The sequence below is a fragment of the Paraglaciecola sp. 2405UD69-4 genome (assembly GCF_047525415.1).
Taxonomy (GTDB): Bacteria; Pseudomonadota; Gammaproteobacteria; order Enterobacterales; family Alteromonadaceae; genus Paraglaciecola.
This window is the reverse complement of the sequence record NZ_JBLIXM010000003.1, coordinates 115,344-173,014: the sequence shown is the minus strand read 5'-3', so window position 1 is coordinate 173,014 and position 57,671 is coordinate 115,344. Positions and strand designations below refer to the sequence as shown.

60 protein-coding genes (2 of these 60 cut by a window edge) are annotated in these 57,671 nt (G+C 39.8%); 39 read left to right on the top strand and 21 right to left on the bottom strand.

Translation table 11 applies throughout. The features are described 5' to 3' along the window. The 3 genes in view from ACMUMK_RS12980 to ACMUMK_RS12970 are tightly spaced (at most 41 nt apart) and all read left to right on the top strand, a layout consistent with a single transcriptional unit that may run on beyond the window. Window positions 1-1,092 carry the 3' portion of a GIY-YIG nuclease family protein gene (locus ACMUMK_RS12980; RefSeq protein ID WP_414701570.1) on the top strand. The gene continues 129 nt to the left of window position 1, outside the view, so only the last 1,092 of its 1,221 coding nucleotides appear in the window; the start codon falls outside the window, past its left edge; the stop codon is at window positions 1,090-1,092. Window positions 1,093-1,133: 41 nt separating this feature from the next. Next, a complete protein-coding gene (locus tag ACMUMK_RS12975; RefSeq protein WP_414701569.1) occupies window positions 1,134-2,474 on the top strand; it encodes a cyclic GMP-AMP synthase DncV-like nucleotidyltransferase in 1,341 nt (446 codons plus the stop codon). A gap of 4 nt (window positions 2,475-2,478) precedes the next feature. Further along, the gene (locus ACMUMK_RS12970) at window positions 2,479-3,138 is read left to right on the top strand and encodes a hypothetical protein (RefSeq protein WP_414701568.1); all 660 of its coding nucleotides are present in this window, start codon (window positions 2,479-2,481) and stop codon (window positions 3,136-3,138) included. A 281-nt stretch (window positions 3,139-3,419) separates the two neighbouring features. Here ACMUMK_RS12970 and ACMUMK_RS12965 read toward each other — a convergent pair whose 3' ends face one another. The 3 genes from ACMUMK_RS12965 to zapE all read right to left on the bottom strand — a co-directional run bounded on the left by ACMUMK_RS12965 (window position 3,420) and on the right by zapE (window position 6,255). Then, a complete protein-coding gene (locus ACMUMK_RS12965) occupies window positions 3,420-4,142 on the bottom strand; it encodes a YebC/PmpR family DNA-binding transcriptional regulator (protein WP_414701767.1) in 723 nt (240 codons plus the stop codon). Between the two features lie 253 nt (window positions 4,143-4,395). Continuing rightward, entirely contained in the window at window positions 4,396-4,860 is a 465-nt protein-coding gene (locus ACMUMK_RS12960; RefSeq protein ID WP_414701567.1) for a hypothetical protein, read from the bottom strand. 288 nt (window positions 4,861-5,148) lie between these two features. Continuing rightward, on the bottom strand, window positions 5,149-6,255 hold the full coding sequence (gene zapE / locus ACMUMK_RS12955) for a cell division protein ZapE (protein WP_414701566.1): 1,107 nt from the start codon (window positions 6,253-6,255) through the stop codon (window positions 5,149-5,151). A 235-nt stretch (window positions 6,256-6,490) separates the two neighbouring features. On the opposite strand from zapE, the gene ACMUMK_RS12950 reads away from it, so the two are divergent. The 3 genes from ACMUMK_RS12950 (at window position 6,491) to ACMUMK_RS12940 (ending at window position 9,514) form a co-directional block, all read left to right on the top strand. Then, window positions 6,491-6,928, top strand: a complete 438-nt coding sequence (locus ACMUMK_RS12950; protein ID WP_414701565.1) for a ZapG family protein — start codon at window positions 6,491-6,493, stop codon at window positions 6,926-6,928. 58 nt (window positions 6,929-6,986) lie between these two features. Next, a complete protein-coding gene (locus ACMUMK_RS12945) occupies window positions 6,987-8,351 on the top strand; it encodes a Do family serine endopeptidase (RefSeq protein ID WP_414701564.1) in 1,365 nt (454 codons plus the stop codon). Between the two features lie 155 nt (window positions 8,352-8,506). Further along, on the top strand, window positions 8,507-9,514 hold the full coding sequence (locus tag ACMUMK_RS12940) for a trypsin-like peptidase domain-containing protein (protein WP_414701766.1): 1,008 nt from the start codon (window positions 8,507-8,509) through the stop codon (window positions 9,512-9,514). 121 nt (window positions 9,515-9,635) lie between these two features. Here the strand turns inward: ACMUMK_RS12940 and murA are convergent, their stop codons facing one another. The 7 genes from murA to ACMUMK_RS12905 all read right to left on the bottom strand — a co-directional run bounded on the left by murA (window position 9,636) and on the right by ACMUMK_RS12905 (window position 14,313). Next, entirely contained in the window at window positions 9,636-10,898 is a 1,263-nt protein-coding gene (gene murA / locus ACMUMK_RS12935) for a UDP-N-acetylglucosamine 1-carboxyvinyltransferase (RefSeq protein ID WP_414701563.1), read from the bottom strand. A gap of 88 nt (window positions 10,899-10,986) precedes the next feature. Then, window positions 10,987-11,244, bottom strand: coding sequence for a BolA family protein (locus tag ACMUMK_RS12930; protein ID WP_414701562.1), 258 nt, complete (start codon window positions 11,242-11,244; stop codon window positions 10,987-10,989). 28 nt (window positions 11,245-11,272) lie between these two features. After that, on the bottom strand, window positions 11,273-11,590 hold the full coding sequence (locus tag ACMUMK_RS12925) for a lipid asymmetry maintenance protein MlaB (protein ID WP_414701561.1): 318 nt from the start codon (window positions 11,588-11,590) through the stop codon (window positions 11,273-11,275). Window positions 11,591-11,594: 4 nt separating this feature from the next. Continuing rightward, complete coding sequence (mlaC, locus tag ACMUMK_RS12920) at window positions 11,595-12,236, bottom strand: phospholipid-binding protein MlaC (protein ID WP_414701560.1); 642 nt, start codon at window positions 12,234-12,236, stop codon at window positions 11,595-11,597. 21 nt (window positions 12,237-12,257) lie between these two features. Then, on the bottom strand, window positions 12,258-12,725 hold the full coding sequence (gene mlaD / locus ACMUMK_RS12915) for an outer membrane lipid asymmetry maintenance protein MlaD (protein ID WP_414701559.1): 468 nt from the start codon (window positions 12,723-12,725) through the stop codon (window positions 12,258-12,260). Window positions 12,726-12,736: 11 nt separating this feature from the next. Then, window positions 12,737-13,516: a lipid asymmetry maintenance ABC transporter permease subunit MlaE gene (gene mlaE / locus ACMUMK_RS12910; RefSeq protein WP_414701558.1), complete on the bottom strand. Its 780-nt coding sequence runs from the start codon at window positions 13,514-13,516 to the stop codon at window positions 12,737-12,739. Beyond that, a complete protein-coding gene (locus ACMUMK_RS12905) occupies window positions 13,513-14,313 on the bottom strand; it encodes an ATP-binding cassette domain-containing protein (RefSeq protein WP_414701557.1) in 801 nt (266 codons plus the stop codon). Before ACMUMK_RS12905 ends, mlaE begins: the two co-directional genes overlap by 4 nt. A gap of 333 nt (window positions 14,314-14,646) precedes the next feature. On the opposite strand from ACMUMK_RS12905, the gene ACMUMK_RS12900 reads away from it, so the two are divergent. From ACMUMK_RS12900 to ACMUMK_RS12835, 14 genes are all read left to right on the top strand, one after another. Continuing rightward, the gene (locus tag ACMUMK_RS12900; RefSeq protein ID WP_414701556.1) at window positions 14,647-15,603 is read left to right on the top strand and encodes a calcium/sodium antiporter; all 957 of its coding nucleotides are present in this window, start codon (window positions 14,647-14,649) and stop codon (window positions 15,601-15,603) included. 8 nt (window positions 15,604-15,611) lie between these two features. Next, a complete protein-coding gene (locus ACMUMK_RS12895; RefSeq protein ID WP_414701555.1) occupies window positions 15,612-16,577 on the top strand; it encodes a KpsF/GutQ family sugar-phosphate isomerase in 966 nt (321 codons plus the stop codon). A 2-nt stretch (window positions 16,578-16,579) separates the two neighbouring features. Next, on the top strand, window positions 16,580-17,131 hold the full coding sequence (gene kdsC, locus ACMUMK_RS12890; protein ID WP_414701554.1) for a 3-deoxy-manno-octulosonate-8-phosphatase KdsC: 552 nt from the start codon (window positions 16,580-16,582) through the stop codon (window positions 17,129-17,131). After that, entirely contained in the window at window positions 17,128-17,694 is a 567-nt protein-coding gene (gene lptC / locus ACMUMK_RS12885) for an LPS export ABC transporter periplasmic protein LptC (protein ID WP_414701553.1), read from the top strand. Before kdsC ends, lptC begins: the two co-directional genes overlap by 4 nt. Beyond that, window positions 17,657-18,205 (top strand): lipopolysaccharide transport periplasmic protein LptA, encoded by a 549-nt coding sequence (lptA, locus tag ACMUMK_RS12880; protein ID WP_414701552.1) that lies wholly within the window; start codon window positions 17,657-17,659, stop codon window positions 18,203-18,205. The genes lptC and lptA overlap by 38 nt, the downstream gene beginning before the upstream one ends. Further along, complete coding sequence (gene lptB / locus ACMUMK_RS12875) at window positions 18,205-18,930, top strand: LPS export ABC transporter ATP-binding protein (protein WP_414701551.1); 726 nt, start codon at window positions 18,205-18,207, stop codon at window positions 18,928-18,930. Before lptA ends, lptB begins: the two co-directional genes overlap by 1 nt. A 55-nt stretch (window positions 18,931-18,985) precedes the next feature. Continuing rightward, window positions 18,986-20,488, top strand: a complete 1,503-nt coding sequence (locus ACMUMK_RS12870; protein ID WP_414701550.1) for an RNA polymerase factor sigma-54 — start codon at window positions 18,986-18,988, stop codon at window positions 20,486-20,488. A 25-nt stretch (window positions 20,489-20,513) separates the two neighbouring features. Next, window positions 20,514-20,801 carry a ribosome hibernation promoting factor gene (gene hpf / locus ACMUMK_RS12865; RefSeq protein WP_414701549.1) on the top strand — a complete coding sequence of 96 codons (288 nt, stop codon included), beginning with the start codon at window positions 20,514-20,516 and terminating at the stop codon, window positions 20,799-20,801. A gap of 32 nt (window positions 20,802-20,833) precedes the next feature. Then, window positions 20,834-21,280 (top strand): PTS IIA-like nitrogen regulatory protein PtsN, encoded by a 447-nt coding sequence (ptsN, locus tag ACMUMK_RS12860; RefSeq protein WP_414701548.1) that lies wholly within the window; start codon window positions 20,834-20,836, stop codon window positions 21,278-21,280. Beyond that, entirely contained in the window at window positions 21,277-22,122 is an 846-nt protein-coding gene (gene rapZ / locus ACMUMK_RS12855; protein ID WP_414701547.1) for an RNase adapter RapZ, read from the top strand. Before ptsN ends, rapZ begins: the two co-directional genes overlap by 4 nt. Before the next feature lie 20 nt (window positions 22,123-22,142). After that, window positions 22,143-22,418, top strand: coding sequence for an HPr family phosphocarrier protein (locus ACMUMK_RS12850; protein ID WP_414701546.1), 276 nt, complete (start codon window positions 22,143-22,145; stop codon window positions 22,416-22,418). Window positions 22,419-22,614: 196 nt separating this feature from the next. Beyond that, window positions 22,615-23,652: a mechanosensitive ion channel domain-containing protein gene (locus ACMUMK_RS12845; protein WP_414701545.1), complete on the top strand. Its 1,038-nt coding sequence runs from the start codon at window positions 22,615-22,617 to the stop codon at window positions 23,650-23,652. Between the two features lie 190 nt (window positions 23,653-23,842). Then, window positions 23,843-25,198, top strand: coding sequence for a magnesium transporter (gene mgtE, locus ACMUMK_RS12840; protein ID WP_414701544.1), 1,356 nt, complete (start codon window positions 23,843-23,845; stop codon window positions 25,196-25,198). A gap of 6 nt (window positions 25,199-25,204) precedes the next feature. Continuing rightward, the gene (locus ACMUMK_RS12835; RefSeq protein WP_414701543.1) at window positions 25,205-26,068 is read left to right on the top strand and encodes a DMT family transporter; all 864 of its coding nucleotides are present in this window, start codon (window positions 25,205-25,207) and stop codon (window positions 26,066-26,068) included. Window positions 26,069-26,106: 38 nt separating this feature from the next. On the opposite strand, the gene arcB is transcribed toward ACMUMK_RS12835, so the two are convergent. After that, window positions 26,107-28,452: an aerobic respiration two-component sensor histidine kinase ArcB gene (arcB, locus tag ACMUMK_RS12830; RefSeq protein ID WP_414701542.1), complete on the bottom strand. Its 2,346-nt coding sequence runs from the start codon at window positions 28,450-28,452 to the stop codon at window positions 26,107-26,109. Window positions 28,453-28,998: 546 nt separating this feature from the next. On the opposite strand from arcB, the gene gltB reads away from it, so the two are divergent. After that, window positions 28,999-33,465 carry a glutamate synthase large subunit gene (gltB, locus tag ACMUMK_RS12825; protein WP_414701541.1) on the top strand — a complete coding sequence of 1,489 codons (4,467 nt, stop codon included), beginning with the start codon at window positions 28,999-29,001 and terminating at the stop codon, window positions 33,463-33,465. Between the two features lie 10 nt (window positions 33,466-33,475). After that, complete coding sequence (locus tag ACMUMK_RS12820) at window positions 33,476-34,891, top strand: FAD-dependent oxidoreductase (RefSeq protein ID WP_414701540.1); 1,416 nt, start codon at window positions 33,476-33,478, stop codon at window positions 34,889-34,891. Between the two features lie 157 nt (window positions 34,892-35,048). Here ACMUMK_RS12820 and ACMUMK_RS12815 read toward each other — a convergent pair whose 3' ends face one another. The 7 genes from ACMUMK_RS12815 to ACMUMK_RS12785 form a co-directional block, all read right to left on the bottom strand. Next, entirely contained in the window at window positions 35,049-35,267 is a 219-nt protein-coding gene (locus ACMUMK_RS12815; protein ID WP_414701539.1) for a histidine kinase dimerization/phospho-acceptor domain-containing protein, read from the bottom strand. Further along, entirely contained in the window at window positions 35,267-36,286 is a 1,020-nt protein-coding gene (locus tag ACMUMK_RS12810; RefSeq protein ID WP_414701538.1) for a diguanylate cyclase, read from the bottom strand. The genes ACMUMK_RS12815 and ACMUMK_RS12810 overlap by 1 nt, the downstream gene beginning before the upstream one ends. Before the next feature lie 372 nt (window positions 36,287-36,658). Then, window positions 36,659-37,333 carry a DsbA family oxidoreductase gene (locus tag ACMUMK_RS12805; RefSeq protein WP_414701537.1) on the bottom strand — a complete coding sequence of 225 codons (675 nt, stop codon included), beginning with the start codon at window positions 37,331-37,333 and terminating at the stop codon, window positions 36,659-36,661. A gap of 5 nt (window positions 37,334-37,338) precedes the next feature. Continuing rightward, window positions 37,339-37,584: an acyl carrier protein gene (locus tag ACMUMK_RS12800; RefSeq protein ID WP_414701536.1), complete on the bottom strand. Its 246-nt coding sequence runs from the start codon at window positions 37,582-37,584 to the stop codon at window positions 37,339-37,341. An 8-nt stretch (window positions 37,585-37,592) separates the two neighbouring features. Next, window positions 37,593-37,856, bottom strand: a complete 264-nt coding sequence (locus ACMUMK_RS12795) for a phosphopantetheine-binding protein (RefSeq protein WP_414701535.1) — start codon at window positions 37,854-37,856, stop codon at window positions 37,593-37,595. 122 nt (window positions 37,857-37,978) lie between these two features. After that, the gene (locus ACMUMK_RS12790) at window positions 37,979-38,707 is read right to left on the bottom strand and encodes a beta-ketoacyl synthase chain length factor (protein WP_414701534.1); all 729 of its coding nucleotides are present in this window, start codon (window positions 38,705-38,707) and stop codon (window positions 37,979-37,981) included. 65 nt (window positions 38,708-38,772) lie between these two features. Next, the gene (locus ACMUMK_RS12785; protein WP_414701533.1) at window positions 38,773-39,444 is read right to left on the bottom strand and encodes a 4'-phosphopantetheinyl transferase family protein; all 672 of its coding nucleotides are present in this window, start codon (window positions 39,442-39,444) and stop codon (window positions 38,773-38,775) included. Window positions 39,445-39,528: 84 nt separating this feature from the next. Here ACMUMK_RS12785 and ACMUMK_RS12780 point away from each other — a divergent pair, with 84 nt between their 5' ends. The 12 genes from ACMUMK_RS12780 to ACMUMK_RS12725 all read left to right on the top strand — a co-directional run bounded on the left by ACMUMK_RS12780 (window position 39,529) and on the right by ACMUMK_RS12725 (window position 51,141). Beyond that, window positions 39,529-41,547, top strand: coding sequence for an FAD-dependent oxidoreductase (locus ACMUMK_RS12780; protein WP_414701532.1), 2,019 nt, complete (start codon window positions 39,529-39,531; stop codon window positions 41,545-41,547). Between the two features lie 78 nt (window positions 41,548-41,625). Then, window positions 41,626-42,417 (top strand): lysophospholipid acyltransferase family protein, encoded by a 792-nt coding sequence (locus ACMUMK_RS12775; protein WP_414701531.1) that lies wholly within the window; start codon window positions 41,626-41,628, stop codon window positions 42,415-42,417. A gap of 73 nt (window positions 42,418-42,490) precedes the next feature. Beyond that, the gene (locus ACMUMK_RS12770; protein WP_414701530.1) at window positions 42,491-43,036 is read left to right on the top strand and encodes a hypothetical protein; all 546 of its coding nucleotides are present in this window, start codon (window positions 42,491-42,493) and stop codon (window positions 43,034-43,036) included. Between the two features lie 29 nt (window positions 43,037-43,065). Further along, complete coding sequence (locus ACMUMK_RS12765; protein WP_414701529.1) at window positions 43,066-43,614, top strand: outer membrane lipoprotein carrier protein LolA; 549 nt, start codon at window positions 43,066-43,068, stop codon at window positions 43,612-43,614. Then, the gene (locus ACMUMK_RS12760; RefSeq protein WP_414701528.1) at window positions 43,611-45,905 is read left to right on the top strand and encodes a hypothetical protein; all 2,295 of its coding nucleotides are present in this window, start codon (window positions 43,611-43,613) and stop codon (window positions 45,903-45,905) included. Before ACMUMK_RS12765 ends, ACMUMK_RS12760 begins: the two co-directional genes overlap by 4 nt. Further along, a complete protein-coding gene (locus ACMUMK_RS12755) occupies window positions 45,895-46,452 on the top strand; it encodes a DUF3261 domain-containing protein (protein ID WP_414701527.1) in 558 nt (185 codons plus the stop codon). Before ACMUMK_RS12760 ends, ACMUMK_RS12755 begins: the two co-directional genes overlap by 11 nt. Window positions 46,453-46,526: 74 nt before the next feature. Beyond that, on the top strand, window positions 46,527-46,958 hold the full coding sequence (locus tag ACMUMK_RS12750; RefSeq protein ID WP_414701526.1) for an excinuclease ABC subunit A: 432 nt from the start codon (window positions 46,527-46,529) through the stop codon (window positions 46,956-46,958). Between the two features lie 147 nt (window positions 46,959-47,105). Further along, window positions 47,106-48,032 (top strand): ABC transporter ATP-binding protein, encoded by a 927-nt coding sequence (locus ACMUMK_RS12745; protein ID WP_414701525.1) that lies wholly within the window; start codon window positions 47,106-47,108, stop codon window positions 48,030-48,032. Continuing rightward, a complete protein-coding gene (locus ACMUMK_RS12740) occupies window positions 48,013-49,170 on the top strand; it encodes an ABC transporter permease (protein WP_414701524.1) in 1,158 nt (385 codons plus the stop codon). The genes ACMUMK_RS12745 and ACMUMK_RS12740 overlap by 20 nt, the downstream gene beginning before the upstream one ends. Then, window positions 49,161-49,433 carry a phosphopantetheine-binding protein gene (locus ACMUMK_RS12735; RefSeq protein WP_414701523.1) on the top strand — a complete coding sequence of 91 codons (273 nt, stop codon included), beginning with the start codon at window positions 49,161-49,163 and terminating at the stop codon, window positions 49,431-49,433. The genes ACMUMK_RS12740 and ACMUMK_RS12735 overlap by 10 nt, the downstream gene beginning before the upstream one ends. 2 nt (window positions 49,434-49,435) lie before the next feature. Beyond that, a complete protein-coding gene (locus tag ACMUMK_RS12730; RefSeq protein WP_414701522.1) occupies window positions 49,436-50,536 on the top strand; it encodes a beta-ketoacyl synthase N-terminal-like domain-containing protein in 1,101 nt (366 codons plus the stop codon). Further along, window positions 50,533-51,141 carry a hypothetical protein gene (locus ACMUMK_RS12725; RefSeq protein ID WP_414701521.1) on the top strand — a complete coding sequence of 203 codons (609 nt, stop codon included), beginning with the start codon at window positions 50,533-50,535 and terminating at the stop codon, window positions 51,139-51,141. Before ACMUMK_RS12730 ends, ACMUMK_RS12725 begins: the two co-directional genes overlap by 4 nt. On the opposite strand, the gene ACMUMK_RS12720 is transcribed toward ACMUMK_RS12725, so the two are convergent. After that, a complete protein-coding gene (locus ACMUMK_RS12720) occupies window positions 51,138-51,620 on the bottom strand; it encodes a DUF2141 domain-containing protein (protein WP_414701520.1) in 483 nt (160 codons plus the stop codon). The two genes, ACMUMK_RS12725 and ACMUMK_RS12720, sit on opposite strands and share 4 nt — an antisense overlap. 73 nt (window positions 51,621-51,693) lie before the next feature. Between ACMUMK_RS12720 and ACMUMK_RS12715 the strand changes: the two genes are divergently transcribed. The 5 genes from ACMUMK_RS12715 to bamE all read left to right on the top strand — a co-directional run bounded on the left by ACMUMK_RS12715 (window position 51,694) and on the right by bamE (window position 55,835). Then, complete coding sequence (locus tag ACMUMK_RS12715) at window positions 51,694-52,608, top strand: dialkylrecorsinol condensing enzyme (RefSeq protein ID WP_414701519.1); 915 nt, start codon at window positions 51,694-51,696, stop codon at window positions 52,606-52,608. A 1-nt stretch (window position 52,609) separates the two neighbouring features. After that, window positions 52,610-53,755: a beta-ketoacyl-ACP synthase III gene (locus ACMUMK_RS12710; protein WP_414701518.1), complete on the top strand. Its 1,146-nt coding sequence runs from the start codon at window positions 52,610-52,612 to the stop codon at window positions 53,753-53,755. Between the two features lie 2 nt (window positions 53,756-53,757). Further along, entirely contained in the window at window positions 53,758-54,159 is a 402-nt protein-coding gene (locus ACMUMK_RS12705) for a hypothetical protein (protein ID WP_414701517.1), read from the top strand. Then, window positions 54,159-55,181: a BtrH N-terminal domain-containing protein gene (locus ACMUMK_RS12700; protein ID WP_414701516.1), complete on the top strand. Its 1,023-nt coding sequence runs from the start codon at window positions 54,159-54,161 to the stop codon at window positions 55,179-55,181. Before ACMUMK_RS12705 ends, ACMUMK_RS12700 begins: the two co-directional genes overlap by 1 nt. A 72-nt stretch (window positions 55,182-55,253) precedes the next feature. Continuing rightward, a complete protein-coding gene (gene bamE / locus ACMUMK_RS12695) occupies window positions 55,254-55,835 on the top strand; it encodes an outer membrane protein assembly factor BamE (RefSeq protein ID WP_414701515.1) in 582 nt (193 codons plus the stop codon). Window positions 55,836-55,905: 70 nt separating this feature from the next. On the opposite strand, the gene ACMUMK_RS12690 is transcribed toward bamE, so the two are convergent. Continuing rightward, window positions 55,906-57,132 carry a beta-ketoacyl-ACP synthase gene (locus ACMUMK_RS12690; RefSeq protein ID WP_414701514.1) on the bottom strand — a complete coding sequence of 409 codons (1,227 nt, stop codon included), beginning with the start codon at window positions 57,130-57,132 and terminating at the stop codon, window positions 55,906-55,908. After that, a protein-coding gene (fabG, locus tag ACMUMK_RS12685) for a 3-oxoacyl-ACP reductase FabG (protein ID WP_414701513.1) crosses the window boundary here: on the bottom strand, window positions 57,132-57,671 show its 3' portion. 186 nt of this gene lie beyond the right edge of the window; 540 of the gene's 726 nt are visible here — the last part of the coding sequence; the start codon falls outside the window, past its right edge — the gene reads right to left on this strand; its stop codon occupies window positions 57,132-57,134. The genes ACMUMK_RS12690 and fabG overlap by 1 nt, the downstream gene beginning before the upstream one ends.

The window sequence follows — 57,671 nt, the reverse complement described above, 5'->3', positions numbered from 1 at the left end:
CATTTAGTCGCTAAATTTCAAGAGATAAATGACTTCTATAAAGCCAATGGCCGTTTGCCTGAAAACAATATGGCCAACATTAGTGAGCTAATGTTGTTTAAGCGCTTAGACTCTATCAGAGGCAACGACACACAGTGTCATGCATTGGTTGATTTTGATGAATTTAACTTATTGCCACTCACACATGAGGTAGCAGAGCCAAAAGCAGAATATAAGCCTGTGGTAAAAGAGATTAACTCGGTTGAAGATATATTCGAAGATGATGATTTTGGTTTACTTGGTGATTCTGACGATAGTATTTTTAAAATTAAACATGTAAAAACAACACTAACTATGCCTAAAACTGTGGCCAGAAGAGAAAGGTGTAAAAACTTTGAAAAGTATGAAGAACTTTTCCAAAAGTGTCATGCGAAGGTGCATTCTGGCTATCTTGAAATGACGAAATTTGTTGGCGAACAACAAATTCAAAAAGGAGAGTTTTTTGTTCTTAATGGGGTCATGTGTTATGTGGCTGACATGGCAGAAAGGGAAAAGAAAGGGGGGAAAGTTAATGCAAGACTTCACCTTATTTTTGAAAACGGCACAGAGTCAAATATGCTGTTACGTTCATTGGCTACCGAGCTTTATAAAGATGAGTCAGGAAGACGAATAATTCCGACAGAGCTTGATTTTGAAATAAATGAAGAAGATCAATCAGCAGGCTTTATATATATATTGTCAAGCCAAAGCCAAGATCCGCGAATCCATTCAATTAACAACTTATTTAAAATTGGTTACTCTACAACACCCGTTGCAAAACGCATTGCCAATGCTGCAAACGAACCAACCTATTTGATGGCTCCAGTTAATATTGTAGCTGAATATGAATGCTACAACATGAACACGCAAAAATTTGAAAACCTCATTCATACTGTTTTTAAAGATGTATGTATTGATGTTGAAATTGCTGATTTACAAGGGAATATGTGTAAACCGAGAGAATGGTTCAGCGTGCCTCTGGAGCAAATAAACATAGCTATTGAGCTTATTGGAAGTGGGCAAATAGTTAATTACCGATATAACTCAACGACACAGAAAATTGAGCTGAGATAAAACAGTAATCACGGTGTTTAATTGATTTTACGAGGATTTAAATGAAAACGGATTTTAGTGAAGGGTTCTATTCAAATGACAGTGATAAAGAGACGTTAGCAACAAGAAATACACTACTAACAGAGCAAGTAGATACTGCTAGGCAAGAGAAAGATAAGCTGTTGCTGTTTTTGAAAAGCAAACTTGCAGGTTACTTAGGTCTAAAGGTCGCTTATTGGATTCAAGGATCATTCAAAAACCATACTGTAATACGCCCTGTTCGCAGTAGTGATGAGTTTGATGTTGATGTAGGCCTTTATATTTTTGCCGATGCTGAAGCTCAAAGTCTAAATGCATCTGATGCAAAAAGTTTGCTGAATAAAGCTTTGCAGGCTTATTGCGAATCCCATAGCACGGCTAAACTCGAAGATGCTAAACCAAACTGTGAACGAATAAGTTTCCCTGATAATTTTCATATTGATCTTCCTCTTTATTATATAGATGAACAAATAGGAAAGTGCCGTTTAGCTACCGAAAATAATGGTTGGATAGATAGCGATCCTAAAGCATTACAGTCATGGTTTGATAATCAGATAAAGGATTTATCTGATACTGAAAAGGCTCGATTACGGAGGGTAATTAAAGCTATAAAAACTTGGGTTAGCCTTAAGAATATAAAACTCCCGTCTATTGCAATATCAACCTTTATAGCTAGAAACTATATTGGTTACGCTTCAGAAGAATATGCAATATGGAAACTATCAAGTAGCCTAACAAATCACATAATAACTGGCGGGAGAATCCTTAGTCCTATTAATGGTGATGATTTAATAAGTGCTAAAGACGAAGAACTAGATGAACTAAAAAGTGCTTGCTTACAACTTCAAAACGTTTTGAAAGCAGTTGCGCTCTCTGAATCAATTGTCGTTTCTCACCAACTGTGGTCAATTGAGTTTGAACATGTATTACCCCCACTCAACTCGCTTAAAGTACAAGCTGGTAGCGAGATCTTACCAGCAATAACAACACCACCTCAAATAAGTGTTAAACCTTCAAGCGGAGTACCTGAGCAAGTTCTAAATAATGTATCCGTTTATCGAGGCGATAAGCTTAGCTTCAGAGTCCATAACAAAAGTGATTATTCAGCAGGATCGGAAGTCATATGGATGGTGCGAAATACTGATAAGGATGCAGGGTTAAAAAACGACTTGGGACACAATCAAAGGTTTGATATCTCAGAATCAGTAACGGAAAACTGTGAGTATCGTGGTAAACACTTTATGGAGTGTACAATTTTAAATGCAGGTCAAATTGTCGGTATATCTTCTGTGGCAGTTAATATTTATCAGCAACAAAGACCAGTTCGCAACCCACCTAAAAAACGATATGGCCCAGTGAGGTAAAAATATGTGGAAAGTTTTGCCAAAGTTTGGATTAGCAAAAATATTAGTATTGTTATTATGTTCGATTGTAACCACTGGGCTAATTTGGGCTACAAAAGGTTGGACGGGTGTAACAACTTTTTTTAATGAAGATGGTTTTAGCATTATATCCAGCTTGTTAATTCCTGTTCTAATTTGCTTTGTAGGTATTACTTGGCTGTTAGGTGTTTACCTTTGGCGTTGGCTTTGGAAGATTCCAGTCGTTGGGTCGCTACTCAATGAAAAGGTGTGTCCTGATTTAAATGGCACTTGGATAGGCAAAACAATTTCTACTTATAAAGATGAGCATGGTAACCCATACGAAAAAGAAGTCGAAATGGTTATTAAAGCAACTTTCTTTGGTTTTGATATTCGTCTTGTATCTGTTGATAAATACCAGAGAAGTACTGTTATGCAAAGTGAGATCTTAAAAGATCCTCGCGATGGGGCCTTTTATCTCAGTTATATATTTGAATCAGTTGTTGATCAGCCCAAAGAAACGGATGATGCAAAATTTGATGGGGCGGCTCGATTACATGTCAGGTTTGAAGGTAATGACATTAAGCTTGTTGGAAGGTATTGGACAAACCGAGGTTGGCAAAGAAATATGCAAACAGCAGGAACAATTAGCCTGCAAAAGGATTAGTTATACATTTTAGGTAGGGGATTTATAGATTATGAAAGAAATACTTAGAAATGTTTCCCATTGAATTCTTATGGTGGGCTTGAGACATATCGATGATCTTTTCGAATTAGAAAATTTAGATTCAGTTGTAGAATTGAAAAAGCCATTCAATAGTTATCGTAAAATTAATTGCAGGTTCTAAAAAAGCCCACTTTTAAGTGGGCTTTGGTTATCCTTTAAAAATCTTATTTACTATAAAAATCTTAATTAAAGCCTTTAAACAACTTATTTAATATGAACAATTAACGCTCAACCACTGCATTATGGTAAACATGTTGTACGTCATCACAGTCTTCTAACATGTCCATAAACTTATCAAAGTTTGCTACATCATCACCACTAACAGTAGATTCTGTTTGCGGAATAAATGTAATCTCTTCAGCTTCAAACTTAAGTTCGGGATCATTATCCATTAAAGCTGTTCGGGTATTGTTATATTCTGTATGGGGAGCATAAACAGTAATCACACCGTCTTCGCTTTCTACCTCAGTGACATCAACATCCGCTTCCATTAGTACTTCTAAAATAGCATCTTCATCATCGCCATTAAAAGCAAATACAGCTTGATGGTCAAACATATGACCCACAGTGCCTTCTACACCTAGTTTTGAGCCAGTTTTAGTAAAACAGTTGCGTACGTCTGTGATCGTGCGGTTATTGTTATCAGTTAAACAGTCAACAATTACCATACAACCACCAGGACCGAACCCTTCATAACGTGCAGGTACATAATCTTCACCTGCTCCACCCGCTGCTTTATCAATAGCTTTATCAATAACGTGGCTTGGCACCTGATCTTTTTTGGCTTTTTCTATCAATCTGCGTAGGGTTAGGTTGGCTTGTGGATCTGTACCACCATTTTTTGCTACAACGTAAATTTCTTTACCGTATTTTGAATAAACTTTGGTTTTTGCTCCGGCTGTTTTAGCCATAGAGACTTTACGAACTTCGAACTTTCTTCCCATCTTAAATCTCGTCTTATCTTGCTTACCTTCAACACCTTTACCCAATAATGGTGGTGTTGCTAAATTCGATGGCACAGAGTGTAACGATTTTTCAACCTTAAGGTAAGTACTCTATGGCTAAATTACCTGAGCTTGATTAGAAGTTTACTTAAGATACCGGTGCTAAAATCCACTTAATTAGGAGTTGTGACGCTTTCCTAAAACTTGCTAGGGACAGCGTCACAAAATATTTTGGCAACTTTAATTGGGTTACCTAAGGCTGAAAAGGTAAAGATGATTGATGTAATATTATTCTTACCTTGCCATCATCACATACTTTAAAAACAAAGCTTTTGTTAACAAAAATATGACTATCATCAGCGCCAATGAAATGAACATTACACTGCACAATAGCCAGTTCATTATTTAAGATAAAATCTTCTTTGCTGTACCAAACTTTGACCCAAGGCTTAAGCTTAAAACCTTTATCATTAGGAAAGTCACTATCTCCCCCAACAAAATAAGAAAGCGCGCCTTTTTTAGTAGGGCGAAATGTCTGCTCACCAAACGTAAGTGTTGGCTTAAACAATACATGACCATTATCGTAGTCATAACTTTCAGATAATACCTGACTTGAAAATGCCCTAGCATCTCCTCCATTAGCGTGAACTTCTCCAACCTTAACTACATTATCGCACCAAGTTTGCAGCGCCGTATGAACCATTTCATCAGTAAACATATTTCTATTTCCTCTGTGTAAGTCATTTCTATGTTCTACATTACAACTTCAATAAATAGAGTTTGTGGTTCGAACCTTTACGAGTACAAGCCAATCAAGCTGTAACATAGACAGCCAAAGAAATGTTATATCATAACAATAACTTCAACGACCTTAGAGTATCTTGTTTCCTTTTTATAACAAGCTTATTTCGAGATAGCATTTATCTATCAGCATTTACTCAATGAAAGGCTAAAAATTATCAGTCTTGCGTTCATCAATAAGGCTTAAGTAATAGACAGCGCCAGCCTAAGGCAGATGCTCTCTTGCCAAATAGTCATGGGATTGCATTTCTTTTAAGCGGCTTAAGCAACGTCTAAATTCGAAGTTTAACTGACCTTCTGTATAAAGTGTTTCTAGTGCTACTTCAGCAGAAATGATCAACTTAACATTACGCTCATAGAACTCATCAACCATAGCTATGAAACGCCTAGCTATATCATCTGTAGCCTGTCCCATTTGCTCTACATTAGCTAATAGTACAGTGTGGTATAGCCTACTGATCTCCATGTAATCTGTCTGACTTCTAGGGCCATCACATGCCGCCCTAAACTCTAGCATTATCACACCTTCAGCATATTTTAATGTAGGGATCATCCTACCTTCTATTTCAATGCTTTCATTCGCGACACCCACTTCAGAGGTTAGCTCTTTGAAATATTTGTGTAAGTTTTCTTCGGCTTTAGCATCAAGTGGGTGATGGAATATTTCAGCTTGCTGTAAGGTACGCAGCCGATAATCAACTCCACTATCGACATTTACGATACGTGTATTTTGATTAATCAACTCAATAGCAGGTAAAAATCTAGCTCGCTGTAAACCATTTTTGTACAGTTCATCAGGAACAATATTAGAGGTTGCGACTAATACTATTCCGTGTCCAAAAAGCGCTTCCATTAGCGTACCTAAGATCATTGCATCTGTGATGTCAGATACAAAAAACTCATCAAAACAAATAACTTTGGTCTCAGCAGCAAACTTTTTAGCAATTATTTTTAGAGGATCAGACTGGCCATCTAACGCACGCATTTCCTGATGAACCCTATGCATAAAGCGGTGAAAATGAATACGCATTTTTCTTTTAAAAGGTAGGCATTCGTAGAAGGTATCCACCAAATATGTTTTACCTCTACCGACTCCCCCCCAAAAATAAATACCTTGTATCGAAGGTTTGCTCATTCCTTTTCCAAAACGACTTTGTAATTTAATACGCCAAGTACGCTTTTGCTGGGGGTGAGTTAGCTCTTCAAAAAGACGCTGTAATTCTTTTACCGCATTTTCCTGTGCTGCATCATATTGAAAATCTTGCTCTTTAAGATCAAGTTGATATTTTTGCCAAGGTGTCTGTGTGGACATATTTACCCGAGTATCCTATCGCTATATGCCTATTAGAGTTGAAAACTGTGTATGAACAAATCTTCTTCTTTCATCATTCATTGCCACTTGAATTCAAATAAAAAGACCGCATTGAAATTTCAGAGCGTATAATAACAATATTAAATAAACATTGCTCCTCGACTCTAAACCTTTGTGCTGTTCGCATCAATACATCAGGGTCGGTTAGCAGTAGTCAATATAGGTAGGAGTTTTTATGGATTGGTTAGTCGGTATTTTGTTATTAATCGTAGGTGCAGTTATCGGTTTCTTTGTTGCAAAATATTTCAATGATAAGGAAGTCAGCAACAACAGTGAAGGTGAAAAAGAGCTCACCATTAAAGAAATCATGGCTCAACAAGCGTCTCATCATCTACATCAAGTAAAGCGAATTTCAGCCGAATTAAACGCGCAAAGTGAAGCTTTAAATAAACAAATTGATGAATATGAACAGCTGATAATTGACCATTCTACGGGGGCTGACGACTCATCTATCAACTATTTTGGTGAGCATGCTACTACCTATTTACGTAATAGTAATTCAACTGAAAAAAATAATATTCCTAATGCAGATGTTCAACCTTTAGATTTTGCATCTCAAAGTTCTGGGTTGTTTTCGGGGAACGAAGAAGTTGTAGAGAAAGAATCAAAGTAGTGAACTTTATGTCGAGCTAAATAGTCTGTGTTCTATATTTAATTGGAGATGATAGTTAATGAAAAAAGGTCTTAATCGTTTATTAGTAAGCGCATGTGTAGTAACCATGAGCTTATCTGTCAGTATACCAGCAAGCGCAGCTTTACCGTTTTTTTCTAGTGACAAAAATGAAGTCCCTAGCCTAGCGCCTATGATAGAGAAAACCACGCCGGCGATAGTCAGTATTTCGGTTGAAGGCACGCAAGTATCAAGGCAGCGAGTGCCAGAAATGTTTAAGCATTTCTTTGGCGGTTCTGATGAGCAAGTTCAAGAGCGTCCCTTCAAAGGGTTAGGTTCAGGTGTCATTATCGATGCAGATGAAGGTTATGTAGTGACCAATAACCACGTGGTCGAAAATGCAGACCAAATTACTGTAAAGCTTACTGATGGTAGAGAATTTAAAGCTAAGAAATTGGGCTCTGATCCTCAAAGTGATATTGCACTTCTTAAAATAGAACCTGATGACTTAACTGCTGTACCTTTAGCAGATTCAGATGAGTTACGCGTGGGTGATTTTGTTGTCGCTATTGGTAACCCATTTGGATTAAACCAAACTGTCACTTCAGGTATTGTTAGTGCGTTAGGACGTTCTGGACTTAATATAGGTGGATACGAAAACTTTATCCAGACTGATGCAGCCATAAACCGAGGCAACTCTGGAGGGGCTTTAGTAAGCTTAAGAGGTAAATTAGTAGGTATCAACACTGCTATTTTTGGGCCTAACGGTGGCAATGTTGGGATCGGTTTTGCCATTCCTAGTAATATGATGAAAAGCTTAGTCGATCAAATAATCGAATTTGGTGAAGTTCGTAGAGGTTTATTAGGGATTTTAGGTCAAGATATTGATTCTGGATTAGCTGAAGCAATGAACTTATCAGCTAGCCAAGGTGCTTTCGTAAGTGAAGTATCGCCAGATTCTGCAGCTGAAAAAGGTGGTATACAAGCAGGTGATATCATCACCGAAATTAACGGTAAACCTGTTAGCAGTTTCCTTGAGTTAAGAGCTAAAGTAGCCAGTAAAGGGGCAGGCGCAAAATTAGAGCTAACCCTGATACGTAAAGGTAAAACCGAAACAGTTGATGTAGTGTTAGGCGATGCTTCTGCTAACTCAGTTGTTGCCAAAGAAATACATCCAGCACTAGAAGGCGCAACACTTACAAACGGTGAAACTGACCAAGGCGATAAAGGAATAGTGATTTCTGAAATAGAAGCCCGCTCTCCTGCCGCCAGCATAGGTTTGAAAAATGGCGATGTGATTATCGGCATAAACCGTAAGAAAGTAGACACGGTAGTTCAATTACGTACTGAACTAGACGACGCTAAAGGAGTGATTGCACTAAATGTTAAACGAGGACTCACCTCTTTATATCTAGTAATACGCTAAAAATACTATGATTAGGTAGCGGTATAGTGAGCTTGTACCGCTATCTACATATTAGTTTCAATGTTATTATCAACCAATACTTGATGTAATAAGCGTTCAATGGTCACGTGCTCAAATTTTTAACTTCTCTTTTAAAATCAATCATCATTGGAGTGATGATATCCTGTGTCATCCTTTTTCTTGTTCCCGACTTGCGTCGAGGAAGTGGATTACCCCTTACATTATTTTCTACAGAAGTAAGTTCTACCAACAAGCGTTCATTTAATCATGCCGTTAATGCGTCAGGGCCAGCAGTAGTTAATATATACAGCCAAAACATAGAAGGTAGCGGTTATAATCGCCGTCAAGCAGTAGAGCGAACCAGTTTAGGCTCTGGTGTTATTATGACTTCTAATGGATACGTATTAACGTGTTACCACGTTATAGCAAACGCAAAACTGATATTAGTCGCGCTACAAGATGGCCGCTTAGAAGAAGCACAAATTGTTGGGTTTGACGCTGTAACAGACTTAGCCGTACTTAGTGTTCCTGTAGATAACCTACATGCTATTCCGCAAAAAGAAGATCCAAAAACATTGGTAGGCGATGTAGTGTTAGCAGTTGGAAACCCATACAACCTAGGGCAAACAGTTACACAAGGCATAGTCAGTCGTATCAGCAATAATGGTCTAAATAACTATTTTGACTACATCCAAACAGATGCAGTATTAAACGAAGGAAACTCTGGTGGAGCTTTAGTTGATAGTGAAGGCTACTTAATTGGTATAAATAACGCCAATTTTAAAACTAGGATCAGTCCAAATAGAGTTGAGTCTGTTGATGGTGTTTCATTTGCTGTTCCATATACCTTAGCAAAGAAGGTGATGGATGAAATCATATCGACAGGTAAAGTCACACGAGGAGCACTAGGCTTTGCAGGTGAACAAAACACCCTAGGAGATTTAGGTATCTTGGTGACAAGCGTATATAGCGGAACACCTGCAGACGTTGCAGGGTTAGCAGCAAAAGACTTAATATTATCTGTTGGTGGACACCCTGCCACCAACATACGAAAAACATTAGACTTTATTACAGATACAGCGCCAGGCACTATTTTAGATATAGAAGTAAATCGAAATGGAACAATTCTAAACTTAGCCATGCAAGTAGCAGAGCTCAAATAACCTCTATATTACACAAGCCCCCTTCCCTAATTCGATTAGTACTAATTAAGACAGCTTAGTTGCCAGAGTTTGGATATGTTTGTAGTAACTAGAGTGGCTCATTTGATGCCACTCAATAATATTAATCTTTTACCCTTCTAATATTTGCCCCTAAACCATTTAGCTTAGTTTCAATATGCTCGTAGCCGCGATCTAAATGATAGATTCTATCTACTGTAGTTTGTCCTGTTGCCACTAAACCTGCAATTACTAGACTTGCTGAGGCTCTTAGGTCTGTTGCCATAACCTGCGCACCTTTTAATGTGGAACGTCCATCACAAACCGCACTGTGTCCTTGAAGTGAAATATCTGCACCCATTCTTTGTAACTCGGGCACATGCATAAAGCGATTCTCAAAAATATTTTCGGTGACAACGCCAGTCCCTTCAGCCAAACAATTTAACGCAACGAATTGAGCTTGCATGTCAGTAGGAAACCCTGGGTGGGGCGCTGTTTTAATATCAACACTTTTCAGCTGACCACTGGTCATATCTAGTTCAATCCAGTCCTCTCCAGTAGTGACTTTAGCCCCTGCTTTTGAGAGCTTATCTAAAACGGCTTCGAGAGTTTTAGGTGCAGCGTTAAGGCAACGAACTTTGCCTTTGGTCACAGCGGCTGCAATCAAAAATGTTCCTGTCTCGATACGATCAGGTAAAACTCGATAATGACAACCAGTTAGAGTTTCTACACCTTGTATTACAATTTTATCACTACCAGCATGAGAAACCTTGGCTCCCATTGCATTTAGGCAGTCGGCTAAATCAACTATCTCTGGCTCTCTCGCGGCATTTTCTAATATGGTTTCACCCTGAGCTAAACATGCTGCCATCATAAGGTTCTCGGTCGCTCCAACGCTTACAACATCCATAAAGATATGTGCGCCTTGTAACTTCCCATCAACTGAAGCTCTTATGTAACCACCATCAACATCAATTTTTGCCCCCATTTGCTCTAACCCTTGCAAATGTAGATTGACCGGACGAGCACCAATTGCACAACCACCAGGAAGTGACACATTAGCCACACCAAATTTAGCAAGTAAAGGCCCTAAAACTAAGATCGATGCCCGCATGGTTTTTACTAACTCATAAGAAGCATCAAACTGATTAATACTACTAGGGTCTATTTCTACAGATTGCCCATCGCGCCTAGCAGCCTTTGCTCCTAACTCCTCTAAAAGCAATAAACTGGTATGTATATCCCTTAACTCTGGAACATTTTCAAATACACATGGTGTATCAGCTAAAATACTCGACATTAAAATTGGTAATGCGGCATTCTTTGCCCCAGAAATAATAACGTCGCCAGATAGAGGCGGGCATGCCTCGATTATTAATTTGTCCATTAAATTACTCTAATTGAAATATGCCAAAAAAGACAACTGCTAGAACTGAAGTGGCACACTAGGTCTTAATCTTACGGCTATAAAAGGATTATTGTGGGAGGTTAAACAACTTTTCTCGTTGCCACTGAGTTTCAGTAAAGGTTTTAATTGAAACTGCATGCATACTGCCGTCAGCAATTTTTTCAGCTAATGGTGCATAAACAAACTGTTGTCTTTTAACTCGACTCATATCTGCAAAAGTATCACTGACAGCAATTACCTGATAATGAGAGCCGTCACCTTTTACATGAACCTCTGCTAGATTTAAAGACTCTTTCAATAAGGTTTCAATTTGTTGGTTATCCATGGTCGCTCCTGTAGCGCGAAAAATGCGGCTATTGTACAGATAAAAACTGATCTACGTCGCTTATTTTCGCGAGATTTATTAAAGTTGCCGGGACATTTTTTAACTGAAAGCGGATATTCTTTTGTTTACTATGTTTGAGTAAATTAACTAACCAAGCTAGACCTGCAGTATCAACATCTTGTATTTCAGACAAATCAACAATTGCGAGTGCCTTACCAGTTGCATCTTGTTTAGCACTCAGATCATTAATAGCGTTTCTCCAGCCCGAGGTGACTGTATTTCGGTTCAAGTCACCTTGCAATACAAAGTGCCCACTTGATGGCTCTGAGACTGAAAAACTCTTCACTCAATTATCCCTTTGTTGCAGCTTCTAAATTAATCGGCTTATTGATGGTTTGCTTCATCATATCCATTACAGCGTCTAAACCATCAGTACGTAACATTGATTCAAATTCACTTTGCTTACTAGATAGTAAACTAATGCCCTCTGCCACCATATCGTAAGCTTTCCACTCGTCTGTGTTTTTATTCTTACGTAGTTTAAATGCTAAATTAATATCTGGCCTACCCGGCTCTTTAACTATAGCTCTAACAGTAACTGTGGATTCATCAGTTACTTCCCTAACTGGTTGAAACTCCACCTCTTGGCCATTGTAATAAGCCATAGCTAAAGCATAAGTAGTTATCAAGTAAGAGCGAAAAACACTGATATATTCAGGAAATTGCTCCTTGGGCACTTTTTTATAATATTTTCCTAACACTTTTAAGGCTGAGAATTTGTAATCTATATAGGGTAATAATTCCTCTTCCATCACGTTGCGTAATAGCTCTGGATTTTTTTGAATTTGGTCATGCTCTTTTTTGATTCTATCAAACGTAATGGTAGCTACTTCTTGAAGCATGGTATACGGGTTATCACTTTCTGCTTGAGCAGTCATTGAACCGATAGCTAACAACCCAGCTACCAATCCTTTAAAGAATCGATTTATCACGTTATATCTCCACTCATTACTTTAGTTATCATTATTACTAAACAAGAACTGACCTATTAGGTCTTCTAGTACTAATGCTGATTTGGTGTCCTCTATGTAGTCACCATTTGCCAAGTTTTCAATACCATCGATTGCAAATCCGGGCTGGAACCCCACATACTGTTCGCCCAATAAACCTGAAGTCAAAATTGACACAGAGCTTGTTTCTGGAAATCCATTGAATTCTGACGAAATACTCATTTCGACAACTGGCGTAAAATCACTAGTACTTAAGGTTATACTATCCACTCGACCTATTGTTACACCACCAACCTTTACCGCAGACCTTACTTTTAAACCACCAATGTTGTCGAACTTCGCGTAAAGGGTATACGTATCAGTAGTGCTAGACATACTATCATTAGCCACCTTTAACGCTAACATCAGCCCAGCAGCTATGGTCAACACCACAAATATACCGACCAATAACTCTGATTTTCTGGATTTCATTCCTAATTCCTCTACTCAATACCGAACATTAATGCTGTTAAAATAAAATCTAAGGCCAACACCGTTAGAGATGAATATACCACTGTTTCGGTGGTTGCCTTACTTATGCCTTCTGAAGTGGGTATAGAATCATACCCTTTAAATGTCGCAATCCATGTAATCACAAAAGCAAAAACCAAACTTTTAATTACACCATTTAACACATCTTTATCCCATTCCACTGTAGCTTGCATGATGGACCAGTAGCTTCCAGCATCAACTCCTAGCCAATCCACTCCAACTAAATGTCCGCCTAAAATACCTACAGCACTAAATAACAGAGCTAACATTGGCATTGAGATAATCCCAGCCCACATTCTAGGAGAGATAACACGACGCAAAGGGTCAACCGCCATCATTTCTAAACTGCTCAATTGCTCGGTGGCTTTCATTAGTCCTATTTCAGCAGTAAGAGCAGAACCCGCTCTACCCGCAAACAGCAAAGCTGTGACCACAGGCCCCAACTCCCTTAGCAAAGATAAAGCAACCATAGGGCCTAAACTGCCTTCTGCTCCATACCCAACTAAAATTGTATAGCCTTGCAATGCCATTACCATGCCAATAAACAGACCAGACACCACGATAATAAGTAGTGATTGCACACCAACCACATGGATTTGCTTAATCAGCAATGGGAACATTTTAAGCGGTTGTGGCTTAGCGATTATCGCCCCAAATAACATAATAGTGGCTCTACCAAACAGGCTAAAGCGCTCGATAGTCGCCGCGCCAATAGATGCTAACCAATTCATACTTTACCACCTAAAAAGCCGACTTCGATTGAGCTGGCAGGATAATGAAAAGGAACAGGACCATCGGCTTGACCTTGCAAAAACTGCTGAACTAACGGCGAGTCACTATTTTTAATTTCCTCAGGAGTACCACTGCCTATCACTTTTTTCTCAGCTAAGATGTAGATATAGTCTGCAATTGTTAACACTTCTGTGACGTCATGGGTTACTACCACGCTTGTTAATTGAAGCGCATCATTTAGCGCTTTAATGAGTTTAACTAATACCCCCATAGATATAGGGTCTTGGCCTGCAAAAGGTTCATCATACATTATCAATTCAGGATCTAAAGCAATCGCCCTAGCCAAAGCCGCTCTTCGAGCCATACCACCTGATAACTCAGCAGGCATCAAGTGCGCAGCGCCACGCAGTCCAACGGCCTGAAGCTTTAACATCACCACAGTATTTATTAATTCTTCAGATAAATTAGTGTGCTCTCTTAGAGGAAAAGCAATATTTTCAAAAACAGACATATCTGTAAAAAGAGCACCACTTTGAAACAACATGCTCATTTCGCGGCGAACTTCGAACAGTCGGCCTCTACCCATATTGGGAATAGACTCTCCTTTGAACCTTATATCGCCTTTATCGGGAGTAAGCTGGCCTCCCATCAAACGTAGCATAGTGGTTTTACCAATTCCGCTGGGACCCATTATCGCGGTGGTTTTTCCCTTTTTTATGCGCATAGAAATATTGTCGTATATGATCCGACCGCTACGGCTAAAGGTTAGGTTATCTATTTCAATCAAATTTTCCATTGATATGGCAATGTTCCAATTTTAAGTAGGTGTTTAAATGTTTTTACTAGACTGTGGTATATTGTATTAGGTTTCTCAATCGAATAACAAAGAGAAAAAGTAACAAGGTATATTCAATTTCATCAGCAAGGTAACAAAACACCTTCAAATACACCTTTTGCACCTAACCCCAAGTTTAAGGTTGGAACATTCTGTTCGTTACATTACTAGACCTCCCCCTTAAAAGAAAAGTTGCAAAATATTTATGTTTAACTCCATATGCAAAGCAATCTCTTTTTGCGACAATTGAAGATTATAGTGTTTGAACTGTTTTACTAATAGAAGTGAGCTTTTGTGATTTTTGAAGCGGGATATTTTTTAGTTTGGTTGATTGTATTAAGTTGGTCAGCCGATAGGTTTGTTTACGGCGCTTCAGCTTTAGCAAAAAACATTGGCGTTTCGCCCATGATAATCGGCTTAACTATTGTAGCAATGGGCTCCTCTGCTCCAGAAATTATGGTTGCCGCAACAGCATCATTTAACGGAGTGACAGACACAGCCGTTGGTAATGCGCTCGGTTCTAATATAACAAATATAGCCTTAGTACTTGGGTTTACTGCATTGTTAAAGCCTTTATCGATTGCCTCTAGCACCCTGAAAAAAGAAATGCCTATTTTACTGCTTGTATCTATATTGGCTGTGTATTTCTTATCTGACGTCATACTTACCCGCTTTGAAGGCATTATCCTTATTGTGTTGTTCTTCATCACTATCGGTGGGTTAACCTGGATGTCCTTGAATATGGACAAAGGCGATCCTCTGGAGCCAGAAACAGAAAACGAAATCCCTTCCGATGTTAGCACCGGCAAAGCTATTTTTTGGGTAATAGTTGGAATGATAGTGTTACCTCTGAGCGCCCATTATATGGTTGGCTCTGCAGAAATAATTGCTCGATACTTTGGTTTAAGTGAATTAGTTATAGGTTTAACCATTATTGCTATAGGCACTAGCCTACCTGAATTAGCAGCTTGTATCGCTGGTGTTCTCAAAAATGAAGACGACTTAGCTTTAGGGAATATAATTGGATCTAATATTTTCAATATTTTAGCCGTTCTTGCTATGCCAGGCCTAATAAACCCAGGAGAAATTGACATCAATGCAGCAAGTAGAGATGGCTTTGTTATGCTTGGGCTCACCTTATTGTTAATTATATTTAGCTTTAATTTTAGAGGCTCGAGGCGCATTAACCGAGTAGAAGGTTTATGTTTCTTGGCCTGCTTTGCTGGCTATCAATTTTTGTTATTTAGTTAGATATCCCTATGACAAAATTTAAACAATCTGCACTTCAAGTGTTAGAAATAGAAAAACAAGCGATTGAACAGTTAACTCAGTATATTGATGACGACTTTACCAAAGCCTGTGAACTCATCATGGCATGTAAAGGTAAGGTGGTGGTGTCTGGTATGGGTAAATCAGGGCACATAGGCCATAAAATATCTGCCACCCTTGCAAGTACCGGTACGCCAGCCTTTTTTATGCATCCAGCGGAAGCCAATCACGGTGACCTTGGAATGCTCACAGAACAAGACATACTGCTCACAATCTCCAACTCAGGAGAAACCGCAGAGCTATTGGCATTAGTACCAGTTGTAAAGCGCCTAGGTGTTACTATTATTGCAATGACATCTAATGTTAATAGTGCTTTAGGGAAATATGCTGACGTTAAACTTTGCGTAAAAGTTGAAAAAGAAGCCTGTTCTCTTGGGCTAGCTCCAACATCCAGCACCACCGCCACATTAGTCATGGGCGACGCCCTTGCAGTAGCCCTATTAGATGCGAGAGGTTTTACATCTGAGGACTTCGCTATGTCTCATCCTGGCGGCTCTTTGGGTAAACGACTATTGTTAAAGCTTGACGATATCATGGTAAAACATGAAGCTTTGCCTTTGGTTTCACCAGATCAAACCTTAAGCACAGCCCTGGTAGAAATATCTAAAAAAGCCCTTGGTATGACGGGTGTTGTAGATGCATCTGGAAAGCTACTGGGCATTTTCACTGATGGTGACCTAAGGCGAGTATTAGACAATAAAATAGACGTACATAAGGTTGCCATTAAAGACATTATGACAAAAAACAGCATCACTGCCTCTTCGGAAATGTTGGCTGCAGAAGTATTGAAATTAATGCAAAAACACAAGATTAATTCATTATTTGTCACAAACAAAGAAGGCATACCTGTGGGCGCAATAAATATGCAACTACTACTTCAAGCTGGAATAATTTAACCATGACAATCGAAACACCCTACGGAAAAGTAGAAAAACAACTATTTGAAAAGCTCTCAGAAATTAAATTATTAGCCTGTGATGTAGATGGAGTATTTTCAGATGGTCGTATATACATGGGCCAAAACGGCGAAGAATTAAAAGCTTTCCATACCCGAGATGGCTACGGGGTCAAAGCTCTCTTGAACATAGGAATTCATGTGGTTGTGATTACTGGCCGCAAATCTAAAATGGTTGAAACCAGAATGACAGCCTTAGGTGTAAAACATATATTGCAAGGCTGTGAAGATAAACAACCTGCACTTGAAGCCTTACAATTAGAGTTAGGCATAAAAGCCGAACAAACCGCTGCCATTGGTGACGATATGCCAGATATGGGGATGTTCAATGCAGCAAGCCTAAATATCTGTGTCAATGACGGTCACCCATTAGTGGCAAGCACTGCAGATTATGTTACACAAACGAAAGGTGGATTTGGCGCTGTTCGAGAAGTGTGTGATTTAATCCTGCTAACTAAAGGGCAACTTACCAATATTCATGGCGCTAGCGTATGAGCCGCCTAACGATTTGTATATTGGTTTTGTTTAGCCTTGCCTTAGGACTGAGTTTACCTGCTTGGCTAGAACAGGAAAAAATAGAAAACTTACCCGAAACTGAAGAAGCTTGGATACCAAACTATCAAGCCAATAAAATGAAGAGCACTTTGTACGACAAGTTTGGGCAGATTAACCATCAGGTATATGCTGAAAAAATGGAGAATTATGACTTACTAGGCTTCACACTTTTCAAGGAACCAAGTTATTTGTTATATGCTCAAACGTTACATTCTTGGCAAGTAGACGCAAAAGAAGGGACGCTATACGAAGATCAAAGGTTACAATTTGAAACAGACGTAAAAGTGACGAGCTTAAGTGAAGAAGGCTATGTACAAACTATTCGCACTAACTTTATCGAAGTAAACTTAACAGATAAGACCATGTATTCTGATCAGGCTGTAGAGATTATTGGCCCGAACTATGTCATTAATAGCAATGGTTTTACCGCAAACTTAGAAACCCAAAAATACGAGTTACTTAACCATGTCAAAACCGTATATCAACCTACTGCGTCACGCTAGCTTACTGGCTGCGTTGCTATTTTCAGCGCAGAGTGTAGCCGGCAAAGATGACTTTAATCAAAAGATTGAATTGTCTTCTTTATATCAGCAAGCAGACGGGATCGCTAAAAAAGCATTCCATGAAGGGAATGTTGTGATAAAACAAGGCTCGTTAGAGCTTAAAGCTGATGAATTAGAGATTGATGCAAGTGCTGGAGACGGCAAAGAAATATTCATTGCCACGGGCAATCCAGCAGAGTACTCCCAACAACAAGAAGACGGCAGTATTGTCACCGCAAAAGCGAACAGAATTGAATATAAGCGTGAGTCACGTGCACTGTCTTTGTCAGGTGGAGCGCAGATTGAACAAAATGCAAGTAGCGTGAAAGGTGAATCTATTGTGTTTAATATGGAACTTGAACAAATTATTGCTCAAGGTGACGAACAAGGCAGCGTGCCAGTCATTACAACTTTTCAGCCCGTCTCCAAAGAAAAGTCAAACGCAAAAAAACAACAGGATAAACAACCTTAATGGCCTTATTAAAAGCTAGCCATTTAGCAAAATCATACAAGTCTCGACAAGTAGTACGGGACGTTAGCCTAGAGGTTTCAACCGGGCAAATAGTTGGTTTACTTGGGCCAAATGGTGCGGGAAAAACTACCACTTTTTATATGATTGTAGGTTTAGTACCTTTAGATAAAGGTGACATTTATATTGATCAACAAGAATTAACCTTACAGCCCATGCATGTGCGTGCTAGGCAAGGTATAGGTTATCTTCCACAGGAAGCATCAATATTTAGAAAGCTCACTGTATACCAAAACCTAATGGCAATATTGCAGACTAGAAAAGAATTGTCTAAAGAACAAAGGGAACAACAAGCAGACGCGCTACTAGATGAATTCAATATCAATCATATTCGTAATAGTCTAGGAATGAGCTTATCAGGTGGCGAAAGACGCCGAGTAGAAATAGCAAGAGCACTAGCAGCAGATCCTGATTTTATACTTTTAGATGAACCTTTTGCAGGGGTTGATCCTATATCAGTTAACGATATTAAAGTCATAATTCAACATTTACGAGACCGTGGTTTAGGTGTTTTAATAACAGACCACAATGTACGGGAAACCTTGGATGTATGCGAAAAAGCTTACATTGTTAGTCACGGTGAATTAATTGCGTCGGGTACGGCGGAAGATGTTTTAAGTGATCAACGTGTAAGAGATGTATACCTAGGTGAACAATTCAGGCTATAGTTAGCACATACGTTAACTCGGCTGATAAACACATTACATTAAATATAAGAAGTGAATGAAACCCTCTTTACAGTTAAAATTTAGCCAACAGCTCACAATGACACCTCAGTTGCAGCAAGCTATCAAGCTGTTGCAGTTGTCTACTTTGGATTTGCAAACTGAAATTCAAGAAGCCCTTGATTCAAATCCATTACTTGAAGTTGAAGAGCAACACGACAATGCCAGTGGCGATAAAGCACTTGAAACCAACCACTCTGCTGACTCAGCAGAGAAATTAAGCGAGCAACAAGAAGTCAACGTTGACAGCGTAGAAGCTGGCGATGCTCTGCAAAATAATGATATCCCTGAAGATTTACCTTTAGACAGCACTTGGGACGAATACCTAAGTGCATCATCTGCCCCAGCTCCAACATCATCCTCATCGAGTTCAGGCTCAGCCAGTGATGATGAACCTGTGTTTCAAGGGGAAACCACAGACAATATTCAAGACCACCTGCTGTGGCAAATGCGCCTCACTCACTTCAGTGAAACAGATGTCGCCATAGCAATGGCCATCATTGACTCTATTGACGAAGCTGGTTATTTAACGATAAGTACAGAAGAAGTGCTAGCCAGCATGGACGATGAAGAAATAGAGTTGGATGAAGTTGAAGTCGTGTTAAAGCGTATTCAGATGTTTGATCCAATTGGCTCAGGTGCGAGAAGCGCACAAGAGTGTTTACTTATTCAACTAAACCAATTTTCTCCTGATACACCTTGGTTAGAAGAAGCCAAGATGTTGATCACCGACTATTGTGATCTCATTGGTAGTAAAGATTATCGAACCTTAATGCGCAAAACCCGCATGAAAGAAGACGAATTACGTGAAGCAATGCGCTTACTACAAACTCTCAACCCAAGACCAGGAACAGCCATAGTTACTGGTGAATCTGAATACGTAATTCCAGATGTATCGGTTGCCAAAAAGAACGGCCGATGGACAGTAGAGCTCAACCCAGACAGCTTACCAAAACTTAATGTAAATCAGCAATATGCGGCCATGAGCAAGAGTGTAAAAAGCTCAACTGACAGTCAGTTTATTCGCTCGCATCTCCAAGAAGCTAAATGGTTTATAAAAAGTGTTGAAAGTCGTAACGACACCCTACTTAAAGTCTCTAATTGCATAGTTCAGCAGCAAATGGGGTTTTTCGAGCATGGTCCAGAAATGATGAAACCTATGGTGTTAAATGATGTTGCCGAAATGGTCGACATGCATGAATCCACCATTTCACGAGTTACTACTCAAAAGTATATGCACACACCACGTGGTATCTTTGAGCTTAAATATTTCTTCTCAAGCCACGTTGCCACAGAAACAGGTGGCGAATGTTCTTCTACGGCTATACGCGCTTTAATTAAGAAGCTAGTCGCAGCAGAAATGCCCAGTAAACCACTAAGTGATAGTAAAATTGCTCAATTGTTGGCCGACCAAGGCATAATGGTCGCGCGGCGGACAATAGCAAAATATCGGGAGTCCTTAATGATACCCCCGTCAAATCAACGTAAGAGCCTACTATAGGCGCATTAAAGAAGGAAAAGGCGATATGCAAATTAACCTTACCGGTCATCATGTAGATATTACAGATTCTTTGAAGAACTACGTCGACACCAAATTCACTAAGTTGGAACGGCATTTCGATCATATCAATAACGTACACGTCATTTTAAATGTAGAAAAGCTAACCCAAAAAGCAGAGGCAACTTTGCACCTCAGTGGTACTGAAGTATTCGCAACATCAGAACATTCTGATATGTATGCTGCGATAGATGGATTAATAGATAAGCTCGATAGACAGGTGTTAAAGTACAAGGAAAAGCTACAACGCCACTAACTTAAATTCCTTACAACAATTAGAATATGCCAATGGAAATTAAAGATATCCTTCACCCTGACTGCACCTTGTGTGCAGTTCAGGGAGCAAGTAAAAAAAGAATCCTGGAACATATCAGTGATATTGCTAGTCAACACTTACTAGAAATAGATCAAGCCACCATTTTATCTTGCCTTATGTGCCGAGAAAAAATGGGTAGCACAGGGATTGGCAATGGCATAGCTTTACCCCATGGGCGCCTTGAAAATCTAGAAGAGGTGATTGCAATAGTTGTTACCAGCGAAACGCCTATCAACTATGAAGCTATAGACAATGCTCCTGTTGATGTTTTTTTTGCAATATTAGTTCCCACAGATAAAGCTTCAGAACACCTTGGTACTTTATCGGCAATTGCCGAAAAACTAACAAATAAAGAAACGCTGAAAATGATGCGTGCCGCCACTACAGACGAAGAACTATTCAAGGCTGTAGTCGAATGAAACTTATCATTACTAGTGGTCGCTCTGGCTCTGGCAAGTCTGTAGTACTAAGATCTCTAGAAGACCTTGGGTATTATTGCGTCGATAATATCCCAGTTAATCTGCTCCCCACATTAATTCACACGGTAGTAGATGAATACCAACAAGTAGCTGTTAGCATTGATGTTCGAAACCTCCCTAAAGATCCAAATGAACTAGTAGAAATTCTTAACTATCTACCGGAATCTTGGGATGTGACCATTCTTTACCTTGATGCCAGCGACGATATTCTAATAAAACGCTTCAGCGAAACAAGACGATTACACCCATTATCAAAACAAAATAAATCCTTATCCGCTGCAATTCAGGCAGAAAGCCAACTGCTTGCCCCTATCGCTGAGCGAGCTGATTTATATTTAGATACAGACCAATTATCGATACATCAGTTAGCAGAACTAGTGCGAGAAAGGATTTTAGGCAAAAAGAGTTCAAGGTTAGTATTGGTATTTGAATCTTTTGGATTTAAATATGGAACACCAAAAGATGCCGACTATATGTTTGACGGGCGATTTTTACCCAATCCCCATTGGGAGCCAGATCTAAAACATCTCACAGGTTTAGATGCCCCAGTACAAATTTTTCTAGGCTCACAGCCAATCGTGACTAAGTTTATTTGGCAAATTCAAAATCTAATATCCACTTGGCTCCCCCACTTAGAAAGAAACAACCGTAGCTATGTCACCATTGCCATTGGCTGTACAGGTGGACAACATCGCTCAGTTTACGTGGCAGAAACCCTTGCGAAAGCATTTACAGACTCACATCCTGATGTACAAATACGGCATCGCGAACTAAATCGCTAAGCCTTACAAAGAAGAACGCTATGGCCACATTCGAGAAAACATTACTGATTGTCAACAAGCTTGGACTTCACGCTAGAGCTGCCACGCAACTGGTTCAGTTAACCAATAAGTTTGATGCTGAGATCACTTTGCATCTTGGCGAAAAAACCGCTTCAGCTAACAGTGTGCTTGGTTTAATGATGCTAGAAGGCAATCAAGGCAAAGAGATTAGATTTGTGAGTGAAGGACCAGACGCCAAAGAGGCGTTAGATGCAGTGGAAATATTAGTGGCAACTCGCTTCAATGAAGATGAGTAAACGAGTATTTATCTGTTAAAAAAGAGCTAGCTGCCTCCGCATCCCAATTCAACTTTTACCCCAGCAAATTTAAAAAGTATCTCCCCGAACTAGCAGACATTCAAAAACCTGATTGCCACTCTTACTAAAGCGACTAATTTGACGCTTAGTGATAGGATAAGCCCATAAGAAGACATGTATCTAAAAGGTAAATTTTGTGGACCTAAGTGATAACCTATTAATGGATTGGCTGCCCGCATTAGTCACTTTATGTTTTTTTGGCTTTGTAACTTGGCTAAGTCAAAAGCTCATGCTCATAAGGCAACAGCATAAAGGCAATGAAAACACCTTTTCTCGCCAAGTAGTAACGCTATTGCTATTACTTGTGGGCTTAATCAGTGTGGTGATTTCACTGCCCTTAAAGGAAAATCTTGAGATACAAATCCTTAGCTTGATAGGCTTAGTTTTATCTGGATTATTAGCATTTTCCTCTACGACTATATTCGGGAACTTAGTCGCCGGTACCCTACTTCGCTTTACTCAACCATTTGGCACAGGTGATTTTATTCGCATCAATGGTACTTTTGGCCGTGTCACTGAGCTGGGTTTATTCGATTGTGAGGTGCAAACAGAGTCACGAGAGTTGGTGTCTATCCCAAACAGTATATTGATCACTAATGCGGTCACTGTAGTACGCCGCTCCGGTACCATTATTTCTGTTGAGTTATCCTTAGGCTACGACTTACATCATAGTCGTATCGAGGAATTATTGTTAAAAGCAGCCGAGCAAAGTGGCCTTGAGGACGGCTTTGTCCATGTAACCAAGCTAGGAGATTTTTCTGTTAGCTACAAAATCAGTGGTTTGCTCGTTGAAGTTAAAAACCTGCTAACTGCACGTTCCAATCTACATAAGTATGTATTGGACTGCTTGCATGATAACGATATTGAAATTATGTCTCCTAATTTCATTAGCCAACATGCAGGTCCTGATGCTAAACGCATGATTGCTCACTCTCCTGCATTTAAAAAGGTGAAAGATGAGTCTATTGCTGAAGACTTGATTTTCGATAAAGCAGAGCAAGCTCAACAAATAGAAAATGACAGGCTCGATATGTTGCAAAGAATCGAGCAGCTAAAAGAGAGCCTTAAGCATGCAGAGAAAGATAAGCAGCAACTTATTGACGCTGAAATAGAACAGCTAAAAATTAAAGTAAGCGAATTAAAAGAGGTTGCCGAGGACCCAGACAATAAATAAAACTACTTTCTTATTTAAAGAGATAGGAAGTGATTAACTTCCTAGATAAAGCTAGCTTCATCATACTGTATAAAAAGTGCGTAAATATGTACTGACCAAAGGCCGTGCATCCATTACACTATTTGTCGTTATGAGCCCTTGTAACACTGTTTCTTTTTAACCCTCAATATTGGATACATATACGTTAACTATGCCAGACACCTTTGAATCCAAAAGCATTCGTAGCCAACGTCATGCTATAAACGAAGCATTACAGCTTGGCCAAAACGACCTCGCCACAGAGTTGTTACAAAGCCTACAACCCTGTGATATTGCTCTTTTATTGGAATCAAGCCCAAGCCGCAACCGAATAGATATTTGGCAGCTTATCTCCCCTAGTTTATATAGTGATGTGCTAGAGGAGTTATCCGAAGACGTTCGTAATGGCATATTAGATACCATGCAGCCAGATATGGTATCCGATTTGTTAGAGGAGATGGATACGGATGACCTAGTAGACACCCTACGAGGCCTTCCTGAGGCTGTCTCACAAGACATTTTAGCAGCTATGGATGAACAGGATAGGCAAAGAGCTGAACTCGGCCTGTCATATGGTGAAGACACAGCTGGCTTTATCATGAACACAGACGCCATCACACTGCGTCCCAAAATTAATGTTGATGTGGTTTTAAGATATCTACGTTTAAAAGGTGATATTCCCGAGCACACAGATACCCTTTACGTGGTCGATAGTGAGGACAAGCTCATGGGTGGCGTTGCCCTCACAAAATTAATTACCGCTGCTCCCGACACTCCAGTAGAAACGCTAATTAAAGACTCAGAAGCAATTCCTGTTGATATGGATGACGGTGAAGTTGCCAATCTCTTTGAGCGCTATGACTGGTTATCTGCCCCAGTGGTAGATAAAAACAATCAATTAGTAGGCCGAATCACCATAGATGATGTTGTAGATATCATTCGAGAAGACGCTGAACACTCCATGATGAGCATGGCAGGGCTAGAAGATGAAGAAGATACCTTTGCGCCTGTAATAAAAAGTACCCAACGCCGTTCTATTTGGCTGGGAGTAAATTTATTTACTGCCTTAATGGCTGCAGCAGTTAGCGATATGTTTGAGGCAACCTTAAGCCAATTAGCGGTACTTGCTATTTTAAATACAATAGTACCTAGTATGGGTGGTGTTGCTGGTAATCAAACTCTCACCCTAGTGATAAGGGGTATGGCCCTAGGGCATGTAAGTTCTGCCAATGCTAGGTGGTTAATCAGTAAAGAATTAGCCATTGGCTTTTTGAACGGCATTATTTGGGCTGTACTTATTGCTTCGGTCATCGCTATTTGGAAACAAGACTTCATGTTAGGTGCTGTCATAGCATTTGCAATGATGATCAATATGGTAGCTGCAGGATTAGCAGGGGTTACCTTACCCATGCTCATGAAAAAATTAAAAATAGATCCTGCCTTAGCGGGCAGTGTAATACTCACAACTATCACAGATGTAGTAGGAATTTTCGCTTTTTTAGGAACGGCTACATGGTTATTAATGTAGGAACGAATGAGCAACATAAAAACTATCCCACTAACGCTAATAGCGCTATTTGCATTTGCGGCAAACTCAGTGTTTTGCCGCTTGGCGCTAAACTCTGAACATGTACCTCCATTAGATTTTACTGTAATTCGGCTAATGTCAGCAGCCTTTGTGTTAGCCATCATTATATTATTTCAAAATAAAATTAAGCTATCTGGGTTAACTCATCATGGCAGTTATTCCGGTGCTTTTTACCTCTTTATCTATGCTGCAGGATTCTCATATGCCTATGTATCTTTAGGTACGGCGACAGGCGCACTGATACTTTTTGCATGCGTACAATTTACTATGTTGTTTAGAGCTTGGTTACTCGGTTCTCGTATGGGTGTTCAGGAATATATAGGAATATTTTTATCTGTTGCTGGCTTTGTTTACTTTGTGTTACCGGAATTAGAAAAACCCAGTGTGGTAGGCTGTGTGTTAATGGCCATAGCCGGTGTAGCGTGGGGCTTCTATAGCATAATTGGCTCAAAATCAAAGCAGCCACTTTATGATACAGCCAGTAATTTTTTGCGCTTAGTGCCAATAAGCTTACTTGGATTAGCATTTATTTTAGTGGATACAGGGCTGACAATCACTCCTATGGGTTGGGTTTATACAGTAGCGTCTGGGGCTTTAGCATCTGGCGTAGGATATGCTATCTGGTACTTAGTACTGCCTAACTTAGCGCCAAGTATTGCTGCTGTATGTCAATTATCTGTGCCTATTTGGGCAGCAGCCGGAGGCATCTTACTGGTTAATGAACCACTAGATACTCACTTAGCCATATCGGCAGCAGTGATACTTGGCGGTATTTTGTTAGTCATATTGGCAAAAACTAAAAGCAAATAAAACCAACTCACATGCCTATGTGAGTTGGTAAAGTTTACTTAGTCATCTATGTCTTGCTTGCTAAGCCAATTATCTAATTTCTGCATATCTTGCTCTGCCGCTTGATTAAGCTGCTCTACCCAGTCATGAACATTTTGCCACCAAGCAGGGTGGTCACCTTGTTGGATCTCGTTAGCTATTTTTTGTACCCTAGCTAAACCAACAGATCCGGCGGCACCCTTTATTTTATGAGCCTGCGAGCACACTTCATCTTTTTCATCAGCACTTAAGCTAAGTTGCAGAATGTCCATGTATTCGGGCATGTTTTCTTGGAATACTTTCACACTAGTGCGCACCATTTCATGGCCTATGGTATCCACTAACATTTGTAATAATTCTAAATCTAAGAAAGTATTCAATTCGTCTTTCTTAGGTTCTTCTTTTGGTTGATGGGGCTCAATTGGCAACTCGCAGAACAGACTATTGAATACCTCAATAATTCGACTCTTTTTAACTGGCTTGGCAATTACATCGTCCATACCATTTTCGAGATACTCGTCACGGGTTTTAATCACGTTTGCCGTTAAGGCAACAATACTGGTTTGTTCTACAAGTGACTCTTCATGGAGTACGTTTGCCACTTCAAACCCGTTCATATCTGGTAGCTGAATATCCAGTAAAATAAGATCGTATTCTTTCTCTCTTGCTTTATCGATAGCCTCTTTACCTGTCATAGCAACGTCTACATATTGCCCTAGCTTTTCAAGCAATGCTTTGGCTACCATCACGTTAAGCTCTATATCTTCAACCAATAGGATCTGTAAACCAGTAACCTTCAAAGACTCAACTTGGATGGGCTTTTTACTGATAGCTAAGGGCAGCTCAACCGTGAAACAAGTTCCTTTACCAATCTCACTGCTTACGCTTATTTTGCCGTTCATCAAGGATACCATTTCTTGACAGATGGCTAAGCCAATTCCTGTTCCGGTAGCACTTTGATGTTCAGGTAAGTCAACCTGGTAATACATAGCAAAAATCTTATCTAATTCTTGCTGCGGGATCCCAACACCCGTATCGCGTACATTAAAGGTAACTTTACTGGTAGCCGCATCAATAGGCTCTGCTTTAACCTCTAAAGACACTGTACCTTTTTGCGTAAACTTAACCGCATTAAACAAGAGGTTCCAGAGGATCTGTCTTAATCGAGTACCGTCTACTTCGACCAAAGCTGGCAGTGGCTCATGGACTTTAGCCACGAAGGTAAGTTCTTTATCCTCTGCCAATAACTCTATGATACTACCTAGCTCAGAGGTGAAGTCGTTCAATGAAACTGTTTTTAACGACAGCTCTAATCTGTCTCTATCTAAACGGTCTAAGTCAATGATGTCATTAAAGATATTGCCTAAAGTAATGCCACTAGCATAAATTGTACTTACCCAAGCAAACTGTTCACTAGTAAGGTTGGTGTCTCGCAACATGCGACTTAAACCAACGATACCGTTTAATGGTGTACGTAATTCATGGCTAATAGTGGCAATAAAGGCAGTTTTATCTTTACTGGCTTTAGCTACAACATTTTCCGCTTTTTTACGCTCTGTGATATCACGGCCAAAGGCTAGTAGACCAAGACGAACATTTCCCTCTCCATAAAAGGGAACCTTACGCATTTCAAAATAGCCTCTTCGTCCATCAGCAAAGCGCAACCATAATTCTTCGGTAATGCTTTCATTGTTTTCAAGCACCTTATGATCACTTGCAACTACTTGTCTGGCTAATTCTTCGTCATACACCTCATGTGGTGTTAACCCTATAAGCTCTTGTTCAGTTTTCCCTGTCATTTGTTCTGCCACTCGGTTACAACCGGCAAAACGCCCTTCTTCATTACGGTAATACACTAAATCAGGAGAAGCATCGATGATAGACCGCAACAAGGTAGACAACCTCAGCGCTTGCTGCTCTTTATCAGAACGGTCTTCAATCTCCCGCTCTAAATCACTAAACACACTTTCACGCTCTAATTGTGCGTTCTTTCGCTGTTCGATTTCATGGTTAAGCTGTTTAATATTGTTTTGTAAGGTGCGATTTAACAGTTCGTCATCTTTTCGCAAACGCTCTAACTCTTTGACTGCATCGGCTAAGCTTGCTCTTGACTGCTCAAGTTTTTTTACCAGCTGGAAAAAATACCAAAGCACCCACGGCGCACTAAGCAAAGTTAATAAGGTCGCACTTATAAAGTCTTCAGTGTGGGCTGGGTTGCCTATCCACACTCGAATGTAATATGAGCCTGCAAAATTAAAAATTAATGTAAAAATGACAAATATAGTAGCGGCTTTAATCGCTCCAAAACGTCTTATAAATTGTGCAAAGCGAATTGCCCATGGTTCAACTGAAGCAGGTTCTGACATTTTTTAAGGTCTCAAATTAAAATAGTTCATCAGGTTATCTTGTTATGCTAACAAGAATGTTAAAAGGATCATAATTCAGCGCGCATTTATTATCCATGGCACACCCAAAAGATGACTAAAGATTCATTTTTTATGAATAATTACCCAAAACAACATTTATAAATAATTCACTAAAATCCTTAGATAACGCTATTTGAGAACAAAAACGCCAAAAAACTAACATTTTTTTATAGCATATAACTAAGCAAAAAAAACAATGTATCCAATTGTTTTTTATGTAAAAAATATCAATTAAATCCCTTATATTTCAAAAAACCGAAATTCCAAAATAGATGATAATTGATTTATAAAATGATACTCGGTATTTTGTACCTCCTGCTTAAGATAAATATTCGATACTCGACTGGTATCCCCAAGAAAAAATACGACGTAAAGTAAGCGCTAGAAGTATGAGTTCATTTCATATCCTGCCCGTGCTTTGGATTTATAATTGGCAATATAAATATACAAGATACTGCCCAGTCGAATATTGAAGGAGTGAACATTATGAGTTTATATCATCCGAATGATTCGAAAGATAATTGTGGATTTGGCTTAATTGCCCACACTCAAGGTGAGCCTAGTCATAGATTAGTCAGTACTGCGATTGAAGGGCTGGACCGTATGCAACATCGTGGCGGTATTGCTGCTGATGGCATTACCGGTGACGGCTGTGGTCTTTTAATGCAAAAGCCAGACGCATTCTTCCAAAAAGTTGCTGAAGAAAATGGTTGGAATTTAAGCCATAAATACGGCGTTGGTGTAATTTTCTTAAATCAAGATCCGCAACTTGCTGAAGCTGCTAGAGCAGTTTTAACAGAAGAGTTAGAAAAAGAAACTCTTAATATTGTTGGATGGCGTGTTGTCCCTACTGACGACACTATTTTAGGTGACTTAGCTGCTTCTTGTGTTCCTCAAATTGAACAAATATTTGTCAATGGTCCTCCAGGGTGGCGCTCACAAGATTTAGAGCGACGCTTATTTATGGCTCGTCGTCGTACCGAAAAACGCTTAGCTGAAGATGAAGAATTCTATATTGCCAGCTTGTCTAGCTTAGTTACCGTATACAAAGGCTTGGTAATGGCCGGCGATTTACCTAAATTTTATCTAGACTTAGCTGATGAAGATATGAAATCAGCTATATGCGTATTCCATCAACGCTTCTCTACAAACACTTTACCTCGTTGGCCACTGGCGCAACCCTTTAGATTTTTAGCCCACAACGGTGAAATCAACACAATCCGTGGGAATAGAGACTGGGCCAGAGCGCGTACTGGCAAGTTCAAGACGCCTCTACTTCCAGATCTTGCAGATGCAGCACCGTTTGTAAATGAAGTGGGTTCAGACTCTTCTTCATTAGATAATATGCTCGAGCTATTTTTAGCTGGCGGAATGGATTTATTCCGTGCCATGCGTCTACTTGTGCCGCCCGCATATCAAAACAACAAGACCATGGATGAAGACTTAAAGGCCTTCTACGAGTTTAACTCGATGCACATGGAGCCTTGGGATGGCCCTGCTGGCATAGTATTAACCAATGGCCGCCATGCTGCCTGTAACCTAGACCGTAACGGTTTACGTCCAGCTCGCTACGTCATTACCAAAGATGGCTTAATCACACTTGCATCAGAGGTAGGTATTTGGGATTACGAATCATCTGAGGTGGTTGAAAAAGGCCGTGTTGCACCAGGTGAAATGTTAGCTATCGATACTGAGTCAGGAAGAATTTGGCGTTCTAACGAAATAGATGATGATTTAAAATGTCGTCACCCATATAAAGAATGGTTAGATCACAGCATTCGCCGCCTTGCGCCAATCGAAGAGTGCGACGCACCAGAAATCGGCAAACGTATGTTTGACGATGAAATGATGAACACTTACTACAAGCAATTTAATGTAAGTTATGAAGAGATAGATCAAGTCATTAAAGTGTTGGCAAAAGATGGTCAAGAAGCAACAGGCTCGATGGGTGACGATACCCCAATGGCTGTACTGTCTGGTAAGAGTCGTAGCATTTATGACTATTTCCGCCAACAATTTGCCCAGGTAACTAACCCGCCTATCGACCCATTACGTGAAAACCACGTTATGTCGTTAGCCACCTGTATTGGCCGTGAGAAATCAGTATTTACAGAAACCTCTGGCTATGCAGACCGAGTCCTATTCGACTCGCCTGTCATGGTTTATACCGATTTAAAGCAGCTTCGTGAATACGATCCTGAGCATTACTATACAGAATTTGTTGAGCTGAATTACAACCCTGATGAAGGTCTTAAAAAAGCCATCAGCCGAGTGTGTGATGAAGTTGAACACTTAGTTTCACACAAGCGTGCGGCCTTTGTTATTTTATCTGACCGCGCGATTAAAGCTAATCGTATTCCTATTCCTGCTGCCATGGCTGTAGGTGCAGTACAAAAACGTTTAGTAGACAAAGGGTTACGCTGTGACGCTAACATAGTTGTTGAAACAGCTACGGTACGCGACCCACATCATTATGCTGTATTGTTAGGTTTAGGTGCCACTGCGATTTACCCATTCCTTGCTTACGAAACCATTGAGCAAATGTGTGATAACAATGAGTTAGATATCACACCTATGCAAGCCATCATTAATTACCGTAAAGGTATTAATAAAGGCCTTTATAAAATCATGTCAAAAATGGGCATATCAACCATTGCCAGCTACCGTTGTTCTAAATTGTTTGAAGCAATTGGAATAGACGAAGCAGTAATGGAAGCCTGCTTTAAAGGTGTTCCTAGCCGTATTCAAGGTGCAGGGTTTGATGATTTCCAACAGGATCAAATAAACTTAAATCGTGTTGCTTGGCTTAAACGCAAGCCACTTTCCCATGGTGGTCTATTAAAATATGTTCACGGTGGTGAGTATCACTCATACAACCCAGATGTTGTTACTACACTGCAAAAAGCAGTAGTAAGTGGCAACTATGAGGACTATCAAAAATATAGCGCATTAGTTAACGAACGCCCTATCGCCTGTTTACGAGATTTACTGGCACTTACACCGTCAGCTGAAGCTATCTCCATAGATGAAGTTGAGCCGGCTGAAAACCTCTATCCACGTTTTGATACAGCCGCTATGTCTATTGGTGCACTTAGCCCAGAAGCTCATGAAGCACTTGCCATAGCAATGAACCGCTTAGGTGGTAACTCTAACTCTGGTGAGGGTGGAGAAGATCCAAAACGTTTTGGTAATGAACGTAACTCTAATATTAAGCAAATAGCCTCTGGCCGCTTTGGTGTTACGCCTCACTACTTAGTGAACGCAAAAATATTGCAAATTAAGGTGGCACAAGGTGCTAAACCTGGTGAAGGTGGACAACTACCTGGTGATAAAGTTAACAAGTATATCGCTGAGTTACGCCACTCTGTACCTGGCGTAACATTGATATCACCTCCACCTCATCACGATATTTATTCAATCGAAGATTTAGCACAGCTAATTTTCGACTTGAAGCAAGTTAACCCTAGTGCACTGATTTCAGTGAAATTAGTATCGGAGCCTGGCGTAGGGACCATAGCTTGTGGTGTTGCAAAAGCATACGCCGACTTAATAACCATATCTGGCTACGACGGCGGCACAGGTGCTAGCCCTCTAACATCAGTTAAGTACGCTGGTAGCCCTTGGGAACTAGGCTTAGCTGAAACCCAGCAGGCACTAGTAAGTAATGGTTTACGCCATAAAGTACGTGTCCAAACAGACGGTGGTCTAAAGACAGGTTTAGATATCATCAAAGGTGCTATTTTAGGAGCTGAAAGCTTTGGTTTCGGAACCGGGCCAATGGTTGCATTAGGATGTAAATACCTAAGAATTTGTCACTTAAATAACTGTGCGACAGGTGTAGCAACTCAAGATGAAAATCTACGTGATAACTACTTCATCGGCTTACCAGAAATGGTAATGAACTACTTTAAGTTTGTGGCACAAGAAGTACGTGAAATTATGGCATCTATGGGTGTTCGTAAGCTAGATGACTTGATTGGTCGCACGGATCTTCTAGAGGTTTTAGATGGCGTCACGGCAAAACAGACTAAGTTAAACTTAAGTCCAATTTTGACTAAGCCTGAAGCTGGCGATCATACTAAAATGTTCTGTAGCCAAGAAACCAATGATCCAATTGATAAAGGTGACTTAAACCAACAACTGCTTAATGACGTGCGCCAAGCTGTCGAAAGTAAGAAAGGCGGTACCTTTAATTACAATATTCGTAACACAGACCGTTCAGTGGGCGCCATTTTGTCAGGCTTAATCGCGCAGCACCATGGCAACAAGGGTATGGATGAACATCCAATCAAACTGAACTTCACAGGTACAGCTGGCCAAAGCTTTGGTGTATGGAATGCCGGTGGGCTAATAATGAAGATTGCAGGTGATGCTAACGATTACGTTGGTAAAGGTATGGCTGGCGGTAAGCTAATCATTCACCCACCTACAAACTCAACGTTTAAATCCAATGAAAGTGTTATTGTGGGTAACACATGTTTATACGGTGCAACAGGCGGTAAATTGTACGCCGCAGGTTTAGCCGGTGAACGTTTTGCTGTACGTAACTCTGGAGCGATAGCTGTTGTTGAAGGGATTGGTGATAACGGCTGTGAATATATGACTGGCGGAATAGTCGCAGTACTAGGACGCACAGGCGTTAACTTTGGCGCTGGTATGACAGGTGGTTTTGCTTACATACTTGATGAACAAGGCGATATAGATCAACGAGTTAATAGTGAGTTAGTGGAAATGTTGTCAATAGTCGACAAGGCCATTCTAACAGAGCACCTACGTGGTTTGATTAACAAGCATTACGAAGAAACTGGCAGTCAACATGCCCATAATATTCTCAGTAATTTTGCTAGTTATTTACCTCAGTTCAGACTGGTAAAACCAAAAACCAGTGATGTTAAAAACTTACTAGGACACATAAGTCGGTCAACTGCCGAACTTCGTGTTCAAGTGCAATAAGGGGTATCACATGTCGAAGAATGTATACCAATTTGTTGATGTAGAGCGTATTGATCCACCTAAAAAGCCGTCTCACATCAGACGTGAAGAGTTTGCTGAAATTTATCAGCCAATGAGTGACAAACAAGTAGAAGGTCAAGCTGATCGCTGCCTAGATTGCGGAAACCCATATTGTGAGTGGAAATGTCCAGTACACAATTATATTCCGCAGTGGTTAAAGCTTGCCAACGAAGGGCGAATTTTTGAAGCTGCAGAGCTATCCAGTAAAACCAATACCTTACCTGAGGTATGTGGGCGAGTTTGCCCACAGGACCGTCTTTGTGAGGGGGCGTGTACCCTAAACGATGATTTTGGTGCGGTTACTATAGGTAGCATTGAAAAGTACATTACAGACACAGCCTTTAAACAAGGCTGGAGACCTGATATGTCTGGTATTGTGGCCACCGACAAAAAAGTTGCCATAGTAGGTGCAGGTCCAGCTGGACTGGGCTGTGCTGACATCTTAGTTCGTAATGGTGTAAAGCCGGTTGTTTTCGATAAATACGAGAAAATTGGTGGGCTTTTAACCTTCGGTATTCCAGCATTCAAACTTGAAAAAGAAGTACTGGATTTACGTCACGAAATATTTACTGAGATGGGCATTGAGTTTGTTTTAAATACCGAAGTAGGTAAAGACATTCCGTTCCAACAACTGCTAGACGAATACGATGCTGTGTTTTTAGGCATGGGCACATACAAGCCAATGCAAGGTGGTTTTGAAAACGAAAAAGCACCTGGAGTATATGAAGCACTACCATTCTTAATTGCTAATATTAATCGTCATATTGGTCTTGAAAAAGATCCCAGTGACTTTGTTGATATGAAAGGTAAAAAGGTGGTTGTACTAGGTGGTGGTGATACCACAATGGATTGTGTTCGTACCTCAATTCGCCAAGGGGCAACCAAAGTAACCTGTGCTTATCGTCGTGATGAAGCAAGCATGCCTGGTTCACGCCGTGAGGTTGTAAATGCAAGAGAAGAAGGCGTAGAGTTTGAGTTTAACTTGATGCCTTTAGATATAGCTGTAGACGAAAATGGCAAAACCATAGGTGTGACTATGGTGAAAACTGAAATGGGTCAACCTGATGCAGAAGGCCGTCGTCGTCCAGTGGTTATCGAAGGTTCAGAGCACTTACTAGAAGCCGATGCGGTTATTATTGCGTTTGGTTTTCAACCTAGCCCTGCTAGCTGGTTTGCAGACTTTGGCATTGTACTTGACGAAAAAGGCCGCGTACGCGCGCCAAGAAATGGCAAGTACGCATTCCAAACATCTAACCCTAAGATATTCTCAGGCGGAGATATGGTTAGAGGCTCAGACTTAGTGGTAACAGCGATAGATGAAGGACGAGTTGCAGCTGAAGGTATAATGGACTATTTAAATGTCTAATATCTAAGCCGACGTGCGTAATAAAAAAGCCGCTCAACCGAGCGGCTTTTTGTTAGTTGGTGACTTTCACTTCGAGTTAATCCTAGAGTAAAAAATCAAATAGTAAATTTAGTATTATTCTTAACAAAGCAGCGTGCCAGAAACAAATCTATTAACGTTATGAGTTTTCTTTATTTTTGCGACGTATTTCACCTAACATTTCATCACAATCCTTACATTGCTGTAAAATTTTACTAAATACTTGCTTGATTTGCTCCGTACTAGCCTGACCGTCAATCAAGACTTTACCCAACTCGGCATTTAATGTGATGCTATTAAGAGGATTTCGCATATTGTGAACAAACTTATCAAATTCACTTGCGGTAAACTTATACATTAACTTTGCTCCACTAATCTTGAGTCAGCTACCTCTAATGAACTTTCATAGCTATAACAATTTTTGCCCTTACTTTTGGCTTTGTATAACTGCTCATCAGCTTGATGCAGAAGCTGTTCTAAAGTAAGGTTTTCATTGGCATTGGCCGATGCTTTAAACACTGCTAAACCAATGCTCACTGTTACTCTTTTGTGTACTGGGCTTCCTGCGTGTTCTATATTCAAGTTTCGCACCCGCTCTAATATTTGCTCTGCGACAACTATGCAGCCCTCGATATCTGTATTTTGTAAACTTACCGCAAACTCCTCACCACCATAGCGCCCCACTAAGTCGGTTTCTCTTTGCTGTACAGCTGTAATGGCTTTAGCGACTTTCTTTAGGCAGTCATCTCCTTCTGCGTGACCGTACATATCGTTAAATGATTTGAAATTATCAATATCAATCATCATAACCGACAAACAATTTCCCATTCTCACGGCAGCAGCATAGTGTTGTAGCAACATAGTATCTAATTGGCGACGATTGGCTGCCCCTGTAAGGCCATCAACACAGGATAATATTTCTAACTGCTTGCGATAATAAATCAGCTCCATTTGATTCTTAACGCGAATTCGTAAGATACTCAAGTTAACGGGTTTAGTTACATAGTCCACTGCCCCTAACAACAAGCCCTTTTCTTCCTCTTCGACATCTGTGGCTGCGGTCACAAATATAATTGAAATATGAGAGGTGATGGGATCAGACTTTAATATTGAACAGGCTTCATAACCATCCATTTCTGGCATATCTACGTCAAGTAAAATAAGGTCTACTTCTTCATGGATAGCGTACTGTATCGCATCCTTGGCGTTATCTTTTACCACCACATTATAATAGAGGTCGAACAAGCCTATCATTGCCTGCAAATTAGCTTGGTAATCGTCCACTATCATCAAAGTTTGTTTTTTAAGTTCAGGAATGCTGGGGGAAGTCTGAAAACTTGATTTTGATTGCATGTGCAGCAATCTGGTATTAGTCATGTAACGCACTCCTAAATATGTACTTCATAGCATACAATTACTTTTTTAAGTTTACTGTTAAGCAGATATAACACCAACTTTTATAAAAGCATAACATATTGAATATTATAGTATTATTTGAACCAGCATTAGGGCGGCAACCAGTAAGTTTGACTTTTCAGCTGACGAAGTTACCCAAAGAATGTGTAGAATTTACAAATATAGATAATTGATTACCAGTCACAGAAGTTAGTTAAGGCTGCAAACAAAAAACCGTGACAAAAGGTGGTTGCCACGGTTCTTATTAAATGACTTTTTGTTATGGGGGTAAATCAGTTGTTGCTGGCGATGCCTTTATAATTAATACAAGGCTAACGAATAGCAAACAAACGCTTATACAACCTCTTCAGCAATTTGTTTTAAGGCCTTCTCAAATATTTCAGTAGGCTGGCCGCCACTTATTAAGTGTTTATTATTCACTATTACCGCTGGAACAGAGCTAATACCGGCAGACTGATAGTGCTGTTGCTGTTTTCTGACGTCTGCGGTGTATTTATCAGACTCTAAAATAGCTTGTGCTTCTGCTACATCTAAACCAACTTTTTCAACTACAGACAATAATTGTTCAGCATCACTTGGGTTGCCGTTTTCTTTAAAATACAAATCAAACAAAGCCAGTTTTAAGGCCATTTGTTTATCTCGCCCTAGCTCTTCAGCCCAGTGCAATAACCGGTGGGCATTAAATGTATTGTAAATCATGCCACCACCACGGCGCTCACCAAACTCATATCCAACAGATAAGCCTCGCTGCACTATGGCTTCACGGTTTTGTGCCGCTTGCTCAGGGCTTATACCGTACTTCTGTGTAATGTGCTCGGTAATTTCCTGCCCTTCCTGTGGCATCTGTGGATTGAGCTCAAAAGGCTGCCAAGTAATACTTGCTTGAATACTTGGAGCTAGATTACTCAAAGCCTTTTCTAATGCTTTGTAACCAATAATGCACCAAGGGCAAGATACGTCCGAGACAATATCAATGGTTAAGGTTTTATTTGTAGGTAGGCTAGGCAAAAGTATTACTCACTCATCATAGTGCTTAATGCACTTGTTAAATCACCGATAGTACGAACCTGCTTAAAATTTTCAGGTTCAATAACCTTGCCAGTTTCAGTTCTAAGCCGAACCACCAAATCCACTACATCTATGCTATCGATGTCTAAGTCTTGATAGATATTGGCTTCTGGTACGATATCAGCTTCTTCAATTTCAAACTCTTCGACCAAAATGGTTTTCACCATGGATAATATTTGTTCTGAATTCATAAAAATGCCTATTCTGCGTTTTGCGCTTTTAATACAAAGTCATGTAAACTTTTTACTGAATAGAAGTACTTTTTACTCTCCTCAGTATTTCCATCAATTTTAACTTTGTAGGCTTTTTTGATGGCAACCCCAAGCTCAAGTGCGTCAATAGAGTCAAGACCTAAACCGTCCACAAACAATGGTGCTTCATCTTCTATGTCATCCGGGGTGACATCTTCTAAATCTAACGCTTCAATGATCAGGTTTTTTATCTCAAGGATAAGATCACTCATTTCACTTCCTTTTCTAACTGCATTCGAATAACTTCAATTGGGGCTAATAATACCAGTCAATGAACCATTAGCAACTTATCATCAATACACAATAACCTTTGATTTTAGCCTTTCTTAAAACCTTAACTTTTAGTCAATGTCCAAGCTTGATTATTAACCGCCCCTTGCCAGCTTGTCGCTTCACCATAGTAAAACTTTAAGAAGTCTAAGGATTGAACCTCTTGATTCACTTGGTTTGTTAAATCTTTGCTTTGCAAAGTAAAGTGTTTTTCATTGGGTTTGCTGGCTTTTAATAACATCCCAATTCCCACAGATTCATTTGTATCAACATAGTCTAGGTAGCAATCGGGGACACTTAAATCGCTATACACGTAGAGGATTTCTTGTAGTTGATTAGCTTGCAACTTAGCCAAGCTGTCTATCAAGCCTGCCAAAAAGCTCGCCTTACCGGCAGCTACCGCAGATATAGGTGCATGATTTTTAGTATAAATACTATATAAGCCAGACACTGCATTGTGCACAGATAAACCAAATTGAGTGGGGGATAACCCTTCTTTTTCTGCAACATTTTCAATGAGCTTAGTGGTACGGTTAAGATCACCGTGGCGAGAAGAAAACACACATGGTAAATCACCTTCAAAGTGATCACTTGCTTCTAAGGCGCAATGCAAGCTCACCTTAGCAAAAGGACTTAAACGACGTCTCTGCATAGGTGGAATAGTCTTTAATGAAGGTAGTGTGATATCCGAGGAAAAATCAAGCTCTCCAGCTTGCCATAGACGCCAATCATGTTCAGTTTCAAGCCCTGGGGCCCAAGCAACACACTTAGCAACCTGAAAGGTTAATTCCATTCATTATTCTCCAAATTTTTGAGCTGGGCATTCTACAAATTAGTAAAGAGTGAAGCAAACCCAGACTAAAATAAAACTTTTTGCGGTGATATATTTAAGCTTGAGTGACTTAATAAACTCAAACAATATTTCTCTTCCTCAAGAAAGTGTTTCTGGATGTGCCATTGATTTTCTTTGTCATATAAAGAGGGTAAGTCAATTTTTGTAATGTCAATTAGGGTCAGCTGATAGGCTTTAATGTAGGCTTCTTTTGCAGTCCATAGTTGATAAAAAGTATTTCTTTTATCTTCACTATCTTTAAATAGCCGCTTCTCGGGTTCAGAGCAAAAATGATTGATTAGCTCCGAATAGTTTCTGTCTTTTATAAACTCAACGTCCAAACCAATCTTCTGCTCAACCACAGATATAGCCACAGCGACTATATTTTTACTATGGCTAATAGAGATATAAAATTTATCATGTGTGTCAGTCACTACCCATTCACAGTAGTGGTTGAAGGTGTAATTATGCTCAACAGGGATATCATAATACTTCAACAAGACTTGCTTGATTAAATATCTAGCTAACCCAAATTGCTGTTTACGTGACACTTTTTTAAAACTCACGTAGCGCTGACAATCTTCGGTATTTAATAACAAAAATAAGCCTTGGTCGGTAATGCTACATTGCTGCATATCACAGTAGAAGACCTGAGTATCTCTTGTAAAAAAGTCATCATCTGTATTGAATTTAGGCACTTTTTCCACTTAGATTGGAACTTAAAAAACCGATTATTCATGTTAAACTAGGCCAACAAAAGTCTCAACTCCAGATATTCTTCTATGCCTTACCCTAATATTCTTTCTCCGCTAAGCCTAGGTTTTACCACACTTAGCAACAGGATCATTATGGGGTCTATGCATACAAATTTAGAAGAGCAGCCAGATGGATTTAAAAAGCTCGCAGCCTTTTACGCTGAAAGAGCTGCAGGAGGGGTGGGCTTAATTATTACAGGGGGAGTGTCTCCAAACAGCTCAGGGATTCTTGCACCAAAGCGGGCCATTCTAGAACACAAAAGCCAGATTGCTGAACATAAACAAGTTGTAGATAGCGTACATCAATATCCCACAAAAATATGCTTACAGATTTTACATGCGGGTAGATACGGTTATCACAATGAACTTGTAGCCCCAAGTGCACTGCAAGGACCAATCGTACCTTTTACCCCCCACCCTTTAAATGAGTCTGAAATAGAGCAGCAGATTGAAGACTTTGTGAACTGCGCGGAGCTGTCTAAAATGGCGGGGTATGATGGCGTTGAGATCATGGGGTCAGAAGGGTACCTAGTTAATCAATTTTTATGTTTGCACACCAATAAACGAAGTGACGCTTGGGGGGGAAGTTTTGAAAATAGAATTCGTTTCCCCTTAGAAATAGTAAGGCGTATCCGCAAAAGAGTAGGCGAACACTTTATTATTATCTTTCGCCTCTCAATTCTTGATCTGGTTGAGGACGGCAATAACATCGAAGAGGTAGTGCAACTAGCATTGGCGTTAGAAGATGCAGGCGTCAACATTATCAACAGTGGTATAGGCTGGCATGAGTCGAGGATCCCCACCATTGCGAGCGTCGTACCCAGAGCAGCATTTAGCTCAATCACAGCTTCAGTAAAAAAACACATCAATATTCCAATTGTTGCTTGCAATAGAATAAACACGCCAGCAGTTGCAGAGGCAATTTTGGCAAACGGTGACGCTGATATGGTATCTATGGCCAGACCATTTCTAGCAGACAGCCATTTTGTTAACAAGGCCAAGAATGATGCCGCCCATACAATCAATACCTGTATTGCTTGTAATCAAGCATGTTTAGACCCAATTTTTAAAGGTAAAGTAGCCAGCTGCTTGGTCAACCCTAGGGCTGCATTTGAAACAAGTCTGACATTCCCAAATACCGACACCCCCAAAAACATTGCCGTGGTTGGCGCAGGCCCCGCTGGCGCTATGTTTGCAATTTATGCCTCTCAACGTGGCCATAAGGTGAGTGTTTTTGAGGCAACGGCACAATTAGGTGGTCAGTTAAACTTAGCAGCTAGTATTCCTGGGAAAGCAGAATTTAAGGAGTTTATTCGTTACTTAAAGGTATCCATTACCCAAAATAAAATTAATATTAAGTACAACACTATTGTAAGTAGTGACGAACTAAACACCTTTGACGAAGTCGTTATCGCAACTGGCACTACACCGCAAAAATTAGATATACCCATAGCGCCAGAGGCAAATGTGTTAAGTTACATTGAGGCCATCGAGCAAACGCCTGCCCTTGGTAACAGGGTTGCTATTGTAGGCACGGGAGGTATTGCCTTTGATGTAGTCACCAAACTGACTACCACTGCAACTGAACACCTACCCTTAACCCAACAAAGCAATATTTTTGCTAACCACTGGGGCATTGATTTAAACAACGACATTCGGGGAGGTAAAACGAATAAACCCAAGCCATCTGTTTGCGCACCAGAAATAACTATGTTGCAACGCTCCGTTCGCAAGCCTGGCACTGGCTTAGGTCAAACCACAGTGTGGATCCATAGAGAAGAGTTTAAGCAAAAGAATATTAAAACCTTAACAAAGATTAATTATCGGAAAATTATTTCCAATGGACTGGAGTTAGAAAGTAGAGGTAAAGAGTTTGTTTTAGAGGCAGACACCATCATTATTTGTGCTGGCCAACAATCCAATAACAGCCTTGATTACCAAGACTTAAAAGTTCCCTATCACCATATAGGCGGCGCCAAACAAGTCAAAAAACTAGATGCAATGTTAGCGATACGTCAAGCCGCAGAATTGGCGTCAATAATATAGTAACATGCTTGTTCTACAATATAGCGAGCCTGTACTTAGTACCTCTACAATCCTAAATTAAAGTAGAAAATAAATATCGTGATCATATTCTTAAGTAAAATTTGGCGTTTTTTGGGTACGGCTTTTTGCTTTGCCATATTTGGACTTGGCGGCATTATTATTGCCAGCTTATGGTTGCCGTTTTACAGATTAAAATATAAAAATGATGAAGATAAACGCAAGCAAGCCTGCCGATATGCAGTGCACCTGACCTTTAAAAGCTTTGTTTGGCTGATGTATATAGTTGGGGTAACCAAAGTAGATGTAAAAGGGTTGGAGGTTCTTAAACGGGCTAAGGGCAAAATTATTATTGCTAATCACCCTTCTCTTATCGATGTTGTTGTTCTAATTTCTATTGTCAAAAACGCAGACTGTATAGTTAAACATTCACTACTACAAAATGTTTTCACCAGAGGTATTATCAAAAATACAGGCTATATCAGTAATGCCGATCCCGAAGATTTAATTACAGACTGTAAAACATCATTAGAAAAGGGATGTAATCTTATTATTTTTCCTGAAGGTACTCGAACCTTTCCTGGAACAGAGTTTAACTTCAAAAGAGGTGCCGCAAACATAGCGCTACGTAGTGAGAAAAACTTTCAACGAGTATTAATTAAAGTCACGCCACCAGCTCTCACTAAAGGCTTACCTTGGTATAAAGTGCCTGAGCGAAAAATCCATATGAAGTTAGTGGTTTTAAATGAAATAGATACAAGTGTTTATTCATCACAAGGCATAAGTAAATCGGTACGTGAGTTAACCAGAGAGCAGCAACGGAGCTACAGGGAAGACTTCGCGAAATTTGATGATATTTTTGACTCGGCATAATACTAGCGCTGTCTTTTGCAGAAATAACACTCTCATCTAATACCCTTTAGTAACTATTCAATGAGCATATAAATTGTCAATATTACTCACCATACTCGCAGTGCTTTATCCAATCATTGCTTATTTTGGTCTCAAATACTGTAGTCCAAGTATCGTCTCTGGGTTGCTGATTGCCTTATTAGCCTTGCGCTTTGTGTTAGATAAATCCAGTACCTACAAACCCAAACATTTTAAGTGGATTTTTGGGGCGGTATTAACCTTATTGGTATTTTCATTACTGTCCAATTCTGATTACGGTATTAAGTTTTATCCGGTTGCCATGAGCCTAATGTTTTTTGCTGTTTTTGGTTATTCGTTAATTTCACCGCCCACTATCATTGAGCGTTTTGCTCGCATTAAAAATAAAAACTTGTCCGACTATGGGGTGAGTTACACCCGTTTTTTCACCAAAGTCTGGTGTGTGTTTTTCATCATAAATGCCAGTATTTCTAGTTACACAGCTATGTATAGCGACATTGAAATTTGGACTCTATACAATGGTGTTATTTCATATGTATTGATGGGTGTTTTGGGCGCATCAGAGTGGCTTATTAGACAAACCGTAAAACATAAGCACTAAGCTAGCTTAGCTTCAAATAAGGAACCTAAATGAGGCAGTTTTTATCATTATTAATTTTGTTATTGAGCCTACAAAGCCAAGTATCTCATGGCCTTGAAGTTTCTTGGTTGAATCAAGACAAGTTACAAGGACAATTTACCCAAGAAAAGCATTTAGCAGCACTTAGCCGCCCCTTTGTTAGCCATGGTGAATACCTGTATTCAAAGGAAACCGGTCTTCAATGGCATACCCTAAAGCCTGTAAACAATTATCTGTTGATTAATAAAAATGGTGTCTCAGAAAAACAAGCAGATGGGCAATATAAAATACTTACTTCAGATACCAGCTTCAGTGCCTTGCTCTTACCCATTTTTAGTGGTGATTTTGAAACCTTAAAACAACATTTTAGTATTTCTGAAACTAATACTGGATTGACCCTAAAGCCTCTAGACCAAGCAGTGTCTGATGTTATGCAAAGCTTAGAGCTGATAATTTCAGAGCAAGCGCTACAACAAATAACCTTATATGAAGCCAACGGCAATTTAACCCAAATATACTTAAGGGATAACACCCAACCAGCAGAGCATAAAACCCAGTGACGCCTAACTCTAAACATATCTTGCTCGTTACAGTTTGGCTGCTGATAACCAGCTTGATGGCAAGCGCCTTGGTTTATAAAGTCGCCTCTGGCAGCATTAGTTTTGATTCAAATATTCTTAACACTCTTGACTTGGGGGAGGACATAAACGATCTCACCGAAGCCGCCGCAGAGCCATTTAAAACCAAAGGCTTATTATTAATTACACATCAAGACGTTGAAGAAACTAAACAAACAATAACAAGCATAGCCAAAGGCCTTCAGGACATCGGCTTAGTACAACATGCGAATTCAAAGCCTAGTAAGAATATAGATGTTACCCAACTATCAGATACCTACACAGCTTATCCTCTAGCCTTTTTAAGTAAGGCCGCTTCTCATGCAAAAGATAACAACGATTATTCTTATATAATTGATAACTATCTGCGCCTGCTTAGCAGTCCAACCAACCCTTTGGTTTCGCTCACGATAAATGAAGCGCCGCTACTGAATTTGGCAGATTGGTTTGCAGATAAGTCTAGCCTCAACACTTGGCAACAAGACCAAGGCTTTCTTTACATTGACTATAATGGCAATAAATACTACCCATTGTTTTTAGAGTTTGAAGCTGCCGCTATACAGTTAGATACTGTAGTGTCTACCATAACTCAGTTAGATACCTTGGTAGCCAAATACCGAGCTCCAAACATGGAAATACTTTCCAGTGGTTTGATGTTTCATTCTGCAGCAATCACAGCACAAGCTAGTTTTGAAACACAACTATTTGGTGGGTTATCAATTGTAGGCGTTTTAGCCCTCACTATACTTAGCTTTAGAAGTATTCAGCCTTTAATATGTATTAGCTTACTGCTTGGCAGTGCTATGCTAGCAGGTATGTTAGCCCTTACTATTGTATTTGAAGAAATTCATATTTTGTCGTTAGTATTTGCCGTGAGCTTAATAGGCGTCGCCGTTGACTATGGGTATCACACGCTGTTAACTGCAAAACACACAGGGCTCAGAGGCAAGACACTTAGGGACTATATTGCTCCGGCAATTTTAGTAAGTGGCATCACCACTATCGTTAGTTACTCTCTACTATTACTGTTACCCATACCACTTCTGCGACAAGTAGCCGTGTTTATTGTTTCTGGCTTGTTGTTCACAATATTTACTACCTTAACTCTTATAGTTGCTTGGCCATGGCAGAGGCAATCCAGCCCAGCTAGCAATGTATCAACCAGTAAAACAGTAAAACACCTCAAAGGCTTTAAGTTGATGCTCACTGTGTTGCTACTAAGCTGTGTAGTCGTGGCGCCTAATTGGTATTTCCAAGATGACATTAACGCATTTAATAGTAGCCCAGCGCACTTAATCAATAATGAAAAACAGGTTAACCAAATTATTGGAAACCAACAGTATCCAAGATTTATCTATACACAAGGAAGTAACCAACAAGAGATATTGCAGCGCTTTGAAAAAATTAGAAAAGCGATAGACAAGATAAATAATGAAACATACGAGCTACTTGGTATAGACCAATGGGTTCCTTCGTTTCAAACACAAGAAGACAATACAAATTGGTTAAAATACGGTTTATCCAATAACAAACTCACGGCAATTACAGAGTTTATGAACCAAGAGGCTTTAGCAAAACTTACCGCTTTGCCTAACGCCCTCATGACAATAAAAGATTTACCCCCTGAAATACTCAAGCTTTATCCACAGATAACCACTAAAGAAAACACATTAACTGGGATTATGAGTTACATGGGACCCGTCGATAATGTTTTTTTAGAACAATTACAGCAACAATTAGATTTTCCAGTTTTTTACTTTGATCAACCCGCCAAGTATTCACTGGCACTGTCTAAATTGCGTGGCTACCTACTTCAGTTTCTGATGGCCACTGCTGTGGCGTTATTGTTGTTGATGGCCTTCAGATATGGGGTTTTAAAAGGCTTGAAGCTTGCTAGCATTCCAATCATAACGGCCTTAAGTTCACTTGCCATTAGTCATTTACTATTAGGCTATGTCTCCTTATTTAATTTATTAGGGTGCATTTTAATTATTGCCTTAAGTGTGGATTATGTGGTGTTTTTAATCGAGCATGGCAGACAACAGCACGTGTTAAAAGCAATCAGTCTTTCAGCGGCGACATCGGGCCTGGCTTTTGGTATGTTTGTGTTTAGTAGTACACCAGCAATTTTACAATTTGGGCTCACCATTTTACTTGGCGTCATCATAGCTTGGGGCTTATGTTTAATGCTTCCATCAACTCTCTTAAAGCGTCACCAATTAAATGATAAATAATGGAAAGTTAAGCTTAATATGCATTCTAGTAATCTCGTTATTAGTAGCTTGCAATACTCTAAAATTCGAACCCACCCAAGTCACACTGAGCAAACAAGCCAGCTATGTAATACAAGGCGTGCCGACAGAGCTAATTGGCCATACATCTTTACAAAAGCTACAGGTTAGCGAAAACAATAATATCCATGAATTTTTACTGCAAACTGAATTGCAAAAAGACAGTATTAATATGGTTGGCCTGAGTTTCTCTGGCATACAGTTATTTCAATTAACCTGGCAACAAGGCCAAGATCTGATTATTAAAAAAAGTTTAGGTATGCCGGATATTCCCGCCAAACAATTGTTAACCTACTATCAGCTGTCTACTTGGCCAATTAACTCAGTAAAAAAAGGACTGGTAGGGCTTACGGTCTCTGCAAATGATCCAAACAGCAGACAGTTTTTCGAAAACCAATCACTGTTTTATTCTGTTACTACCACTGAAAAAACAAGCACAGTCGTACATCACAAAAATAACTATCAAATAACAATCGAAACCTTGGATTAAAGATTAAATACAAAAGCAATTAATGTTGTGATTTAATGTTGTGGATACGCAATTTTTATTATTAAGGATAACCAATGAAAGTACTATTAGCCGGCCTAGTCACCTGCCTTTTATTATCAAGCAGTGCATTTGCAAGAGACGACCGTTTAAAATTCTCTCTTGAGCCTGTATTAAGCTCAGAGAAAGCGAAACAAGCCTTGTTAGACGTACCAATTTATTTTTCTGGGCAGTCCCATGCCACCCCAACAACGACTTGGGGCGAAACAACCACAAGTAAAAAAACCAATGCTTTCAATAAGTCAGATCAAGAAGCATGTGAGTGGGTTTTACTATCAGCGATAAAAGCATTACAAGAACAAGCGCTTAAAAAAGGCATGAATGCAGTTGTTGATATTAAGTCAAACTATAAGCATCAAGAATTTGCAAGCAGTACAGAATTTGAGTGCGGCGCCGGTAAATTCATTGCCGGGGTAGCCTTAAAAGCCAAACTTGTAGAGCTTCCTTAATTACTTTTGGGTGGCATGGCGAGCAGCTGTATCACCCAAACAGTTTTTGTTTACTAGCACAAAATCACAGGCTCAAAGCAATAGCCAGTCATTGGTTGTTGTTATCCTAACAATGAATACAACCAATATTGATAGACCACACCATACATGATTGGAATACAAGTACAGAACGTTTGCTATCAATACAAAGGAAACAAAGAGCCTGCCCTAAAAGATATTTCATTTACGATTGATTCAGGAATGTGTGTAGGGCTAATAGGCCCAAACGGCGCAGGAAAATCCACTCTATTATCGATTCTTTCAGGTCTATTAACGCCAACATCCGGCTCAATAGCCTTTACTGAGCACCAAGCAAGTTTACATAATCAAAAACTCTTTATTAAAAAACACATTGCTTTAGTGCCTCAAGAGTATGCGTTTTATTTCCCCCTTAGCGTTTTACAAAACCTTGAATACTTTGCAAGCCTATGTGGTTTTAATTCAGCACAACAACAAAACGCTATCCACAGGGTGGTATCAGAGTGTCAGCTACAAAGTGTTCTAAAGCAAAAGTCTAAATCATTGTCTGGGGGGTATAAAAGACGTTTGAACTTAGCGATTGCGTTACTTAAGGACCCCAAAGTTTTATACTTAGACGAGCCCACTGTTGGTGTTGATCCCGTATCTAGAAAAGCGATTTTAGCCTTAATTGATTCACTGAAAAAACAACAGAAAACCATAGTCTTCACATCCCATATGTTAAGTGAAATCCAAGAACATTGTGATGCCACATACATGATCAAAGCTGGCAAAACATTTGAGTTTGCAAATCAAGACAATAAACACCTATTAAAATTAGTCTTTGCACAGCCCTTAGCTGCCAGCTTTAAAGATAAAATCAAGCAACTAGAGCAATGGGAATTTCCTAAAGATGACACCCTAGAATGTCAGCTACAAACAGATAAAGCCCTTTGGGAGGTGATGCAGCTCGCACAGCAAATGAATATCACAATCCGCAGCATACAATACGGACCAAACACGCTAACAGAATACTATCTGAAACTAATGGAACACCATGATACTGCAAAGCCTTAAAAAAGAGTTACTGATAGTATTTAGCGATCTGCATAGTATAGCTGTGCTTTTTATCATGCCGCTAACCTTCATGTTATTGATGACCTTTGCTATGAGCGGGCGCGAAGCAGATATACTTAGTTCAATTAGCATTTATACAGAGCAACAAGAACCCAAGGAACATGAAAAGCTATATCTAAACTACCTAGCTGATCTTGGATACCAGTTTAGTGATGACGCTGATTCAGCCACCGCAAGCCTCACCTTCAATCACAACTTCAACGACAATGTATTAGCAAGTGATGCCACAGGCTTAATAAATATCAAATACAGTAGCAATGCCTCTCTACCTATACAAACCGTTATCCAGCAACATTTAGAGTTATCTTTTGCCAGAGTAAAGTTACATCTATACATGCTAGAAACTGAAGAGTTGGACGCTGATTTACCCCTTGATCAGCAAATGCAGTTAATCATCAAACAATCAGATACTTCTGAATTAATCACCACTTCAACAACAGGAGCGCTGTTACCCGTTATCAGTTACAGCATTCCCTCTTGGCTAGTATTTGGAATATTCTTTATTGTTTTACCCATATCCATCACATTGGTAAATGAAAACCAAAGCGGCACACTGATCCGCTTAAAAACCTTCCCTATCAATATGTACACCTACTTTTTTACAAAATTAGCAGCATTTTACTGTATCAGCCTTGCGCAGTTTTTAGTGTTACTTATTATTGGATTGCGCCTTGTTCCCCTAGTGATAGATTCGCCTCCCGTAGCATACAGTCAAATTTTACACATTATCCCCTTAGGGTTATTTATATGTTTAAGTGCGGTATGCTTTGCATCGATTTTTTCTGCATTAGTTAAGACGTTTGAACAAGCAATAGTACTTGGTGGCGGTGTTAATATTATACTAGCAGCCCTAAGTGGCTTTATGGTGCCTTTGGATGTAATGCCTCCTAGTTTGCAGCAAGTTGCACAATGGTCTCCCATGTATTGGGCTGCAGATATAGTCAAACAAAATATGTTTAATACCAATATAGTCAGTTCAATGGAGCCAATACTGCTACTTTGTCTATTTAGCTTAGTTTCTTTAGGTGTGGCATCATTTTTATTTAGTCGAAAAATTAGGGATTTATTATGGAATTAGATGCGCTAAAAAAACAGTTAAAAGAACTCATCATAGTTGAGTGTGATAAAGAAGATGAATTGACATGGGAAGATATCGAAGATGATGAGCCCTTGTTCGGTAAAAAATCCAACGTCGGCCTAGACTCCCTAGATGCATTGCAATTAGCCCTTGTTTTAAAGGAGCACTTTGGCATTAAAGTAGAAGGCTCAAAAGAATCACGGAAACATTTACATTCAATATCCAGTATTGTTGATTACATTCAAAGTGCAAAACAAGCATAAATATGCCAATTTATATTCATTCAAGCCTGTCCTATTCTGCTTGTGGCGACAGTTCAAAAGGTCCGTTAACCTTCAACCCTCAAGAAAATGCATGGGTTGATGTACCAAGCCAAGCCAAGGTCCCCTTTTACAAAATGGATGGTTTGGCTATCAACTCGTCCGAACAAAGAGTATTCAGTACTCTAACTAACATAACCGAACAACTAATTAAAAAAAGTGGCTTGAGTTCACAAGCATTAGCAAAGACAGCACTAATGCTAGGGTCAACATCATTAGATATAGGGACTATCCAACCCCAAGAAGGGGAGACTATTTGGCTACCAAAAATAGACCGCCTGACAGAGCACTTACAACAAACCCTTGGCCTAAGTCAGTGCCACTTAGTGTTTAATACTGCTTGTACAGCCAGTGTTAATGCCTTGCTATACGGCAAAGGTTTACTTGAAAATAGCAGCATTGAACAAGTTATTGTCATTGGCTGTGAATTTTATAATCACCTCACAGTTGATGGCTTTCACTCTCTTGATTTAATTTCTCCTAGTAAATTAAGACCCTTTACATTTGATAGAGAAGGATTAGTTTTAGGCGAAGGAATTGGCGCGCTGTTATTAACGAAAAATCCTCCTAAGCGTAGCCATTATTTTAGTGTTTTAGGTGGTTATTCGGCCTGTGATACCTCAAGCCTAACCATGACGGCCGAGGATGGCAGTCATATCACAACTGTACTTGAGCAAGCAGTCCAAGATGCAAACTTAGATAAGACAGATATCGATCTCGTTAAAGTCCACGGCACAGCAACCTACAACAATGATATCTCTGAATTCCAAGGCCTAAAGCAGTACTTTGCATTACCCCCACCTATCATAGCCTTTAAACCTTACCTAGGTCATACGTTGGGAGCCTGTGGCGCCTTAGAAATAGCCATAATGGATGAACTACTAAATAGTGAAATAATTCCTGTACCTGATACGCAAGCAGAAAACCTTATGCTGCCTTTTGCTGCAGAGTCCACCGCACTGAACTCGTATCAGCATATTCTAATCAATCATTGTGGGTTTGGTGGTAACAACGCAGCACTGGTTTTAAAAACTGAGCATTTATGAAACTAACCATAACGAGTCAAGCATACTTTTCACATCCTCGTACCATGAGCAATAAAGCGCTGCGCCAACAAGTAAAAGATGATTTTGATGTCGCCGTTCGTAGAATGGATAACTTTACTCTTAGTGGCTTGGCCGCAATTGCTAAATTAAATTTAGACATAGCAAACCCAGAAAAAGTCTCCCTTGTTAGCTGCGCGCCGTATTTCTCTGTTGAGCTAGTACAAAAGCTAATAATTGACTGCCAAAATGGAAAATCTATTCGTCCGCTTGATTTTGTATCCACGGTTGGCAACGCGGCTAATTTTTACATTGCTAAAGAATTTGAAATCCATGGTAGCAACTTATTTTTAGGCGCAGGGACAAATGCTATAGACAAAGCCCTGATGGTCAGTGCTATTGAGCTTGCATCAAAAGTACAGCAAAAAGTGGTAATTTTATTCTGGCAAGAAACACCAACCGAGAGAAGTTGTTACGCCATGTTAGCCGAAAATCCAGTCGAGGAAATAGCCCCTATAGTGACAGATTTGAGTTTTGAAAATATTAGTCAGGCAAGCTACACCATACCCTACACACTCGATTTACAGCATAAGCTAGCTTCATTCTAAGCTTTTTTACGTTTCTTTTGTTGTAGCTTTAAAACGAGTTGCTGCTGTTCTTCTGTTAGCTCAAAACATCCTTTAGCGGGAACTGGCTCACCTAAAAATAACGGCGGGTTATTCGCAAAAGCGACAGGTTCTTTAGGCACACCCATTGGGCTTCTATCTAAGCGTTCATTAGCATTTACATCTAAAAAAGCTCTGATACAGGTGGTTCCTATAGCAAGGCCGCTCAAAGAAAACACATGTTTTTTTTGTGCCTCTACTATTTTAAAGGTGTGAGTAGACACTGACTCGATATGCTGCCATTCATCATGCTCTTCAGCAACACTAGATGGTTTATACAACTCCACAAACAAAGTACCTGACTGAGGTTTTTTATTCATTACTTGAAGTGCTAAGTCAACACCAAGGGCAGGTAAACTGAACAAGCCAATAGCCAAATTACTTAAGATAATTTGTGTTACAAGAATAGCTGTTTTCATCATTAACTAAGAGTTCACTTTGAGGCGTGGTTTAGTATAATACTGGTTTACTGAGGATGGAACAATCAGCTAATACATGCGAAAAATACTGACTATCTGTTATACCCAAACGGGGCAATTGTCTAAAATAAAGGACTCAATTTGCGAGCCACTTGAAAATTCAGACAAGATATCAATGGAAACCATTGTTATTAAACCTAAAGTGCCTTTCCCTTTTCCATGGCCATTTTTAAAGTTTTTCCGCATTTTCCCAGAAACGGTTGTCATGGAACCTGTTGAGTTAGATGACATAACACCAAAGTACGAGAAGTACGATCTCATAATATTGACCTATCAAGTCTGGTTTTTGTCGCCATCTATTCCTATCGCGTCATTTCTACAATCAGACCAAGCCAAAACTTTATTTAAAGATACGCCTGTGGTGACAGTTATCGGATGTAGAGGCATGTGGTTAATGGCCCAAGAAAAGGTTAAACACTTTTTATCCAGCCTCAATGCTAAGCTAGTAGACAATGTAGTCTTAAGTGATGATTGTGGTGCCTTTTTCAGCTTTTTAGCCACGCCTTTATGGATGTTAACGGGGAACAAAAAGCCATTATCTTGGGTTCCACCAGCAGGCGTTGGAGAACAAGATATCAAAGACGCAAAACGTTTCGGTGAAGCCATTAGAACCCGTCTAGAAACGAATTCAGAATCTATTCAAACAAGCATGTTAGAAGGTTTAGGTGCGGTAAAAATTAACGAAAAATTAATTGCCAGCGAAAGAGTGGCAAATCACAGTTTTAATATTTGGTCCAAAATATTGCGTAAACTTGGGCCCCAAGATAGTAAACGACGAGCTTTAGGGCTAACGGTTTACGTCACCTTCTTAATCTTATTAATTCTCACCGTAGTTCCGATTAGCGCTCTACTAAAAAAGCTCATATCACCGCTAACAAGAAAAAAAATAATTGCACAGAAAAAATACTATGCGGAACCATCTGGAGAGTAGAATGGAAAATAATATATATATCAATAAACTATCTGCCGCCCTTCCTAATGAAGCTGTCACCAATAACGAAATGGAAAAGCGTTTAGGTTTGATTGGCGACAAAAAATCTCGAGCCAGAGCTGTGATCCTCAGAAGTAATGGCATTAAGCAACGTTATTACGCCATTGATCCAGAAACAGGCAAACAAAATTACACCAATGCAGAACTAGCCGCCGAAGCAGTTAAAGGTCTGTTTCCAGATGACTCTGATCTATCCTCATTTGATAGCCTAGTTGCATCCTCGTCTATGCCGGATCAGGTTATGCCTAATCATGCAGCTATGGTACATGGCGAATTAAAAAACCCACCATGTGAAATAGTCTCTACTTCTGGTGTTTGTTTGTGTGGAATAACCGCTCTTAAATATGCTTACTTGAATATTAAAGCCGGCGAAAGCAAACAAAGCGTAGTAGTAGCCAGCGAAGTGGCTTCATCGATTATGCACGCTCGTAACTTTGACTCTGAACATCAACATAAGCTTGATACCTTAGCCGACCATCCAGAAATGGCATTTGAAAAAGACTTCTTACGCTGGATGTTGTCTGACGGTGCAGGTGCTGCCTTGTTAAGTGACACAGCCAACACAGAGGGTTTATCTTTACGTATTGACTGGATAGATAGTTTTTCTTTTGCCAACCAACTAGAGGCATGCATGTATGCTGGTGCAGAAAAGATTGATGGCAAACTCAAAGGCTGGCCTAGCTATAGCGGCGCTCAAAGAGAGCAAGAGTCCATTATGTCGGTTAAACAGGATGTGCGCCTGTTAAATGAAAACATAGTGAAGTTTACAGTCGAAGAAACCTTAAAGAAGATTATCAAAAAACGTAATTTAAGCACCAGTGATTATGATTACTTTGTGCCCCATTACTCTTCTAATTACTTTAGAGAGAAAGTATACCAAAGCTTAGTCAATATCGACTTTGAACTACCCTTTGAAAAATGGTTTACCAACTTACCTCAAAAGGGTAACACTGGCTCAGCTTCTATCTTTATCATGCTTGAAGAACTGTTTAACTCCTCAAAGTTAACAGCAGGCCAAAAGATGCTTTGCTATATCCCTGAAAGCGGCCGTTTTTCTAGTGCATTCATGCAACTGACTGTAGTGTAATTATGCGTAAAGAAAATGTCCCACAAGACAATAGCCCCACCTACGACGGCCATAAAAAGCTTATGTATGCCATAGATAAAGAAGGCCATTACACAGGTGTACAATCAAGTGGCTGGGAAGTTGAAAGTTTTGCTACCTCTATGGCCGTCGAAGATTTACAGCAATTAACCCAAGAAGCAAAAGAAGCGGTAAAAAAAGGTGAGCTATCTCCATTAGCTTACCATATGCACAAACACCGCTTAGATATTGCCAACCTTGCCCAAGTTAGTGGATTCTTCCAATGGCAGGTTAAGCGTCATTTAACACCTAAAATTTTTAATAAATTAAGCCAGCGTAAACTCGACATTTATTGTGACGTTTTTGCTCTATCAAGACAGCAACTTACCAATATTGAAGAGTCATAATGAGTAATATAGAAAATAGCTTCGAGCACCGTCAGTCTTCTCATTGTGAAACAGGTGTTGTAGCTAATATGTTGAGTAATCAAGGCCGGATTGCAATGAGTGAGCCTATGGCTTTTGGCCTTGCATCAGCACTTACCTTTGCGTACCTACCCTTTGTAAAAATAAACGGGCTACCTTTGATAGCCTATCGCATGCCTCCTAAAAGTATTATAAAAGGCGTAGCTAAAAAATTAAAAATGACTGTCCATAGTCAGAAATTCTCAAGCCCAGAAAAAGGTATGCAAGCCTTAGACGAGGAGCTCAAACAAGGTCGCTCAGTGGGCCTACAAACATCTGTATATTGGCTGCCTTACTTTCCTGAGGATATGCGCTTTCACTTTAATGCTCACAATCTAGTTGTCTACGGAAAAAATGCAAAAGGTGACTATCTAATAAGTGATCCTGTATTTGAAGAAGTGGTTACCTGCCCTGCTGATGATCTTAAACGAGCAAGGTTTGCCAAAGGTGCGCTGGCTCCAAAGGGCTTGATGTATGTTTTAGAGGATAATAATGAACAGGTTGATATTAATAGCCTGATTTATAAAAGTATTAGAAAAACCGCTAAAATGATGTACGGATTACCCATACCCGGGATATCTTTCTTTGGGATTAAAGGTATACACTATCTTGCAAAGCAAATTTTAAAACTTGAAAAAAAGCCAATGAAGTACACCCGTTTGTACTTAGGTAATATAGTGAGGATGCAAGAGGAAATCGGTACAGGTGGCGCTGGCTTTAGGTTTATGTATGCCAGCTTTCTAGATGAAGCTTCTGTTCTAACTGGTGATCAAAGGCTTTATGAAGTTTCTAAACTCACCACAGAAATCGGCGATAAGTGGCGAGAATTTGCTATGCAAGCGGTATTGTTTTGCAAAAAACGTCAAGACATTTCCTTGCAAACAATTGCTCAAACCTTAGAAGAATGTGGCGAAATGGAAAAACAGCTACAGACTAGATTATTATCTTTATCTGTAATTAAATAATATCACTCTAGTTGCACTCTCAACATTGAGAGGTTAGGGACTTGTTGACTAAACTTTGAAAGGATTAAAACGATGATATCAATTAAGAAAAAGTCGTTATTTGCGCTCACATTTGCCGTAAGCGCTATAACTATGGGTTGCTCTTCAACTGTTGAAACTAACAGCGTAATTAAAGAAGGCGCAACACTGGTTACTCTCGTTAATTTACACCCCGACAACAAACGTAAAATACTCTACGCAGTCAATTATCAATTAAATGGCACTATGATCCCTATGTGCTCTGAAGTCACAATAAAAGATGTCGATGAGAAAGAAGTAGAGTTTGTTTATAACAATGTTACTTACACTTACCTGTGGGACAAACATACAAGAAAAGCTGGCGAGTCTTTATTACAAAATATGTCCAACTTTATAGACACATCATGTGATGAAGCCAAAGTTGCATCTCTAAGTACTGTGGACCAAGAAGGCATAAAAGAAGGTAAACCTAAAGTAGGTATGACTAAAGAAGGGATTTTATTCGCTATGGGACGCCCTCCTATTCATGCAACACCATCATTAGACAGTGAGACATGGATGTATTGGTTAAATAAGTTTAAAAAACAAGCTATCGAGTTTGATGAAAACGACATAGTTACCGAAATTAGGTTATAACTTTAGATAGTCCTTACAATAAAAAACGGCCTCTTTGAGGCCGTTTTACTATGAATTTGCTACCACTAAATTACCGCATTCGTTTAAAAATCAAGGATGTATTTATGCCACCAAAAGCAAAGTTATTAGACATGACAAAATCTGTATCAATAGCCATACCATCACCAACGATATAATCTAACTCGCCACACAAGGGGTCAACCTTATTCAATTGAATAGTCGGTGCAAACCACTTGTTATTCATCATATTGATACTGGCCCAAGCTTCGATTGCACCACATGCACCTAAGGTATGCCCTAAATAACTTTTGAGTGAACTTACCGGCATATTACTTCCCATAACATTACTCGTAGCACGGGTTTCAGCGATATCTCCCTTACCTGTAGCCGTCCCATGGGCACTTACATAGCCAATATCAGAGGCAGATAGTCCAGCATCTTGCAAAGCTAAGCGCATAGACACAGCCATAGTTTCGTTGTTAGGCTGGGTCACATGCAAACCATCTGAGTTGGTTCCAAATCCGACTACTTCAGCTAAAATCGGCGCGCCACGGGCGATAGCATGTTCCATTTCTTCTAAAATAAGGGTACTTGCGCCTTCCCCTATCACTAAACCATCTCTGTCTATATCGAAGGGGCGTGGCGTAAGCTCTGGATGCTCGAGCTTTGTACTGGTTGCAAACAAGGTGTCAAATACAGCAACCTCAGATAAACATAACTCATCCCCACCACCGGCAACCATAACCTTTTGCTTGCCAAATTTTATTGCTTCATAGGCATAGCCTATACCTTGAGAGCCTGAAGTACATGCAGAACTTGTAGTATGAATTCTGCCTTTAATACCAAAGAATACCCCAATATTTACGGCGGAAGTATGATTCATCATTTTGATATAACTGGTAGCTGTCATACCAGACATATCGTGGTGTTTTAATAAATCACCAAAGCCAATTAAAGGCGGGGTAGAACCGATAGACGAGCCATATGCCACACCAGTATCGCCATTAGTAAGTACATCAGATCCTAATAACTGGCTTTCTTCTAGTGCTAGCTCAGCACTACGGGTGGCCATTAAAGACAAACGTCCCATTGAACGTGTCTTTTTACGAGTATAATGTTCAGGAACGGTGAAATCAGTGATAGGCGCAGCCAAATCAGAGTGCAGGCCTTTTACATCCTGCCACTCAGGCATACGTACAACCGCATTCTTTTTCTGTCTCAGAGCCCCTTCAAAACTTTCCCAGTTGTCACCTAATGCTGTAATAGATGACATGCCGGTTACAACCACTCTTTTCATTAAGCCATTCCACCGTTAACAGACAACACCTGACGACTGATGTAAGACGCATCATCAGACATCAAAAAAGATACCGCACCAGCGACTTCTTCAGCTTGCCCGGCTCTTCTTAGCGGTATCATTTTCATAATTTCATCCATAGGTAATTCATCTGTCATCCCAGTATCGATTAATCCTGGAGCGACGCAGTTGACCGTAATTTTACGTTTTGCCAATTCTAAAGCCAAAGCTTTGGTTGCACCAATCACTCCTGCTTTTGACGCACTATAATTAACTTGTCCGCGATTTCCGATTACTCCCGACACAGATGCCATAGTCACAATACGGCCACCTTTTCTGGTGCGAACCATAGGCATAACCAAAGGGTGCAGTACATTGTATATAGCATCTAGGTTGGTATGCACTACATCATCCCACTCTCCCTCTGTCATAGCAGGAAAAGCTGTGTCTCGTGTTATACCCGCATTACATACCACACCATAATAGGCGCCGTTATCCTCTAGATCTTCCTCTAGAATCGCTTTGGTTTGGCTTCGGTT

Excerpts from the sequence above, each read along its gene's own strand:
- ACMUMK_RS12795 (WP_414701535.1), bottom strand. The coding sequence starts at position 37,856 with ATGAGTGATCTTATCCTTGAGATAAAAAACCTGATCATTGAAGCGTTA.
- ACMUMK_RS12810 (WP_414701538.1), bottom strand. The coding sequence starts at position 36,286 with ATGACTAATACCAGATTGCTGCACATGCAATCAAAATCAAGTTTTCAG.
- ACMUMK_RS12780 (WP_414701532.1), top strand. The coding sequence starts at position 39,529 with ATGCCTTACCCTAATATTCTTTCTCCGCTAAGCCTAGGTTTTACCACA.
- ACMUMK_RS12975 (WP_414701569.1), top strand. The coding sequence starts at position 1,134 with ATGAAAACGGATTTTAGTGAAGGGTTCTATTCAAATGACAGTGATAAA.
- ACMUMK_RS12965 (WP_414701767.1), bottom strand. The coding sequence starts at position 4,142 with ATGGGAAGAAAGTTCGAAGTTCGTAAAGTCTCTATGGCTAAAACAGCC.
- ACMUMK_RS12945 (WP_414701564.1), top strand. The coding sequence starts at position 6,987 with ATGAAAAAAGGTCTTAATCGTTTATTAGTAAGCGCATGTGTAGTAACC.
- mgtE (WP_414701544.1), top strand. The coding sequence starts at position 23,843 with ATGCCAGACACCTTTGAATCCAAAAGCATTCGTAGCCAACGTCATGCT.
- ACMUMK_RS12745 (WP_414701525.1), top strand. The coding sequence starts at position 47,106 with ATGATTGGAATACAAGTACAGAACGTTTGCTATCAATACAAAGGAAAC.
- ACMUMK_RS12690 (WP_414701514.1), bottom strand. The coding sequence starts at position 57,132 with ATGAAAAGAGTGGTTGTAACCGGCATGTCATCTATTACAGCATTAGGT.
- ACMUMK_RS12765 (WP_414701529.1), top strand. The coding sequence starts at position 43,066 with ATGAGGCAGTTTTTATCATTATTAATTTTGTTATTGAGCCTACAAAGC.
- ACMUMK_RS12750 (WP_414701526.1), top strand. The coding sequence starts at position 46,527 with ATGAAAGTACTATTAGCCGGCCTAGTCACCTGCCTTTTATTATCAAGC.
- lptB (WP_414701551.1), top strand. The coding sequence starts at position 18,205 with ATGGCCTTATTAAAAGCTAGCCATTTAGCAAAATCATACAAGTCTCGA.
- ACMUMK_RS12790 (WP_414701534.1), bottom strand. The coding sequence starts at position 38,707 with ATGGAATTAACCTTTCAGGTTGCTAAGTGTGTTGCTTGGGCCCCAGGG.
- ACMUMK_RS12730 (WP_414701522.1), top strand. The coding sequence starts at position 49,436 with ATGCCAATTTATATTCATTCAAGCCTGTCCTATTCTGCTTGTGGCGAC.
- ACMUMK_RS12735 (WP_414701523.1), top strand. The coding sequence starts at position 49,161 with ATGGAATTAGATGCGCTAAAAAAACAGTTAAAAGAACTCATCATAGTT.
- ACMUMK_RS12820 (WP_414701540.1), top strand. The coding sequence starts at position 33,476 with ATGTCGAAGAATGTATACCAATTTGTTGATGTAGAGCGTATTGATCCA.
- ACMUMK_RS12815 (WP_414701539.1), bottom strand. The coding sequence starts at position 35,267 with ATGTATAAGTTTACCGCAAGTGAATTTGATAAGTTTGTTCACAATATG.
- mlaE (WP_414701558.1), bottom strand. The coding sequence starts at position 13,516 with ATGAATTGGTTAGCATCTATTGGCGCGGCGACTATCGAGCGCTTTAGC.
- ACMUMK_RS12905 (WP_414701557.1), bottom strand. The coding sequence starts at position 14,313 with ATGGAAAATTTGATTGAAATAGATAACCTAACCTTTAGCCGTAGCGGT.
- ACMUMK_RS12940 (WP_414701766.1), top strand. The coding sequence starts at position 8,507 with ATGATATCCTGTGTCATCCTTTTTCTTGTTCCCGACTTGCGTCGAGGA.
- bamE (WP_414701515.1), top strand. The coding sequence starts at position 55,254 with ATGATATCAATTAAGAAAAAGTCGTTATTTGCGCTCACATTTGCCGTA.
- arcB (WP_414701542.1), bottom strand. The coding sequence starts at position 28,452 with ATGTCAGAACCTGCTTCAGTTGAACCATGGGCAATTCGCTTTGCACAA.
- mlaD (WP_414701559.1), bottom strand. The coding sequence starts at position 12,725 with ATGAAATCCAGAAAATCAGAGTTATTGGTCGGTATATTTGTGGTGTTG.
- ACMUMK_RS12970 (WP_414701568.1), top strand. The coding sequence starts at position 2,479 with ATGTGGAAAGTTTTGCCAAAGTTTGGATTAGCAAAAATATTAGTATTG.
- ACMUMK_RS12755 (WP_414701527.1), top strand. The coding sequence starts at position 45,895 with ATGATAAATAATGGAAAGTTAAGCTTAATATGCATTCTAGTAATCTCG.
- ACMUMK_RS12850 (WP_414701546.1), top strand. The coding sequence starts at position 22,143 with ATGGCCACATTCGAGAAAACATTACTGATTGTCAACAAGCTTGGACTT.
- gltB (WP_414701541.1), top strand. The coding sequence starts at position 28,999 with ATGAGTTTATATCATCCGAATGATTCGAAAGATAATTGTGGATTTGGC.
- ACMUMK_RS12740 (WP_414701524.1), top strand. The coding sequence starts at position 48,013 with ATGATACTGCAAAGCCTTAAAAAAGAGTTACTGATAGTATTTAGCGAT.
- lptC (WP_414701553.1), top strand. The coding sequence starts at position 17,128 with ATGAGCCGCCTAACGATTTGTATATTGGTTTTGTTTAGCCTTGCCTTA.
- ACMUMK_RS12705 (WP_414701517.1), top strand. The coding sequence starts at position 53,758 with ATGCGTAAAGAAAATGTCCCACAAGACAATAGCCCCACCTACGACGGC.
- ptsN (WP_414701548.1), top strand. The coding sequence starts at position 20,834 with ATGGAAATTAAAGATATCCTTCACCCTGACTGCACCTTGTGTGCAGTT.
- murA (WP_414701563.1), bottom strand. The coding sequence starts at position 10,898 with ATGGACAAATTAATAATCGAGGCATGCCCGCCTCTATCTGGCGACGTT.
- zapE (WP_414701566.1), bottom strand. The coding sequence starts at position 6,255 with ATGTCCACACAGACACCTTGGCAAAAATATCAACTTGATCTTAAAGAG.
- ACMUMK_RS12950 (WP_414701565.1), top strand. The coding sequence starts at position 6,491 with ATGGATTGGTTAGTCGGTATTTTGTTATTAATCGTAGGTGCAGTTATC.
- ACMUMK_RS12715 (WP_414701519.1), top strand. The coding sequence starts at position 51,694 with ATGCGAAAAATACTGACTATCTGTTATACCCAAACGGGGCAATTGTCT.
- ACMUMK_RS12710 (WP_414701518.1), top strand. The coding sequence starts at position 52,610 with ATGGAAAATAATATATATATCAATAAACTATCTGCCGCCCTTCCTAAT.
- ACMUMK_RS12720 (WP_414701520.1), bottom strand. The coding sequence starts at position 51,620 with ATGATGAAAACAGCTATTCTTGTAACACAAATTATCTTAAGTAATTTG.
- lptA (WP_414701552.1), top strand. The coding sequence starts at position 17,657 with ATGTCAAAACCGTATATCAACCTACTGCGTCACGCTAGCTTACTGGCT.
- kdsC (WP_414701554.1), top strand. The coding sequence starts at position 16,580 with ATGACAATCGAAACACCCTACGGAAAAGTAGAAAAACAACTATTTGAA.
- ACMUMK_RS12700 (WP_414701516.1), top strand. The coding sequence starts at position 54,159 with ATGAGTAATATAGAAAATAGCTTCGAGCACCGTCAGTCTTCTCATTGT.
- ACMUMK_RS12870 (WP_414701550.1), top strand. The coding sequence starts at position 18,986 with ATGAAACCCTCTTTACAGTTAAAATTTAGCCAACAGCTCACAATGACA.
- ACMUMK_RS12895 (WP_414701555.1), top strand. The coding sequence starts at position 15,612 with ATGACAAAATTTAAACAATCTGCACTTCAAGTGTTAGAAATAGAAAAA.
- hpf (WP_414701549.1), top strand. The coding sequence starts at position 20,514 with ATGCAAATTAACCTTACCGGTCATCATGTAGATATTACAGATTCTTTG.
- ACMUMK_RS12725 (WP_414701521.1), top strand. The coding sequence starts at position 50,533 with ATGAAACTAACCATAACGAGTCAAGCATACTTTTCACATCCTCGTACC.
- ACMUMK_RS12800 (WP_414701536.1), bottom strand. The coding sequence starts at position 37,584 with ATGAATTCAGAACAAATATTATCCATGGTGAAAACCATTTTGGTCGAA.
- ACMUMK_RS12930 (WP_414701562.1), bottom strand. The coding sequence starts at position 11,244 with ATGGATAACCAACAAATTGAAACCTTATTGAAAGAGTCTTTAAATCTA.
- ACMUMK_RS12835 (WP_414701543.1), top strand. The coding sequence starts at position 25,205 with ATGAGCAACATAAAAACTATCCCACTAACGCTAATAGCGCTATTTGCA.
- rapZ (WP_414701547.1), top strand. The coding sequence starts at position 21,277 with ATGAAACTTATCATTACTAGTGGTCGCTCTGGCTCTGGCAAGTCTGTA.
- ACMUMK_RS12960 (WP_414701567.1), bottom strand. The coding sequence starts at position 4,860 with ATGTTTACTGATGAAATGGTTCATACGGCGCTGCAAACTTGGTGCGAT.